This is a genomic window from Pseudarthrobacter arbutini (genome assembly GCF_054510915.1).
In genome coordinates, this window is the sequence record NZ_JBTNDQ010000007.1 from 169,019 (window position 1) to 220,876 (window position 51,858).

At 64.2% G+C, this 51,858-nt stretch carries 50 protein-coding genes and 3 tRNA genes (1 of these 53 running past the window's edge); 27 read left to right on the forward strand and 26 right to left on the reverse strand.

The window, feature by feature from the left end; translation table 11 throughout:
- A protein-coding gene (locus ACX80V_RS10165; RefSeq protein WP_485843025.1) for an ROK family transcriptional regulator crosses the window boundary here: on the forward strand, positions 1-37 show its final stretch. It extends 1,166 nt beyond the left edge of the window; 37 of the gene's 1,203 nt are visible here — the last part of the coding sequence; its start codon lies beyond the left edge, outside the window; it ends in the stop codon at positions 35-37.
- 114 nt (positions 38-151) lie between these two features.
- Here the strand turns inward: ACX80V_RS10165 and ACX80V_RS10170 are convergent, their stop codons facing one another.
- The 4 genes from ACX80V_RS10170 to ACX80V_RS10185 all read right to left on the reverse strand — a co-directional run bounded on the left by ACX80V_RS10170 (position 152) and on the right by ACX80V_RS10185 (position 2,560).
- Positions 152-808, reverse strand: coding sequence for an SDR family oxidoreductase (locus ACX80V_RS10170; RefSeq protein ID WP_485843026.1), 657 nt, complete (start codon positions 806-808; stop codon positions 152-154).
- A 16-nt stretch (positions 809-824) separates the two neighbouring features.
- Positions 825-1,382, reverse strand: a complete 558-nt coding sequence (locus ACX80V_RS10175; RefSeq protein WP_485843027.1) for a dihydrofolate reductase family protein — start codon at positions 1,380-1,382, stop codon at positions 825-827.
- A gap of 45 nt (positions 1,383-1,427) precedes the next feature.
- Entirely contained in the window at positions 1,428-2,210 is a 783-nt protein-coding gene (gene yidC, locus ACX80V_RS10180; RefSeq protein ID WP_485843028.1) for a membrane protein insertase YidC, read from the reverse strand.
- A 191-nt stretch (positions 2,211-2,401) separates the two neighbouring features.
- A complete protein-coding gene (locus ACX80V_RS10185) occupies positions 2,402-2,560 on the reverse strand; it encodes a tyrosine-type recombinase/integrase (RefSeq protein ID WP_485843029.1) in 159 nt (52 codons plus the stop codon).
- Between the two features lie 423 nt (positions 2,561-2,983).
- Between ACX80V_RS10185 and ACX80V_RS10190 the strand changes: the two genes are divergently transcribed.
- The 3 genes from ACX80V_RS10190 to ACX80V_RS10200 all read left to right on the forward strand — a co-directional run bounded on the left by ACX80V_RS10190 (position 2,984) and on the right by ACX80V_RS10200 (position 5,444).
- On the forward strand, positions 2,984-3,229 hold the full coding sequence (locus ACX80V_RS10190) for a hypothetical protein (RefSeq protein ID WP_141141262.1): 246 nt from the start codon (positions 2,984-2,986) through the stop codon (positions 3,227-3,229).
- Positions 3,230-3,304: 75 nt separating this feature from the next.
- The gene (locus tag ACX80V_RS10195) at positions 3,305-4,036 is read left to right on the forward strand and encodes an ATP-binding cassette domain-containing protein (RefSeq protein WP_485843030.1); all 732 of its coding nucleotides are present in this window, start codon (positions 3,305-3,307) and stop codon (positions 4,034-4,036) included.
- Positions 4,023-5,444, forward strand: coding sequence for a hypothetical protein (locus ACX80V_RS10200; protein ID WP_485843031.1), 1,422 nt, complete (start codon positions 4,023-4,025; stop codon positions 5,442-5,444). The genes ACX80V_RS10195 and ACX80V_RS10200 overlap by 14 nt, the downstream gene beginning before the upstream one ends.
- A 1,188-nt stretch (positions 5,445-6,632) precedes the next feature.
- Here ACX80V_RS10200 and ACX80V_RS10205 read toward each other — a convergent pair.
- From ACX80V_RS10205 to ACX80V_RS10225, 5 genes are all read right to left on the reverse strand, one after another.
- A complete protein-coding gene (locus tag ACX80V_RS10205) occupies positions 6,633-6,896 on the reverse strand; it encodes a hypothetical protein (protein WP_485843032.1) in 264 nt (87 codons plus the stop codon).
- Positions 6,897-7,868: 972 nt separating this feature from the next.
- A tRNA-Met gene (locus ACX80V_RS10210) sits at positions 7,869-7,942 on the reverse strand.
- 62 nt (positions 7,943-8,004) lie between these two features.
- Positions 8,005-8,076 (reverse strand) — tRNA-Thr (locus tag ACX80V_RS10215).
- A 235-nt stretch (positions 8,077-8,311) separates the two neighbouring features.
- Positions 8,312-10,579 carry a DEAD/DEAH box helicase gene (locus tag ACX80V_RS10220; protein WP_485843033.1) on the reverse strand — a complete coding sequence of 756 codons (2,268 nt, stop codon included), beginning with the start codon at positions 10,577-10,579 and terminating at the stop codon, positions 8,312-8,314.
- 409 nt (positions 10,580-10,988) lie between these two features.
- Complete coding sequence (locus ACX80V_RS10225) at positions 10,989-11,642, reverse strand: MOSC domain-containing protein (protein ID WP_485843034.1); 654 nt, start codon at positions 11,640-11,642, stop codon at positions 10,989-10,991.
- A gap of 171 nt (positions 11,643-11,813) precedes the next feature.
- Here ACX80V_RS10225 and ACX80V_RS10230 point away from each other — a divergent pair, with 171 nt between their 5' ends.
- The 4 genes from ACX80V_RS10230 to ACX80V_RS10245 are packed head-to-tail and all read left to right on the forward strand — an operon-like array spanning position 11,814 to position 16,403.
- Positions 11,814-12,413: a Tat pathway signal protein gene (locus tag ACX80V_RS10230; protein WP_485843035.1), complete on the forward strand. Its 600-nt coding sequence runs from the start codon at positions 11,814-11,816 to the stop codon at positions 12,411-12,413.
- A 2-nt stretch (positions 12,414-12,415) separates the two neighbouring features.
- The gene (locus ACX80V_RS10235) at positions 12,416-13,627 is read left to right on the forward strand and encodes a glutathionylspermidine synthase family protein (RefSeq protein WP_485843036.1); all 1,212 of its coding nucleotides are present in this window, start codon (positions 12,416-12,418) and stop codon (positions 13,625-13,627) included.
- Positions 13,628-13,658: 31 nt separating this feature from the next.
- A complete protein-coding gene (locus ACX80V_RS10240; RefSeq protein WP_485843037.1) occupies positions 13,659-15,185 on the forward strand; it encodes an APC family permease in 1,527 nt (508 codons plus the stop codon).
- Between the two features lie 9 nt (positions 15,186-15,194).
- Positions 15,195-16,403 carry an acyl-CoA dehydrogenase family protein gene (locus ACX80V_RS10245; protein WP_485843038.1) on the forward strand — a complete coding sequence of 403 codons (1,209 nt, stop codon included), beginning with the start codon at positions 15,195-15,197 and terminating at the stop codon, positions 16,401-16,403.
- A gap of 45 nt (positions 16,404-16,448) precedes the next feature.
- Here the strand turns inward: ACX80V_RS10245 and ACX80V_RS10250 are convergent, their stop codons facing one another.
- On the reverse strand, positions 16,449-17,060 hold the full coding sequence (locus tag ACX80V_RS10250) for a TetR/AcrR family transcriptional regulator (RefSeq protein WP_485843039.1): 612 nt from the start codon (positions 17,058-17,060) through the stop codon (positions 16,449-16,451).
- A gap of 172 nt (positions 17,061-17,232) precedes the next feature.
- On the opposite strand from ACX80V_RS10250, the gene ACX80V_RS10255 reads away from it, so the two are divergent.
- Entirely contained in the window at positions 17,233-20,409 is a 3,177-nt protein-coding gene (locus ACX80V_RS10255; protein ID WP_485843040.1) for a glycoside hydrolase family 2 TIM barrel-domain containing protein, read from the forward strand.
- Between the two features lie 78 nt (positions 20,410-20,487).
- Here ACX80V_RS10255 and ACX80V_RS10260 read toward each other — a convergent pair whose 3' ends face one another.
- The 5 genes from ACX80V_RS10260 to ACX80V_RS10280 form a co-directional block, all read right to left on the reverse strand.
- Positions 20,488-21,810 (reverse strand): MFS transporter, encoded by a 1,323-nt coding sequence (locus ACX80V_RS10260; RefSeq protein WP_485843041.1) that lies wholly within the window; start codon positions 21,808-21,810, stop codon positions 20,488-20,490.
- Positions 21,807-22,295 carry a winged helix-turn-helix transcriptional regulator gene (locus ACX80V_RS10265; protein WP_485843042.1) on the reverse strand — a complete coding sequence of 163 codons (489 nt, stop codon included), beginning with the start codon at positions 22,293-22,295 and terminating at the stop codon, positions 21,807-21,809. The genes ACX80V_RS10260 and ACX80V_RS10265 overlap by 4 nt, the downstream gene beginning before the upstream one ends.
- Before the next feature lie 76 nt (positions 22,296-22,371).
- The gene (locus tag ACX80V_RS10270; RefSeq protein ID WP_485843043.1) at positions 22,372-23,535 is read right to left on the reverse strand and encodes a cystathionine gamma-synthase; all 1,164 of its coding nucleotides are present in this window, start codon (positions 23,533-23,535) and stop codon (positions 22,372-22,374) included.
- A gap of 13 nt (positions 23,536-23,548) precedes the next feature.
- Entirely contained in the window at positions 23,549-24,934 is a 1,386-nt protein-coding gene (locus ACX80V_RS10275) for a cystathionine beta-synthase (protein ID WP_485843044.1), read from the reverse strand.
- Between the two features lie 43 nt (positions 24,935-24,977).
- A complete protein-coding gene (locus ACX80V_RS10280; RefSeq protein ID WP_485843045.1) occupies positions 24,978-25,370 on the reverse strand; it encodes a VOC family protein in 393 nt (130 codons plus the stop codon).
- Between the two features lie 131 nt (positions 25,371-25,501).
- Here ACX80V_RS10280 and ACX80V_RS10285 point away from each other — a divergent pair, with 131 nt between their 5' ends.
- The 3 genes from ACX80V_RS10285 (at position 25,502) to ACX80V_RS10295 (ending at position 28,340) form a co-directional block, all read left to right on the forward strand.
- A complete protein-coding gene (locus ACX80V_RS10285; protein WP_485843046.1) occupies positions 25,502-26,473 on the forward strand; it encodes a DNA-3-methyladenine glycosylase family protein in 972 nt (323 codons plus the stop codon).
- A 95-nt stretch (positions 26,474-26,568) separates the two neighbouring features.
- The gene (locus tag ACX80V_RS10290; protein ID WP_485843047.1) at positions 26,569-27,537 is read left to right on the forward strand and encodes an ABC transporter ATP-binding protein; all 969 of its coding nucleotides are present in this window, start codon (positions 26,569-26,571) and stop codon (positions 27,535-27,537) included.
- Positions 27,537-28,340, forward strand: a complete 804-nt coding sequence (locus ACX80V_RS10295; protein WP_485843048.1) for an ABC transporter permease — start codon at positions 27,537-27,539, stop codon at positions 28,338-28,340. The genes ACX80V_RS10290 and ACX80V_RS10295 overlap by 1 nt, the downstream gene beginning before the upstream one ends.
- Here the strand turns inward: ACX80V_RS10295 and ACX80V_RS10300 are convergent.
- The gene (locus tag ACX80V_RS10300; RefSeq protein ID WP_485843049.1) at positions 28,333-30,015 is read right to left on the reverse strand and encodes a LuxR C-terminal-related transcriptional regulator; all 1,683 of its coding nucleotides are present in this window, start codon (positions 30,013-30,015) and stop codon (positions 28,333-28,335) included. The genes ACX80V_RS10295 and ACX80V_RS10300 overlap by 8 nt on opposite strands.
- Positions 30,016-30,209: 194 nt before the next feature.
- Between ACX80V_RS10300 and ACX80V_RS10305 the strand changes: the two genes are divergently transcribed.
- Entirely contained in the window at positions 30,210-30,632 is a 423-nt protein-coding gene (locus ACX80V_RS10305) for an ester cyclase (protein WP_485843050.1), read from the forward strand.
- Between the two features lie 118 nt (positions 30,633-30,750).
- On the opposite strand, the gene ACX80V_RS10310 is transcribed toward ACX80V_RS10305, so the two are convergent.
- Positions 30,751-32,427, reverse strand: a complete 1,677-nt coding sequence (locus ACX80V_RS10310; RefSeq protein ID WP_485843051.1) for an AMP-binding protein — start codon at positions 32,425-32,427, stop codon at positions 30,751-30,753.
- Positions 32,428-32,531: 104 nt separating this feature from the next.
- Here ACX80V_RS10310 and ACX80V_RS10315 point away from each other — a divergent pair, with 104 nt between their 5' ends.
- On the forward strand, positions 32,532-32,810 hold the full coding sequence (locus ACX80V_RS10315; RefSeq protein ID WP_485843052.1) for a putative quinol monooxygenase: 279 nt from the start codon (positions 32,532-32,534) through the stop codon (positions 32,808-32,810).
- 88 nt (positions 32,811-32,898) lie between these two features.
- Here the strand turns inward: ACX80V_RS10315 and trxA are convergent, their stop codons facing one another.
- Entirely contained in the window at positions 32,899-33,345 is a 447-nt protein-coding gene (gene trxA, locus ACX80V_RS10320) for a thioredoxin (RefSeq protein ID WP_485843053.1), read from the reverse strand.
- Positions 33,346-33,505: 160 nt separating this feature from the next.
- Here trxA and ACX80V_RS10325 point away from each other — a divergent pair, with 160 nt between their 5' ends.
- Positions 33,506-34,459: an ABC transporter ATP-binding protein gene (locus tag ACX80V_RS10325; protein ID WP_485843054.1), complete on the forward strand. Its 954-nt coding sequence runs from the start codon at positions 33,506-33,508 to the stop codon at positions 34,457-34,459.
- Positions 34,456-35,259, forward strand: a complete 804-nt coding sequence (locus ACX80V_RS10330; RefSeq protein ID WP_485843055.1) for an ABC transporter permease subunit — start codon at positions 34,456-34,458, stop codon at positions 35,257-35,259. Before ACX80V_RS10325 ends, ACX80V_RS10330 begins: the two co-directional genes overlap by 4 nt.
- Positions 35,260-35,278: 19 nt before the next feature.
- Here the strand turns inward: ACX80V_RS10330 and ACX80V_RS10335 are convergent, their stop codons facing one another.
- Positions 35,279-35,848, reverse strand: a complete 570-nt coding sequence (locus ACX80V_RS10335) for an acyl-CoA thioesterase (protein WP_485843056.1) — start codon at positions 35,846-35,848, stop codon at positions 35,279-35,281.
- A gap of 70 nt (positions 35,849-35,918) precedes the next feature.
- On the opposite strand from ACX80V_RS10335, the gene ACX80V_RS10340 reads away from it, so the two are divergent.
- Entirely contained in the window at positions 35,919-36,653 is a 735-nt protein-coding gene (locus ACX80V_RS10340) for a potassium channel family protein (protein ID WP_485843057.1), read from the forward strand.
- A gap of 372 nt (positions 36,654-37,025) precedes the next feature.
- Positions 37,026-38,030, forward strand: coding sequence for a LysM peptidoglycan-binding domain-containing protein (locus ACX80V_RS10345; protein WP_485843058.1), 1,005 nt, complete (start codon positions 37,026-37,028; stop codon positions 38,028-38,030).
- 112 nt (positions 38,031-38,142) lie between these two features.
- Here ACX80V_RS10345 and ACX80V_RS10350 read toward each other — a convergent pair whose 3' ends face one another.
- Positions 38,143-38,574 (reverse strand): CBS domain-containing protein, encoded by a 432-nt coding sequence (locus ACX80V_RS10350; RefSeq protein WP_058931634.1) that lies wholly within the window; start codon positions 38,572-38,574, stop codon positions 38,143-38,145.
- Between the two features lie 434 nt (positions 38,575-39,008).
- The gene (locus tag ACX80V_RS10355; RefSeq protein ID WP_485843059.1) at positions 39,009-39,392 is read right to left on the reverse strand and encodes a hypothetical protein; all 384 of its coding nucleotides are present in this window, start codon (positions 39,390-39,392) and stop codon (positions 39,009-39,011) included.
- 664 nt (positions 39,393-40,056) lie between these two features.
- On the opposite strand from ACX80V_RS10355, the gene ACX80V_RS10360 reads away from it, so the two are divergent.
- Positions 40,057-42,210: an acyltransferase family protein gene (locus ACX80V_RS10360; protein WP_485843060.1), complete on the forward strand. Its 2,154-nt coding sequence runs from the start codon at positions 40,057-40,059 to the stop codon at positions 42,208-42,210.
- 357 nt (positions 42,211-42,567) lie between these two features.
- Here ACX80V_RS10360 and ACX80V_RS10365 read toward each other — a convergent pair whose 3' ends face one another.
- Positions 42,568-42,957: a hypothetical protein gene (locus ACX80V_RS10365; RefSeq protein WP_485843061.1), complete on the reverse strand. Its 390-nt coding sequence runs from the start codon at positions 42,955-42,957 to the stop codon at positions 42,568-42,570.
- Between the two features lie 39 nt (positions 42,958-42,996).
- On the opposite strand from ACX80V_RS10365, the gene ACX80V_RS10370 reads away from it, so the two are divergent.
- Positions 42,997-43,215 carry a site-specific integrase gene (locus ACX80V_RS10370; protein ID WP_485843062.1) on the forward strand — a complete coding sequence of 73 codons (219 nt, stop codon included), beginning with the start codon at positions 42,997-42,999 and terminating at the stop codon, positions 43,213-43,215.
- 118 nt (positions 43,216-43,333) lie between these two features.
- Positions 43,334-43,552, forward strand: a complete 219-nt coding sequence (locus ACX80V_RS10375) for a tyrosine-type recombinase/integrase (RefSeq protein ID WP_485843063.1) — start codon at positions 43,334-43,336, stop codon at positions 43,550-43,552.
- A gap of 79 nt (positions 43,553-43,631) precedes the next feature.
- Here ACX80V_RS10375 and ACX80V_RS10380 read toward each other — a convergent pair.
- Positions 43,632-43,713 (reverse strand) — tRNA-Tyr (locus ACX80V_RS10380).
- Between the two features lie 182 nt (positions 43,714-43,895).
- The gene (locus ACX80V_RS10385; RefSeq protein WP_141141292.1) at positions 43,896-44,150 is read right to left on the reverse strand and encodes a hypothetical protein; all 255 of its coding nucleotides are present in this window, start codon (positions 44,148-44,150) and stop codon (positions 43,896-43,898) included.
- A gap of 242 nt (positions 44,151-44,392) precedes the next feature.
- Here ACX80V_RS10385 and ACX80V_RS10390 point away from each other — a divergent pair, with 242 nt between their 5' ends.
- Entirely contained in the window at positions 44,393-44,884 is a 492-nt protein-coding gene (locus ACX80V_RS10390) for a YajQ family cyclic di-GMP-binding protein (RefSeq protein WP_056344649.1), read from the forward strand.
- A gap of 175 nt (positions 44,885-45,059) precedes the next feature.
- On the opposite strand, the gene htpX is transcribed toward ACX80V_RS10390, so the two are convergent.
- A complete protein-coding gene (gene htpX / locus ACX80V_RS10395; protein ID WP_058931627.1) occupies positions 45,060-45,926 on the reverse strand; it encodes a zinc metalloprotease HtpX in 867 nt (288 codons plus the stop codon).
- 76 nt (positions 45,927-46,002) lie between these two features.
- A complete protein-coding gene (locus ACX80V_RS10400) occupies positions 46,003-47,274 on the reverse strand; it encodes an MFS transporter (protein ID WP_485843064.1) in 1,272 nt (423 codons plus the stop codon).
- 78 nt (positions 47,275-47,352) lie between these two features.
- On the opposite strand from ACX80V_RS10400, the gene ACX80V_RS10405 reads away from it, so the two are divergent.
- The 5 genes from ACX80V_RS10405 (at position 47,353) to ACX80V_RS10425 (ending at position 51,758) form a co-directional block, all read left to right on the forward strand.
- Positions 47,353-48,117, forward strand: coding sequence for a hypothetical protein (locus tag ACX80V_RS10405; RefSeq protein ID WP_485843065.1), 765 nt, complete (start codon positions 47,353-47,355; stop codon positions 48,115-48,117).
- Positions 48,118-48,147: 30 nt separating this feature from the next.
- Entirely contained in the window at positions 48,148-48,630 is a 483-nt protein-coding gene (locus ACX80V_RS10410; protein WP_058931623.1) for a Fur family transcriptional regulator, read from the forward strand.
- Positions 48,631-48,637: 7 nt separating this feature from the next.
- On the forward strand, positions 48,638-50,125 hold the full coding sequence (locus ACX80V_RS10415) for a catalase (protein ID WP_485843066.1): 1,488 nt from the start codon (positions 48,638-48,640) through the stop codon (positions 50,123-50,125).
- A 170-nt stretch (positions 50,126-50,295) separates the two neighbouring features.
- Entirely contained in the window at positions 50,296-50,931 is a 636-nt protein-coding gene (locus ACX80V_RS10420; RefSeq protein ID WP_485843067.1) for a DUF2461 domain-containing protein, read from the forward strand.
- A gap of 53 nt (positions 50,932-50,984) precedes the next feature.
- Entirely contained in the window at positions 50,985-51,758 is a 774-nt protein-coding gene (locus tag ACX80V_RS10425; RefSeq protein ID WP_485843068.1) for an IclR family transcriptional regulator, read from the forward strand.
- Positions 51,759-51,858 lie beyond the last annotated feature (100 nt).

Below are 51,858 nucleotides of genomic sequence, written 5' to 3' on the forward strand. Positions count from 1 at the left end.
GAACACCCTGGACCTGGAGCTCGCGGTTCCGGACTAAGCCGCGTGCTCCAACGGCGCGAAGGGACAGTTGAGGCCCCGGAGCCGCATCGGTTCCACGGCCTCAACTGTCCCTTCGCGCTGTGTTATTCCAGCGTCGCGACCGGCCCCTCGGCTACGGCTGCGGCTCCAGGGCGGCGGCAATCGGGAGTGTGCCGTCACGGAATTCGATGGTCCTCCCCGCCGTTTCGGGTAGGTCCAGCACGGCGGCGGCCACACTGGCCGTGTTGCTGCGGGAGGTTGCCCGGCTGCCGTCCGTTCCGGGGTCCACTTCGATGAGCCCTGTCCCCGGCTGGTCCGTCAGCGTCCCGGGACCCAGGATGGTCCAGGCCAGTGCGGTGCCGCGCAGGTACTCATCCGCCGCAGCTTTGGCGTCCGCGTAGGCAAAGAAGCTGTTCTCCGCCGGAACGCCATGGTCCGGCCCCGCGCCCAGGTAGGATACCATCACATAACGCCCGACGCCGGCCTCCGCCGCCGCGTCCATCGACCGGATGGCCGCATCCCGGTCCACCGCATACGTGCGTTCCGGGCTTCCTCCCCCGGCCCCGGCGGACCAGACCACGGCGTCATGGCCCCTGAGGGCGTCGGCGATTGCCGCCGTCGTCGAATTCTCAACGTCCAGGACCGACGGCGTAGCGCCGGTCGCAGCGACATCCGCCGCATGGTCCGGGTTGCGGATCATGGATGTGACGCTGTGACCTTCGGTTGTAAGAAGCGTGGACAGGTGGAGGGCCACTTTACCGTGGCCGCCGATGATAACAATGCTGGTCATGCCCCCATTCTGCCCCCTATGTCCGTGTGCGGTAGCGGAGGTAGGCCACGCCGTTTCCAAAGGTGTGCTCTTCGAGGAGTTCCAGCCGCAGGCCCAGCCCGTCCGGCAGGAAGCGCAGTCCTCCTCCCACGGCCACCGGATTGAGGAACACGCGGCATTCGTCCACCAGCCCGGCGTTGAGCGCCGCAGCGGCCAATGTGGGGCCACCGATGCTGATGTGCGCGTCCGTGGCGTTCTTGAGATCCCGGACGGCGTCGGGAACAAAGGTCCGCTCGATCCTGGTCTTGGCCGTGGATGCGGCGGTGAGAGTGGTGGAGTAGACAACCTTGTCTACCCCTTGCCAAATCCGCGCGAAGTCCCGGATGTAGTCCGGCTGATCGGGGGTATCGAAGGTTTCCCACGCAGACATGACCTGGTACATGCGGCGGCCGAAAAGGTAGGCGCCCACATCGCGCTCGAGATCATTGACGAACGTATGGACTTCCTCGTCCGGCTCGCTCCAGCTGAAGTTGCCGTTGCGGTCCGCGACATATCCGTCCAGTGACGCGATTGCTGAGTAGATGAGCTGGCCCATCCGCCCATTGTGCCGCCGTCGGCAGCGGATGGGTAGGCGCACCCTTCATTTGACGGCGAACTGCTGCGCCATGGTCCAGAGGTTGGTGGTGGTCCAGTAGATCAGGACGCCGATCGGGAAGAGTACTCCACCCACACCGAAAATGAGCGGAAGGGCATACAGGATCACCTTCTGCTGGCGCGCGAGGGGATTGTCTGCGGCCTCGTCAGGCACGCTCCGGGCCACGATCCGTCGTTGCGTGATGAACTGCGCGGCCGTCATGGCCAGGATCATCACGATAGTCAGTACCAGGACCGCCGCTGGGTCGCCGGCACTGCCGTGCAGCACGGACGCTGACAGCGGGGCACCGAAGATGCTTGATTCGTCGAACTGCACAGCCTGTTCGTGGGTCATCGCTCCGATGCCATGGGCTTCCCTGGCTGCGGCTGGGATGCCGGAGAGTACCTGGAAGAGCGCGAAGAAGAACGGCACCTGGATGAGCATCGGCAGGCAGGCGGACAGGGGGTTGGTCCCGTGTTCCTTGTAGAGGGCCATCTGTTCCTGGGCCATGGCCTGCCGGGACAGCTGATCGGTCTTGCCCTTGTACTTCTCCTGCAGCCTCTTCAGGTCCGGCTGCAGGAGCCGCATCCGGCGCTGGGCCTTGACCTGCTGCAGGAACACCGGAATCAGGGCGGCACGGATGATCAGCACCAGGCCGATGATGGACAGAGTCCACGTCCAGCCGCTTGCCGCAGGCATGCCCATGCTGCTCAGGACGTCATGGATTCCGACCATGACGGCGGATACAAGCCAATTGAACGGACCCATGATGGTTCCGAAGAAGTCCACTGCAATCCCCCATCGCCACGTGCAGCAAAGCTACGGCGAAAAGGAGTACTTGTCACGGCCTCGCGCCGCCGCAAACACACCGTCGTGCGGGGAAACAGAAAAGCCCCCGGAATCCGTCAGTTTTTCAACATCAAGAAACAGCCACTTAACAGCCAAGATGATCGTCGCCGCCTGGACAGCCACTCCCGAATTTATCCGCCTGCGGGATGCAGCAGCGCGTCAACGGCCCTTGCCGAAGAGTGGGCGTCGTCTGCGGACAGCTGGGCATAGACATCCAACGTCGTCACCGCCGAACTGTGACCGGCAATCTGCTGGACCACTTTCACATTCGCGCCGGTGCTTGTAGTCAAAGTGACTGCGGTCCTTCGCGGGTCGTGGAAGACAAGGTTTGGGCAAGGCTGCATCCGCCGTTTGGCATCTTTCAACTGCTGGCCGGAATACGCGACGTGCGAAATTTGACGACCGCAGCGCATTGCCTGTCGGAGGTGTGAACACCAGGCCACCCGAGTGCAATCGTTCCCAGTGATCTTCCAGCAGCGCCGCCACAGATTTTGGGATCGGAACTGTTCGCGGCCTCCGGGAGCCGGATTGTTTGTAAGGGCAGTTTCTCATCAACTCATTGAAACTAGGGAAAGCCCTCTATGTAGTTCAGCAAACCATTACTCCATCGTCTTGACGAACCGTCCCGGCACTAGCTACGCTCATGCGGGGGTGCCGGTTAAAGGAGGGAATAAACCTTCCGCCGGCTCGCTCAATAAGGGGGAAAAATCTAAATGGGAACAGCACTTCAGCTCATGATTCCTGGGGGAGCCGTTATTGAAGCAGACATCAAACGTCGCTTTGACGAATCGCTTGTTCGGTTTGATGCCTGGTATCTCGTGGCAGTTGCTATCTTGATTGTGGTCGGAGGCGCTGTGCTGCTCGGCATGGCTGCGTGGTGTGTCATCTTCCAGAATAAGCGCTTCAGCGGCCGGTTTTACTTCAATAATGGCTTTGAGGTCTTCATGGAGTGTGTGTAACTAGTTAGGTACTAGGGGAGCCTGTGGAGGTCTACTTGGCAGGCTCCCCTTCACTTGGGAATTAAGGCAAAATTTGTGAAGACTTTACTCGACGTTAGCAAGGTTTCATTTTCGTACGGATCCGGGCCGATCGTTCTGTTCGAAACAGACTTAGTCGTTGGCGAGGGCCAGATTGTTGGACTCGTAGGTCCCAATGGCTCGGGGAAATCAACGTTGATCAATTTAATTTTTGATAACTACCAACTTAAGCAGGGACGAATCCAACTGTCCGGGCAGGATCACCAGCAGTTGGATGCGAAGAAGTCAGCTATTTACCTGCCCAGCGAAGACTTTCTTCCTGACTTTCTCACCGGACGCGAGTACTACCGGGCAGTCGAGCAAATGTATGGAACGTCCGAGATCAGTGCTGATGAGGTCAGCGCTGTATTCCAAGCGTTAGGCATGGGCGGACGGGAGGAGCACTTGATCGAAGACTACTCACACGGAATGAGGAAGAAGGTGCAATTCCTAGCCGCATTCCTCCTGGATCGACCCCTAACGGTTATCGATGAGACCTTCAACGGGATCGACCTGGACGCACAGCGCTATTGCGCGCGGCGGCTTGCTGAAATGAGAGAACGTGGCAGGGCTGTCTTACTGTGCACGCACGACTTTTCAATACTCGAGGAGCTTGCCGACGATGTTGTTGTGATGAAGAAAGCGCTGATATTGGATCGGATTTCTATTGAGGAGTTGCAAAAAGAGGGGACAACGCTCAAGTCATGGGTTGATGAGATGCTGTTCGGAAGTGAGCATGAAAGCGTCTAATACCCTCCTACTTGTTCGCCTGCTGACGACGTACATGCGTCGGCGTGTCCTTTCACATGGCCTCTTGCGGGATTCATTTTTCAGGCTGGGCATTGCGGCTGTTGCAATCCTCACACTGGCAGCTCTAACCTTGTTTGCTTTCCTCTTCCTGTCGCCAGTGGTGGGCGACGCAGGCACTCTGGAGTTTCTCGTCCGCATAGCGAGCATATCAACGGTCAATTGGACCATCCTCGCCTTCCTCTTCGTTCGAGTCCTTTTTGGTCGGTCGTCAGACATGATGACTTTCACATGGCAGCTTCCGTTGACGAACCGGCAGCGGTCGGCTGCCTTGACAACGTTTGAAGCTCTTATAATTCTCGGAATCATCGGACTCGTATTCGTCCCTGCTAGTATCGCGGTAGTCATTCTGACCGGATTTACAGGGTTAATCTTCATTCTAGAAGGTATTGCTTTTCCCGCAGTATGTGCTTTCACTGTGCTTCTGATCATAAACAACCTTGTTATGAGGATCCTGAACGCTCTAAAACTGTCTCGTATTGCGACTTTTGTTAGCTTGGTCGTATGCGCCACTTTGTTAGGAACGTTCGCTTCAATAACGCAGGCACTCGCGAATGTTATGTCCGTCGATTTTCTAGAGCGGCGCCCTGGCTATCACTTCACCGACAGCTTCGTTACTTTGGGTAGGATCTACGGAGACCTTGCGGCTGTCATTGGATTTTTGGTTATAGCTATTTCGACTGGGATTGTCGCCTGGCTAACAATCCCAGACTCATATACGACGGGACGAAAGTTCTTTGGAATCAACTTCCGTCATACATGGACGTCCACAGAACTCGGCTGGTACGTCCTGGCATGGATTCGACGGGCAGATACATGGTTGACAATAGTGGGGACGTATGCCGTTGCGGCAGTACTGTTAGTGCAAGCACCTACTAACCTTGTATATTCAGTTGGTATCCTAACTACCCAAGCTCTCTATCATTTTTCTGCAACCCGGTCACTCAGGCGCCTTCCTGGAACTGCAGGATCGGCGGGTCGAACGCTGCTCCTTCTGCTAAGTTCTCAGGTGATTGGCTTGGTCGTAGTATCGCTGCCGATTGTGGTAGTCGCCATTTTGACTGGCACAACTCTAATACCGATTCTGCTTACGTTGGGTTCATGCATCAGCGGTGTAATCTTGCTAAATCTCCTCGGAATATTGTTTTCGCAGGACCGTGACAACCCTTTTTCAGCGATAGTGAGCTACCTCGTCTGCCTCCTTATTGTTGCCACGTTGGTTGTGGTTTTTGGAGTCATTGATCTGCCGGCGGCAGTTAGCGCTGTACTTATTGGCGTATTCCATGCCGCGGGCTTGTACTATTCTCTTTTGGGTATTCGGACTGCAACACGGAAGGCGCGCTATGCGTAAATTGTTTTTGGGGGTTAACGCTTTGTTTGGTGGGGCGATCCTCACCTTGATTCTTGCCGCAGGGGCACTCTTGCTACTAATGGCGACGACTCCGGAAGCGGGCGTTCGTAAAGAAGGTCTATTTGGTGGCGTTTTCTTCAGCTCCACGACGTCACCCAGCGGCAGCATTGGCATGTCGCTAGGGATAAGTTCGTGGACTAGCATTGCGACGGTTTGGCTTATATGCAGCCTTTTCATTTTTGCCGTTATTCTTGTAGTCGCCAGACTGCGTCGGTACCGTGCGTCACTTATTGCACAGTCGAGTTCGTAGCGACTCGGCTTATATGCCGACGGCGCGCGCAGTCAGGATACTTGGACTACATGTGGGCTTGTGGGCTGGGGTCGCAGCGTTCTTTCCTGTTGTAGGCATAATCTTTGGCTTATCAGCCAATGATTCCATCTTGGTGGGGCTGTCTGCAGAGTTGGCCGTCCATGTGGTCTTTGGCTTTGGTGGTTCCTATCTTCTGCATGAGGCTGGACATATTGTCTTGTTGTCTAGGTACCCGTCTATTGATGGAATAGATGTAACAGCGTCGTGGACTCGTTTCTCCGTTCATCCCCGTGGTAGTCTCAGCCCGCTCCAAGTGATAGCTGTCGGTTTAATCGGCCCCATCGGTTGCTTCGTGATAGGCGCCGGCTTATGGCTGCTCGGTTCCAATCTGGCTTTCTGGTACATGGGTCACATCATCTTCTTGCTTCCTATTTTTGGCGATGGCAAGGCTGTCCTCTTGTCCCTTACCAAGATGCGGGCCGTGCTGTAGCTTGCTAACGGCCTGACCGTTCTTGCTATGCCGGGCAAGGGCGCGAGGCAAACGGGGGTCTTCCCCGGCCCGTGCCAAGCCATCCTTCGTCTCAGCAGCACCTGCACCAGGTAGACGCAGAGGTAATTGCCGCATAGATCAACGAGCCCTGTTATGTTAGGCCCACGTAGGGCCACCGTGCGAACGTCGTTGTAGGCAATGACGGCGGGCCACGCGCCATTGCTGGTCAGTGCCCTCCTGGCCCGGGTGAACGAGAGGGCGGCAGACCCGCGTGCACGAGACGCGGAGGTGCGTTCACGACGAGCCATGAAAAGCGCGTAAGACGCAGGTGAACTCGCGACGCACCGTCCGCCCGCAAGAGACGCAGGTGCGCCCGATCGGACATTGCCTAAATGCCAGAAACGCAGGTGCCCTGGCGATTGAGTGAACGGCTCCCGATTCTCCCCAGCCCGCCGGGGACGACACGTAATGCCTTGCGCTGGATCCTGGCGACCGGCCTGTCATCGGCAACTTGGAACACTGCCAGCCAGCCCGAGGTCGGGTGGGCGCGCACACTGGGCTTGTAGCCCAGCGACCTGGCGATTTCGACAAAACCGTCGAGAATGCGCCGGTTCGGGTTGACGAACTGGACCTGCCCCTTCTTGTCCGTCACATTGCCGTCCGACCTTGAAGGCAGCCGCGGTGGTGTCGACGGTCCGGCCGGCGGCTGCCCGGACCAGCGGCAGGTCGTGGGATGCAGCGTCGGCCGTCGACTGCTCACCGCGGTTGGTGCGGGCCACTGCAACCATGTTGCGGTTGTAGGCCCGGTCCAGACGGCTGAGGCGTGCCAGGGCCTGGTCGCGATGGCTTTTCCAGCACCAGAGGGTTGCCGCTGGTGCTGGGCGAAGTTCAGGGTGCGATCCCGATGTCTTCGAATTCCCGGACGTCAAGGCCACCGCGCATCATCCGGTTGATGAACCGGGACTTTCGATCAAGTCCCTGCCACATGAAGGAGTCTAAGGACTCCTTCACGACAACGTGGAGATGTGGACCTCGGGGTTCTGGTTGCCCTGACGGAGGATGCGACTGTGGCGTTGCTCGACGTCGGCTGGCCGCCATGGGGCGTCCATGTAAGCGGCCCCGTCGTCCGTTTCTTACCAAGGGAATACCAGAGGGCCGCCCGAGAACTTGGCTGATCGCGGCTGATTCAGGCCGAATCCTCAGTTCCACTGGGCTAAGAAAAAACCCCGTAGTTCCCCATGCAAACACTTGGAACTACGGGGTTCTAGCTGGTGGCTCCGAGCGGCGCCGATCCGGTGACCTTTCGATTTTCAAACGAAAGATCTACTTCGAACCGCTGCTAGCGGCACTACTGACCAGAGTAGGAAGCCGAAGTGGGCGCTTTAGGCGATCTAAAGGCCATAATTCGACGGACGGTACGATTCGCGGCACACCAAGACGATGGGGGCCGTAGAGGGCCACCGAGGGGCTACCGTGGCCACGAAAGCCCAGCCCAGTGCCGGGAGCAGCCATTTAACAGCCACCCCTCAGAGAATATGGAATCTGAGAGACGCCTCTATTACGTGAGTCGTCATTCAAGACAGAAAAGCCCCCGGAATCTCGGGGATTCCAGGGGCTTAGCCTGTAGCGGTGGGGAGGCTCGATCTCCCGACCTCACGATTATGAGTCGTGCGCTCTAACCAACTGAGCTACACCGCCACGAATGAGAAAAACCTGCGCCAAGCCGGTCAAAAACCGCCTTGACACAGGCCCTCATCCAGAGCCCCCCACCGGAATCGATCCGGTGACCTCGTTCTTACCAAGAACGCGCTCTACCACTGAGCTAGGGGGGCAACGAGTAAATACTCTACCGGAAGATTTGGCCACCAACAAATCGGCTCCAGAACGACGCCCGCGGCGCCAAAAGTGCCGGAAATTAGGGCTTTCGGCGCCCTCCGGACGGCCCATAAATCGGCCCGGGGACGGATCCCTGAAGGGATGTGACCAAGCCAACTTAAGCAGCAACGTTAAAGCAGAACGGGCCGGCTAATTGCCGGCCCGTTCTCAGTTCACTTTAGGACGCAGTGGTTACCACTTGTTGCGGGGCTTGAAGCCGCCTTCGGTGCGCGGCTTGCGTGCCGCGTCGGTGCCCACGCTGCGCTCGTTACGGTCGCTGAAGGAGCGGCCGCCGCGGTCAGCGGAGCTACGCTCGCCGTCGGTCTTGCGGAATTCCTTCTTGAACCCGCCGTTGCCCTTGAAGTTGCCGCCACGGTCGCCGCCACCGGCGCCACCGGCGCCACCGCCGGAGTAACCACCACGGTCGCCACCACCGGAGTAACCGCCGCGATCGCCACCGCCACGGTTGCCCTGGTAGCCACCGCGGTCGCCGCCACGGCTGCCCTGGTAGCCGCCACGCTCGCCGTCGCCGGAGGGCTTACGGCCGTTGTCCAGCTCGAGGTGGATCAGCTCGCCGCCGATCCGGGTGCGGGACAGAGCCTTCAGCTGGTCGGCACTGAGGTCCGCCGGGAGCTCCACGAGGGAGTGGTCCGCACGGATGTCGATGCCGCCGATCTGGGCCGAGGAAATGCCGCCTTCGTTGGCAATGGCGCCCACGATGGACCCCGGCATAACGCGCTGGCGGCGTCCGACGGCGATCCGGTAGGTGGCGTTGCCCTCGGTGAGCGTACGGGTGGGGCCACGTGAGCCGAAGCCGTCCTTGGAGCGCTCGCGCTTCTGGAAATCGGGAGCTGCGGCCAGTTCCTTGACCAGCAGAGGCTGACCGCCCTGGGCCATCACGGCCAGCGCAGCAGCGATCTCCGAGGCCGGCACGTTGTGCTCTTCCTCGTAGGAGGAGATGAGGTCGCGGAACGCGGCAACGTCCTCGGACTCGAGGGTCTCCGTGATGCGCTCGGCGAACTTGCCCAGGCGCAGCGTGTTCACGGTCTCGGCCGTGGGCAGGTGCATCTGCTCCACCGGCTGGCGCGTAGCCTTTTCGATGGAACGCAGCAGGTACTTCTCCCGCGGCGTCATGAACAGGATGGCGTCACCGGAACGGCCTGCACGGCCGGTGCGGCCGATGCGGTGGACGTAGGACTCGGTGTCGTGCGGGATGTCGTAGTTGACCACGTGGCTGATGCGCTCAACGTCAAGGCCACGGGCCGCGACGTCGGTGGCCACCAGGATATCGATGCGGCCTTCCTTCAGCGCCTCGACAGTGCGTTCGCGCTGCTGCTGCGGGATGTCGCCGTTGATGGCGGCAGCCTGGAAGCCGCGGGACTTCAGCTTGTCAGCCAGGTCCTCCGTGGCCATCTTGGTGCGCACGAAGGCGATAACGCCGTCGAACTCTTCAACCTCGAGGATGCGGGTCAGGGCGTCAAGCTTGTGCGGGCCCATAACCTGCAGGTACCGCTGGCGGGTGTTGGCGCCGGTGGTGGTCTTGGACTTGACCGAGATCTCGGCCGGGTTGTTCAGGTACTGCTTGGACATCCGGCGGATCTGGCTCGGCATGGTGGCCGAGAACAGCGCCACCTGGCGGTCCGACGGGGTCTGCTGGAAGATCTGCTCCACGTCTTCAGCGAAGCCCATGCGCAGCATTTCGTCAGCCTCGTCCAGCACCAGGTACTGGAGCTCGGACAGGTCCAGGGAACCCTTGGAGATGTGGTCGATCACACGGCCCGGAGTACCGACAACAACCTGGGCACCGCGGCGCAGGCCGGCGAGCTGGGGGCCGTAAGCGGAGCCGCCGTAGACGGGGAGGACGGTGAAGTCATCGATGTGCTTGGCGTACGAGGTGAAGGCCTCGGCAACCTGGAGCGCGAGCTCGCGGGTCGGAGCCAGGACCAGGGCCTGGGTCTTGCGGGACGGGCCGTTGAGGTCGTGGAGCTCGGCCAGGCGGGACAGTGCCGGTACTGCGAATGCTGCAGTCTTACCGGTACCGGTCTGGGCGAGGCCCACAACGTCGCGGCCTTCAAGCAGCAGCGGGATGGTTGCTGCCTGGATGGGGGAAGGCTTTTCGTAGCCGACGTCCATCAGGGCGGCGAGGACGCGGCCGTCGATGCCGAGATCGGCGAACTTGACGCCCTCGTCTTCGGTTTCCTCAGCCTTGGCGGGTGCTTCTTCGGCCTTAGCTTCCTCAGCCTTGGCTACGGGAGCTTCTTCAAACTTGGCAGCAGGCGCCTCGGTCTGAGCGGCAGGCGCTTCTTCGACCTTGGCGGGGGCTTCTTCAGCGGGAGCGGCGGGCGCTTCAGCTTCGGTGGCGGCGGGCTCTGCTGCGGGGGCAACGGCCTCGGTGAACTCGACAGCGACGGTTTCGGCAGTTACTGCTTCGGCGGTGGCGTCGTTTTGATTTTCGGGCATAGGGAAATTTCCTCATCCATAGGGGGCCAGGCGGCACAACCCGAGGTGAGCGGAGCCGCAGTACATGTGCCGTGGGTGCCGGGCATACATTGACCGGCCGGTCACTTAGAAGTCCGGCGCTTTCGCAATCCCGTGGCAGGACTTCCCGCTGCATCTCTTGGCTGCTATCCCAGCAGTCTGTACAGCGTTTTCTTTAGCCGGCTCTCCCTATGAAAATGCCCGCATCACAATCGCGGGCCCCAACACTTGCCAGTCCTGCCTCAAAAATTGGGCAGGAATAAGGGATTTCCGGAGTGGGGGATGTTTCAAGTGTAAGGTACAGATCCGCTTTGCGGCTAATTGAACGTACGACGGCGGCGGTGAGCTTGCGCACATGGCCGTCGGGTTCCATACGGCTAAGGCCGTGACGCTACCGTCCCAGCCGCCGCAGCAGCGCCTCAAAGGTGTCGTGGTACTCGGACTGGAGGCGGATCTCACCGTCGGCGTCGGCATCCCGCAACGCTTCCATCGACTCAAGGTCAGGTTCGCTGAACCACTTTCCGATGGTGATGCCGTGGGTCGGCACGAAAAGCCGGTGGATGTGGTCGCCGGCCTGGACGGTGCCGGTGCGGATCACGCGCAGGTAGGTACCAATCCGGCCCGCTTCCGTGAAGCGCTTGACCCATTGCGGCTCCCCCATCCGACGCTGGAAGGCGGCGCACGGGACGCGCGGCGAAGTGACTTCAACTTCGACGTCGAGCCCGATCTTCCACCGTTCGCCGATCACTGCCCCGGTGGTCTCGATGCCGGACACGCGAAGGTTTTCCCCGAAGATCCCGGGCGGGAGGTCGCGCTGGAGCTCCTTCGCCCAGTAGTCGGCATCATCCTGGGAGTAGGCGTAGATGGCCTGGTCTTCGCCGCCATGGTGGATCCGGCTTGCCTGGACGTCACCGTGGAGGCCGAGTTTGTGGACTTTGACGGGACCTTCCACCGGCCGCTTGTCGATGGCGGTGACTCCCACGCTGCCTTCATCGGGAAGGAGCTGGTGGACACGGCAGACGGCTAGCACTGATGCGGTTTCCATGGCTCCAGTGTAGGGTTCCCGGCGTTACAGCCACCGTTGGAACCGGAGATTGGCAGTTCTCTCCCGTTTCGTGCTCGCAGCCGGACCGGGCAGAGACTACGCTGATTTCAGGATTGAGCTTCCGGCGCACAGCTGCGCCCACATTCAGCATGGACTACCAAGGGGGACGTCATGGACCCGGAAAAGGACCAAGGCAACGGTCCGGACAAGGACAAGGACAAGGCCAAAGGCCAGGGCACCGGTCAAGGCAAGGACCAGGGAGCGCCGAAACCGCCTCCGTGGCAGGTTCCCAAACCTGAGCTGCGCCCCGAACTCCTGAACGAACCCATTCCCACGGTTGATCCGTTCGCCCGGGACCGCGAGCGCCAGACCCATGATGCGGCCGCGCGCAAGAAGCGTTCCCAGCGGCGGACCGTTGTGGTGGGGTTGGGAGTCACGGCCCTCCTCGCCGGCACCATCACCGCCGTCGTGGCCAGCAACCAGGATGAACCCGAGTACGCCCAGGTCTGTTTCAACGACGAAACCGGCGAACGCGTCGAGGATACGCAGTGCAACAGCTCGGCCGGCCGGAGCGGCGCACTATTCGCGTGGTACTTCTACTCCCGCGGCGCCAGCGTGCCAGCGGTGGGGCAGAACCGGTCCTCATATCCGAGCTACACCAGCACCATCCCCAGCGGCGCCAAGGCATCCACCGGGTACAGCGCCAAGGGCGGAACGGTCAGCAGGGGCGGCTTTGGCAGCAGCTCCAAGGGCGGAAGCACGGGGGGCTAGGCGTGAAGCGGTTGTTATCGGAGCCCAGGCCTGACTGGAAGCAGAAGATCGAAGAGCAGGGCCTGGTCTTCTCCACCACCACCATGCCCAACGGCCGGAAGATTGAATACTGGAACGAAGCCGCCTACTACGAATTCACCATGGACGAGGTGGAGACCCTGGAGGTCACGGCCGAGGACATGCACAAGATGTGCCTGGAGGCAGCCAAGTTCCTGGCCACGGGCGCCATGGGGAACATCGGCATCGGCCCGCAGGCACTGGAGCTCGCGGCTGAGTCGTTGCAGGCCGCGGACATGGATGTCTACGGGCGCTTCGACTTTATCTATGACGGCCAGGGCGGACCGGCCAAGATGCTGGAGTACAACGCCGACACCCCCACCGGCCTGATCGAGGCCGCCGTCGCGCAATGGTTCTGGCTGCAGGACGTGTTCCCGGAGAAGGACCAGTGGAACGGCATCCACGAGGCCCTGATCCGGCAGTGGAAGAAAATGCAGTACCGCACCGGCATGAGCACGCTCCACATAGCCCATTCCGAGGCTGAGGAGTCCGGCGAGGACTGGATGACGGCCGCGTACATGCGGGACGTGGCCAGCCAGGCGGGCTGGACCACCATCGGCATCAATATGTCCGATATCGGCTGGGATCCCAACCTGAACCGCTTTGTGGACCTGGACAACTTCATGATCAGCACCATGTTCAAGCTGTATCCCTGGGAGCTGATGATGAAGGAGCCGTTCGGGCACCGGCTGCTGCAGCGGGCACATAATCCCCGTTGGGTGGAGCCTGCGTGGAAAATGCTGCTCTCCAACAAGGCCTTGCTGGCTGCTCTGTGGCACCTGTACCCGGACCACGCTAACCTGCTGCCGGCCTACCTCAACGAGCCCGGGCCCCTGAAGGAATGGGTGGCCAAGCCGCTGCACGGCCGCGAGGGGGACAACATCAAGATCCATGCGCCGGGCATCAGCCTGGAGCAGCCCGGGGGGTACGGCCGTGAGGGCTGGTGCTACCAGCAGTTCCATGCGCTGCCCGACTTCGACGGCAACCACCCCGTCCTCGGCCTCTGGGTGGTGGACGGCGAGTCCGTGGGCTGCGGGATCCGCGAATCGGACGGCCCCATCACCGATTACTTCTGCCGTTTTGTGCCCAACACCATTGACGCCCCGGCGCCGCTTTCAGCGCAGGCCCACTCCAGCAAAGCAGGTATCGCACTATGAGCACCCTGATATTCCAGAGCCCGGTGACCGTATGAGTGCGGAGACGACGACGGCGGGCGGCGCTTCCGGCGGACCGTCCGGCGGTGCCGTCCCCGACAAGGGGCTCCGGGCGGGGATCCTGGACCTCGGCGACTCGGTGATGCTGGGCCTCGCGTCCACGGCGCCCGTGTATTCGCTGGCCGCAACGCTGGGCCTGATCGTGGCCGTCAACGGAAACTACACTCCCCTGATCCTGGTCCTCGGGTTCATCCCCGTCCTGTTCATCGCCTACGCCTTCCGGGAGCTGAACAGCGCCATGCCGGACTGCGGCACCACGTTCACCTGGTCCCGCCGGGCGTTCGGCCCGTGGGCCGGCTGGCTGGGCGGCTGGGGTGTTGCTCTGGCCGGCATCGTGGTCCTGGCCAACCTGGCGCAGGTGGCAGGCCAGTACCTGTGGCTGCTGATCGGCGACGGCTCCCTGGCGGAAAACAAGGTGGTGGTCACCGCCACCGGCGTGCTGTTCATCGTGTTTATGACCCTGGTGAACTACCGGGGCATCCGGCTGGGCGAGCATGTCCAGCGGGTCCTGACGTACGTTCAGTATGTGTCGCTGGGCATCTTCGCGCTGGCAATCATTGTGCGGATCGCGGGCGGGGCCCCGGAGGGCCAGGCGTTCGACGTTGAGTGGTTCAACCCGGCCGGTGCCTTCGCCGACCCCTTCGCCGTGGTGCACGGTTCGCTGCTTGCCCTGTTCATCTATTGGGGCTGGGATACCTGCCTGGCGGTGAACGAGGAGACCGAAAACCCGTCCACCACGCCGGGGCGCGGCGCCGTCATTTCGGCCTTTGTCCTGGTGGCCATCTACGTCTCGGTGGCCTTGCTGGTGATGATGTACGCCACCGTGGGCACCGAAGGCATTGGCCTGGGCAACGAAGCCAACCAAAGCGACGTCTTCCTGGCGATGAAGGACGTGGTCCTGGGTCCGTGGGGCTGGCTGATTGTAGTGGCCGTGCTGGCCTCGGTCCTATCGTCCACGCAGACCACCATCCTGCCCACGGCTCGCGGCACACTGTCGATGGGCGTGCACGGCGCACTGCCGCCGAAGTTCGGCGAAGTCCACACCCGCAACCAGACCCCTGGATTCTCCACCCAGGTCATGGGCGCAGCGGCCATGGTGTACTACGTGGCAATGAGTTTTCTCAGCGAAAACCTGCTCTCCGATTCAATCAGCGCCATCAGCCTGTTCATCGCCTTCTACTACGCACTGACGGGCTTCGCGTGCTTCTGGTATTTCCGGGGCACTTTCCGGGAGTCTGCCCGCAATCTCTGGTTCCGGGGAATCCTTCCGCTGCTCGGGGCGCTGATCCTCACGGCGGCGTTCTTCATTTCCGCCGTCCAGATGTGGGATCCGGCGTACGGTGACACGCAGATCTTCGGCGTCGGTGGGGCGTTTGTCAGCGGCGTGGTGCTCTTGGCCCTGGGCGTCGTCCTGGCCATTGTCTGCCGGTTCCTGCCGTCAACGCGGGAATACTTCACCGGGAAGCCGACGGCGGAGGCCGCCAGACCGACGTCGGCCTAAGATACTCAGATGAGCGACGCTGAAGTCACCGCCGAAGTGCCCCTGACACCGGACACGTCCGACGTCCTGGCCCTTAGTGCGCTGCTGAGCGCTGACGAGCGCGCACTCCAGCAGCGGATCCGCGACTTCACCGACCAGCGGATCAAACCTAACATCGCCAGCTGGTATGACGACGCCGTCTTTCCGCTGGAGCTCGCTCCCGAACTCGGCGAGCTGGGCGTCCTGGGGATGCACCTGGAAGGCTATGGCTGCCCCGGCCGCTCCGCCGTCGAATACGGCCTGGCCGCAATGGAACTCGAGGCCGGCGATTCCGGGATCCGGACCTTCGTCTCGGTGCAGGGGTCCCTGGCTATGACAGCCATCCACAAGTGGGGTTCGGAGGACCAGAAGCAGGAGTGGCTCCCCCGGATGGCTGCCGGCGAGGTGATCGGCTGCTTCGCCCTGACCGAACCCACAGCGGGCTCCGACCCGTCCTCCATGACCACTTTCGCCCGCCGGGACGGTACCGGGGACAACGCCGGCTGGGTCCTGGACGGCGCCAAACGGTGGATCGGGCTGGCCTCCGTCGCGGGGGTGATGGTGGTGTGGGCCAAGACCGACGACGGCGTCCGCGGTTTCCTGGTGCCGGCCGGAACGCGGGGCGTGACCGCCACTCCCATCGCCCAGAAGCTGTCCATGCGCGCTTCCATCCAGTGCGATGTGGTGTTCGACGGCGTCCGGCTGGGACCGGAGGCCATGCTGCCGGGGGCGATGGGCCTGCGCGGGCCGTTTACGTGCCTGAACGAGGCCCGCTACGGGATCATCTGGGGTGCCATGGGCGCCGCGCGTGATTCCTACGAAGCCGCCCTGGCCTATTCCCAGGACCGGCTGCAGTTCGGCAAGCCGCTGGCCGGGTACCAGCTGACGCAGGAGAAGCTGGTGAACATGCTGCTGGAGATCCAGAAGGGCACCATGCTGGCCTTCTATCTGGGGCGCCTCAAAGACGAAAAGAAGCTGCGGCCCGAGCAGATCTCACTGGGCAAGCTGAACAACGTGCGCGAGGCCATCAAGATCGCCCGCGACGCCCGTTCCATCCTCGGCGGCAACGGCATCACGCTGGACTACTCGCCGCTCCGTCATGCTGCCAACCTGGAGTCAGTCCGCACCTACGAGGGCACCGACGAGGTCCACATGCTCGTGCTGGGTCAGCACATCACGGGCCTCGGCGCCTTCCGGTAGCCGCACTCCTGCGGCGCGGTAAACGACCCGGGCCCAGGCGTGTGGTTATTCGGGCAGGATGACCAGCTCAAGGTAGCCACGCAGGCACCCTGCCATGTCGACGCTCTCGGGCGATAGCAGCCACTGTGTCTGGATGCCGTCCCACAGCGCAATCAATGATGCCGCGGCGGCTTCCGGTTCCACGCCGGGGCGCAGCCGCCCTTCCTCGGCGAGCTGCGCGAACCGACGGGCGTAGCTCCGCCGCAGCAGGTCAAAACGTTCGGTGAAATACTCGCGCCCCGGATGGCCGTCCGTGACTGATTCCGCGCACAGCACGGTGTACAACTCAATGACACCGGGAATCTCTTCGTTGAAGCGCGCCTGGCGGATGACGGCGTCAACGAGCGTTTCCTCGGGATCGGGAGGCGTTGTGCCATCTCCGGTGATCGAGTCGCGCCAGTTGAGCACGGCCAGCAGCAGGTCGCTTTTCGACGGGAAGTAATGCAGGAGGCTCGTCTGGCTCATTCCGACGTGGTCGGCAACGTCCTGCAGGGAGCCTCCGCGGTACCCGTGGGCCGCAAAGACGGCGTGCGCGGCAGCAAGGATCGCGTTCCGGCGTTCCGTCGACTTCGCGTACGGTCCCCGCCGGGAGGGCGTGCCCGCCTCGTTTGTGGTCATGGCAAGCCAGTGTACAGCCGGATTTGTGCGATAAATCAAAATTCGAGTGACTACTCGAATTTTGTGTTAGCGTGTCTCGTATCGATTCCAGACGTGTCGGACCTCACAGTCTTGCCATGGTGGTCCTGCAGCGCTTCTGGCGCGGCGGGCTTACAGAAGGAGCAGTCAAGTAATGTCCCAGTCCACAGCATCCGGGCGCACCGCCGATGTTTCCTACATCATCGACCGCGGACCGGGATCGGGCAGGCGGACCGCCGCCCGGTCCTGGCTGCACAGCGAAGCCCCCACCCAGTCACTCAACGGCAACTGGCGCTTCCGGCTCCTGCCCGGCGCACCGGGAACCGCCGGGGGCCGCGGCGCGCTTCCCGCCGGCGAGGCTGTGGAGGGCGTCGCCGAGGAGGCTTTCGATGACTCGTCGTGGGACGAGATCGCCGTCCCGGCACACTGGGTGCTGGAAGGCGACGGTCGCTATGGGCGGCCGATCTACACGAATGTCCGCTTTCCCTTCCCCACCGATGCACCCAACGTCCCTGATGAGAATCCCACCGGCGACTACCGGCGCACGTTCGACTTGCCGGAGTCATGGACCGAAGCCGAGCGGATCCTGCTGCGGTTCGACGGCGTCGAGTCGCGGTACAAGGTATGGGTCAACGGGGTGCCGATCGGCGTCGGCGTCGGGAGCCGGCTGGCCCAGGAGTTCGACGTAACCGGTGCGGTGCGCCCGGGATCGAACGTGCTGGCCGTGCGGGTGCACCAGTGGTCGGCGTCGAGCTACCTCGAAGACCAGGACCAGTGGTGGCTGCCTGGCATCTTCCGCGACGTGACGCTCCAGGCACGGCCGGCGGGCGGCATCGACGATGCCTGGCTGCGCACCTCGTTCAGCGGCTCCGGTGATTCCGGAACAGGTGATTCCGGCGCCGGCACCATTGACCCTGAAATCACGGCAAACGGTGACGCCTTTCCGGTGACGCTGTCCGTGCCGGAGCTAGGCGTGGACGTCACGTGGAACTCCGGGGCGGACGTTGCCCCGGTGGCGATCGACGCCGTCGAACCCTGGTCTGCCGAGATCCCGCGGCTGTATGACGCAACGGTGAGCAGCGCTGCCGAAACACTCTCCCTCCGGCTGGGGTTCCGTACCGTGGAAATCGTGGGGGACCGCTTTTTGGTGAACGGCCGGCGCGTGGTGTTCCACGGCATGAACCGTCACGAGACCCATCCCGACCGGGGCCGCGTCTTCGACGAAGAATCTGCCCGCGCCGATCTGGCCCTTATGAAGCAGTTCAACGTCAATGCGATCCGCACCAGCCACTATCCGCCCCATCCCCGGTTGCTGGACCTGGCCGATGAAATGGGGTTCTGGGTGGTTCTTGAGTGCGACCTCGAAACGCACGGATTCCATGCCCAGCAATGGGCCGGCAATCCCAGTGACGATCCGGCCTGGCGCGAAGCCTTCGTGGACCGCATCGAGCGCACCATCGAGCGCGACAAGAACCACCCCTCCATCGTTATGTGGTCGCTCGGCAACGAGGCCGGCACGGGCGCCAACCTCGCAGCAATGGCCGCGTGGGCCCATGCCCGCGACACCGGACGCCCCGTCCACTATGAGGGCGATTACAGCGGCGCCTACACGGACGTCTATTCGCGGATGTACTCCTCCGTCCCCGAGACCGAGGCGATCGGACGCGACGACTCCGGCTCCCTGCTGCTCGGCTGTTCCGCCGCCGAGTCGGCACGGCAACGGACCAAGCCCTTCATCCTGTGCGAGTACGTTCATGCGATGGGCAACGGCCCCGGCGCCATCGACCAGTATGAGGACCTCGTTGACCGCTACCCACGGCTGCACGGTGGTTTCGTCTGGGAGTGGCGGGACCACGGCATCCGCACACGCACGGAAGACGGAACCGAATTCTTCGCCTACGGCGGCGATTTCAACGAGGTCATCCACGACGGCAACTTTGTGATGGACGGAATGGTCCTCTCCGATTCGACACCGAGCCCGGGACTTTTCGAATACAAGCAGATCGTGGCCCCGATCCGTTTGCGCTTCGGCACCAAGGTGCCCAATGGAACAGCGTCCGACGGCGGTGCGCGGCCGTTCATCACAGTCGCCAATCTGCGGCACTCGGCGGACGCCTCCGACGTTGTGCTCCAGTGGCGGACCGAATTGGACGGCATCCGCAGCGACTCGGGCGAACTGGCAATCGCCGGCGCGTCCGGCAAGGCGCTTGCGGCCGGCGACTCGGCGCAGCTGGAGCTACCGGCGTTTGCTGTCTCAGGCAAAGGAGAGCACTGGCTCACCGTTGAAGCCGCGCTCCGCAAGGACACCGACTGGGCTCCGGCCGGGCATGTGATTTCAGCCGTCCAGCTGGATCTCTCGGAGCCTGCGGCACCGGTTCAGTCGCCGCGCCCGCTGGCTTCCGCAGGCCGGACCGGCTCCTTGGGGGCCGAGTCTGCGGGTGCCGAATCCTCGGGAACCGGAAAGCTGAACCTCGGACCGGCTGTCTTCGAGGAGGGCCGGCTTGTCTCGCTGGGCGGTTTGTCCGTGGCCGGCCCCCGTTTTGAGCTCTGGCGCGCACCGACGGATAACGACGGCGGAGCGGGCCGCGGCAGTTACGATCTCGCCGACCCCTGGCTGAACAATGGAAACGGCGTGCCGGCGCCGACGTCGGCCGCGGTCTGGCGCAATGCGGGCCTGGACCGCCTGACGGCCCGGGTGGAGAAGATCTCGGCGAACGATTCAGGCGTGGCGGTCCGGACACGGTATGCGCCGGCCGACAGCGCTGACTCCGTGACGGTCGAAGAGCAGTGGCAGCTCGCGGATGGGGAACTATGGCTTCGCCTGGATATCGTCCCCAGCGCTGGCTGGAACATGATCTGGCCACGCATCGGGGTCCGGTTCGATTTGCCCGGCTCCGTGGATGGCGCGTCCTGGTTCGGTGCCGGGCCGCGGGAATCGTATCCGGACAGCATGCACGCGGCACTGATCGGGCGGTATTCGGCAGCAATCGACGACCTCACGGTGACGTACGCCAAGCCCCAGGAGAGCGGGCACCGCAGTGCCGTGCGTTCGCTCGAGCTGAACAACGCGGGGGCGCCCTGGCTGAGGATCGAGACGGTGGCGGATGCCCGCGGCCGCCGGCCCGGTTTCACTTTGGCCCGTCACACGGCACAGGAGGTCAGCGCAGCGGCCCATCCCCACGAGTTGCCTCCGAGCGAGCACAGCTACCTCTACCTGGACGCTGCCCAGCATGGGTTGGGTTCACGGGCCTGCGGCCCGGACGTCTGGCCGGACTTCGCCCTTCGTCCGGAGGCCCGCACGGTGACGCTGCGCATCGGGACTGCCGGGTAGCCGCCGAGATGGCATTTCGCGGCAATGTCAGGCGCCGCGACTGCCGCGAAGTGCCATCTCGACGCGTTCCGGACCGGGTTACGCAGCTCCGACCGGGATGGGTTCCTTGGCGCCTGCGTCCTTGCGGATGGTCGCGCTGATCACGGCGGCGATGGTGCACATGGCGGCCGCGCCGAACCAGGCGTAGGTGTACTGGCCGGTGGCGTCCCGGATGGCACCGGCGCCGAGGGCAGCAGCGGCCGCGCCCAGCTGGTGGGCCGCGAACACCCAGCCGAACACCACGCTGCCGTCCGCTCCGAACGTTTTCCGGCAGATTGCCGCGGTGGGCGGTACCGTGGCCACCCAGTCCAGGCCGTAGATCACCACAAAAACGATCATGCTCGGCTGGACGGTGGCGCTCAGGAGCAGCGGCAGCACCAGCAGGCCGATTCCCCGGAACTGGTAGTAGACGGCCAGGAGGATTTTGGGGTTGTAGCGGTCGGTCAGCCAGCCGGACGCGATGGTGCCCAGGATGTCGAAGATCCCGACGACGGCGAGCAGCCCGGCCGCGGTGGTTTCGGGCATGCCGTGGTCGTGGGCGGAGGGGATGAAGTGGGTGCCGATCAGCCCGTTCGTGGTGGCCCCGCAGATCGCAAAACCGGCCACCAGCGCCCAGAATGTCCGTACTCTGCTGGCCCGCTTGAGAACCTGGAGGGCACGCACTGCGGCGTTGCTACTCCGGGCGCTGTCCACAGGGTCCGCTGCCGCAGCAGGCGACGCAGCCGTTCCCTCCTCAGGTGCCGTTTCACCGTAAGGCAAGGCGCCGACGTCGGCCGGTGAATTCTTGAGGAACTTCAGCACCAGCGGAACCACCGCCAGCGCGCCGGCGGCGATCAGCAGCGAGGCCTGCCGCCAGCCCGGATCCTGGGCCAGCATGGCGATGAACGGCAGGAAGACCAGCTGGCCCGCGGCGCTGCCGGCGGTCAGGATGCCGATCACCAGGCCCCGGCTCTTGGAGAACCAGGTGTTGGCGATGGTGGCGGCGAAGACGAGCGCCATGGAGCCGGTGCCGAGCCCGATCAGCAGTCCCCACGTCAGGAGGATCTGCCAGGACTGGGTGACAAGCACCGTGAGCGCGCTGCCGGCCCCGATCATCACCAGGGCGGTGGCGGTGACGGCCCGGATCCCGAACCGTTCCATCAGGGCCGCAGCGAAGGGGGCAGTCAGGCCGAACAGCACCAGGTTGATGCTGACGGCTGCGGACAGCACAGTGGTGGACCAGCCGAACTCCTGCTGCAGCGGCACCATGAGGACACCCGGGGCGGCCCGGAATCCGGCGGCGCCCACGAGGGCCAGGAAGGCGACGGCCGCGACGATCCAGGCAGGGTGCAGTCGGCGGCGCGTGGTTTCGGTGGCGCTCATGCGGCCGTGGCCAGCTGCACGGGCGCGTCCGTCCGGGTGAGGCTGTGCCAGCTGGTGTTGGCGGCCGTGAGCCGTTCCCCGCAGCCGGTGCAGGTGTCCGCGGAGCTGGTCCGCTGGCCGCAGCCGGAGTGGATGACGTACATATGGGCCTGGTCAGACGGCGCCGGGAGGTGCTTTTCCGCCCACATGACCACGGCGTTCAGGACCGGGAGGGCATCCTCGCCGCGGGCGGTCAGGACGTACTCCTGGCGGGGGCGGCCGCCGTCGTCGTACGCCTTCTTCTCGAGCAGCCCCGACTCCACGAGGCCCGCCAGGCGCCTGGTGAGCACCGAATCCGCGACGGCGAGCCGGGACTTCATGGCGTCGAAGCGCCCGTTGCCGAAAAAGACCTCGCGGAGCACCAGCATGCTCCAGGGGTCACCCAAGATGTCGAGACCGCGTGCCATGCTGCAGTTGCGCTGGGACCAGTCGGAGCGGAGTACCATAAAGGCACCCTAGCTAACTTTCTTGAAGAAAGCCAGGGCGCCTTAGATGGAGCGCGCTGCTACTTGAGGCGCGCTCCTACTTGAGGAAGGTGAAGGCGCGCTCCAGGTCCGCGATGAGGTCTTCCACGTCCTCGATGCCGCAGGACAGCCGGATCAGGTTGACGGGAACAGCAAGTTCCGTGCCCTTGACCGATGCGTGGGTCATCTCGGAGGGGTAGTTCATCAGCGATTCGATGCCGCCCAGGGATTCCGCCAGCGTGAACACCGACGTGTTTTCCGCGACCGTGCGGGCCGCCGCCTCGCCGCCCTTGAACTGGACGGACACCATGCCGCCAAACTTCTTCATCTGCTTCTTGGCCAGCTCGTGGCCGGGGTGGGAGGGCAGGCCCGGGTACAGGACGGCCTCCACCTCGGGGCGCTCGAGCAGCCATTCGGCCACGGCCTGGCCGTTATCGCTGTGCCGGTCCATGCGCACGCCGAGTGTCTTCAGGCCGCGGGTGGTGAGGAAGGCGTCCATGGGGCCGGACACCGCACCCACCGCGAACTGCACAAAGCCGATCTTCTCCGCGAGGTCCGCGTCGTTGACCACGATGGCGCCGCCCACCACGTCGGAGTGCCCGCCGATGTACTTCGTCGTGGAGTGGACCACGACGTCGGCACCCAGGGCGAGCGGGGTCTGCAGGTAGGGCGACGCGAAGGTGTTGTCCACCACGAGGAGGGCCCCGGCGTCGTGCGCCACCGCGGCGAGTGCCTCGATGTCGGTGATTTTCATCAGCGGGTTGGAGGGGGTCTCCACCCAGACGAAGCGGGTCTTGTTCGCGGCCACGGCTTTGCGGACCGCGTCCAGGTCCGCCATGTCCACGGGGGTGTTGCCGATCCCCCAGTCGCCGAGCACGCGGTTGATGAGCCGGTACGTGCCGCCGTACGCGTCGTTGCCGAGCACGATGTGGTCACCCGGCCGGGTCAGCGCCCGGATCAGGGAGTCCTCCGCCGCGAGGCCGGAGCTGAAGGAGTACGCGTGGCTTCCGCCTTCGAGCGCCGCGAGTTGCTCCTGCAGGGCGTCGCGCGTGGGGTTGGTGCCACGGCCGTATTCGTAGCCGTCGCGGAGCCCGCCGATGCCGTCCTGGGCGTAGGTGGAGCTGAAGTGCACCGGCGGGACCACGGCGCCGGTGCGGGGTTCGAAGGCCTGGCCGGCGTGCACGGCGCGCGTGTTGAAACCCTGGTTTTCAGAAACAGACATGGAGTTCCTTTGGCTAGTTGCTGAGGTAGGCGAGGAGGTCGTGGCGGGTGAGGATTCCCACGGGGGCGCCGACGAATGTCACCATCACGGTGTCCACCTCGGAGAGCAGCTCGCGGGCTGCGGAGATGGTTTCCAGCGAGCCGATGACCGGCAGGCGGGGGCCCATGTGCTCGGAGATCTTGTCCGTCAGCTTGGCCTCGCCGCGGAACAGCTTGGAGGTCAGGCTGCGCTCGTCCACGGCGCCGAGGACCTCGCCCATCACCACCGGCGGTTCCTGCGAGAGGACCGGGATGTGGCTGACGCCGAACTCGTTCATGATGTTGATGACGTCGCGAACGGTCTCGTTGGGGTGGATGTGGACCAGGTCCGGCAACTCGCCGGTCTTGGACTTGATGACCTCGCCCACTGACGCCTCTTCGCCGCCGGAGAGGAAGCCGTAGGAACGCATCCACTGGTCGTTGAAGATCTTGGCCAGGTAGCCGCGGCCGGAGTCCGGGAGGATGACCACCACCACGGCGCTTTCGGGGAGATCGCGGGCGGTCTGCAGCGCAGCCACCACCGCCATGCCGGACGAGCCGCCCACCAGCAGCCCTTCCTCGCGGGCCAGCCGCCGGGTCATGGCGAAGGAATCGGCGTCGGTGACGGCGATGACGTCGTCCGGGACGGATTTGTCGTAGTTCGCCGGCCACATGTCCTCGCCTACGCCCTCGACGAAGTACGGGCGCCCGGTGCCGCCGGAGTAGACCGAGCCTTCGGGGTCCGCCCCGATAATCCTGACGCGGCCGCCGTCGGCCTCCGGACGGTCTGCCGAGATCTCCTTGAGGAAACGGCCGGTGCCGGTGATGGTGCCGCCGGTGCCGGCGCCGATCACGCAGTGCGTCACCAGGCCGTCCGTGTCCTGCCAGATCTCCGGTCCGGTGGTCTCGTAGTGGCTGCCGGGGGCGGCCGGGTTGGAGAACTGGTCAGGCTTGTAGGCGCCCGGAATTTCCGTGACCAGGCGGTCCGAAACGCTGTAGTAGCTCTGCGGGCTGTCCGGGGCAACGGACGTGGGCGTGACCACCACTTCGGCGCCATAAGCCTGAAGCACGGCGCGCTTGTCCTCGCCCACCTTGTCCGGCACCACGAAGATGCACTTGTAGCCCTTTTGCTGGGCCACGAGCGCCAGACCCACGCCGGTGTTGCCCGACGTCGGCTCAATGATGGTCCCGCCGGGCAGGAGCTTGCCGGTCCGTTCAGCCTCTTCGATCATTTTCACCGCGATGCGGTCCTTGATGGAACCGCCGGGATTGATGTATTCCAGCTTGACCAGAACTGTGGCTTTGAGGCCTTCCGTCACGTGGTTGAGCTTGATGAGCGGCGTGTTTCCGATGAGGTCCAAGACGGACTGCGCGTACTTCATAGGTACAAAGTTACCGCCTGCCGCCGCTGGTCCTGCCCGGGGCTCAGCTCCCTGCCGAGGAATCCGTCTGCCAGAGGCCCAGGGTGTTGCCTTCGGTGTCCTTGAAATAGGCGTAATAGCCCATGCCCGGAACGGCGTCCTTGGCCTGGGCCACGGTGCCTCCAGCAGATTCGACCTGCGCCAGCGCGGCGTCCACGTCCTCCACATCGATGGTGATGACGGGGGTCTTGAGGTTGTCCGTGCGGGGGAACAGGGCCCCGTTGATGGCCCCTGGCGCGCTTGGCATGCCCGTCTGTTCGTCCGACGGCGTGGTGATGGCGATCGTGTAGTCCATCTCCTGCATGGGGGTCAGGGTCCAGCCAAACGCGCTTTGGTAAAAAGTGTTGGCGCGTTCCTTGTCATCGGAGGGAATCTCGAAATGCACAACTCCAGCCACAGCATGCTCCTTTGAATGCGAGGGGAAGACGCGGACTCCCCGCGCCACACGATGGAGTCTAGTCCTGGCATCTTCGGTCTGAAAGGGGCTCCGGAAGCTGCGTTGTCAGCCCATCGTGGGACCATGAATACATGACCATCCTTGACGCCCCCGCCCGGCTTGCCGCCGCCGCGGACGCGTCCCTGCGCTGGCATCCGGACGGCCCGTACAGCCTGCACCAGTCGCTGGGCACACTCCTGCGGGGTACCGGAGATCCGTCGTTTTCGTTCGGGCCGGACGGGTTATGGACGGCGTTTACGACGCCGGACGGCCCGGTCACGCTGCGCCTCACCGCTGCCGCGGATGGGGCTGTTGATGCCCAGGCCTGGGGTCCCGGTTCCGCCGCCGGACTCGCCGGAGTGCCCCGGCTCTTGGGCGCCGAGGACGACTGGTCGGCCTTTGACGAACCGGACTTCCACGCCACGCTCCCCCGGATGGTCCGTGACGCCCGACGCCGGAACCTGGCTGTCCGGCTGCCCTCCACCGGGCGGGTGGTTGATTGCCTCGTGCCCACCCTCCTCGAGCAGAAGGTCACCGTCATTGAGGCCCGCCGCGGCTACCGGTACCTGATGTACCGGTTCGGCTCGCCGGCTCCGGCGGCCGGAAGCGCGGCGCCGGAAGGGCTCCGCCTCCAGCCCACGCCTGAGCAGTGGCTGCGCATCCCGTCCTGGGAATGGCACCAGGCCGGAGTGGGACCCCAGCGTTCGGCGACCGTCATGCGGGCGCTGCGATCCGCCGTCGCGCTTGAACGGCTGGCCTCCCTTCCGTCCGCGGAGGCGGCAGCAAAGCTGCAGGTGATTCCCGGTATCGGGGTGTGGACCGCGGCCGAAGTGGTGCAGCGGACCCACGGCTGCCCGGACTCCATCGCGGTGGGCGACTACCACCTCGCCGCCTATGTGGGCGCCGCGCTCACCGGCCGCCGGACGGACGACGCCGGCATGCTGGCCTTGCTTGAGCCGTGGACCGGGCACCGGCAGCGGGTGGTCCGGATGATCGGCCTGAGCGGCTTCCGCAAACCGACGTTCGGGCCGCGGATGACCATCCAGGACCACCGCCGGCACTGACGGTTCTGCCGTGGACTCCAGCTTCAGATGGGTATAGCGTGGCGCCATGGAGCCCGCACCAGAGCCCCGGAATTCCGCATTCTCTGGAGTCACCCATGATCCACACTGACAAGCTGACAAAAACCTTCACCGTCAAGAAGGAAACGGTAGAGGCCGTCAAGGGAGTCGACATCGATGTTGCCCCGGGCGAGCTTGTGGCGTTCCTTGGCCCGAACGGTGCGGGCAAATCCACCACGCTGCGTATGCTCACTACGCTGCTCCGGCCCACTTCCGGCACGGCAACCGTCGCGGGGGTGGACGTCGCAGCGGATCCGGCCGGCGTACGCGCGCGGATCGGGTACATCGGCCAGGGCAACGGCGGCGGCCACAGCTTCCGGGTCATCGACGAACTGGTGATGCAGGGCCGCTTCTACGGCATGAACTCTACGGATGCTGCCGCACGGGCCCAGGAGCTGCTGAAATCCATGGACCTGGCCGACCTCGCCAAACGCACCGTGGTCAAGCTGTCCGGCGGGCAGCGCCGGCGGATGGACGTGGCGCTGGGGCTGATGCACTCCCCGCGGCTGCTGTTCCTTGATGAACCGTCCACCGGCATGGACCCGCAGAACCGGGCCAACCTGTGGGACCACATTATGCGGTTGCGCGCCGAGCACGGCACCACCATCGTCCTGACCACGCACTACATGGACGAGGCCGATTCCATGTCCGAGCGCGTGATTGTGATCGACCATGGCCAGATCATCGCCGATGACACAGCCGCCCGGCTGAAGGCCAACCTGGCCGGTGACCTGCTTGCCGTCGAGGTGGCGGCGGATTCCGCCGCCGGTGTGCGCGGGCTGCTGAGGCGGGCCGCCGCGGGCGGTGAGGTCAACGAAAACTCGTACGACGGCGTGGTCCGCTTCCGCCTCCGGCTCACCGAAGGCGCCCGGCTGGCACCGGCGCTGTTGCAAGAAATGAACGACGCCGGCGCTCCCGCCCAGTCCCTGGAGCTGAAACCGCCCACCCTGGACGATGTGTTCCTGGAGCTGACCGGCCGCAATCTGCGGGAAGGAGCAAACCGCTAATGGCTGCGCAAAGCACCGAGGTCCTGGAAAAGCCAGGCCTGGTCCAGATCCTGCATGACACCAAATACGTGTTCTGGCGCGAGATGCTGCTGCCGCTGCGGGACCCGTTCTCGCTGGTTTTCTCGCTGCTCCAGCCGCTCGTCTTCCTGGGACTCTTCGGCCCGTTGCTCGGCGCGGCGGTGGGCGCACCGGCATTCGGCGGCCAGTCCACGCTCCAGTGGTTCCTCCCCGGCGTCGTGGTCATGATTGCCCTGTTCGGCACGTCCATGACCGGCTCCAACCTGCAGTACGAGCTGATGACCGGTTCGTATGAGCGGATACTGGCCACGCCGTTGTCCCGCTCGTCGCTGATGATCGGGCGGGCGCTGAAGGAGTGGGCGCCGCTGGTAGTTCAGGGACTGCTGATCGCTTTGGTCTGCATCCCGTTCGGCTTTGTCTTCTATCCGCTGCACGTGCTGTTGGGCCTGGTCATCCTGGGCATTTTCGGCATCGGACTCGGTGCCCTCTCCTACGCATTGGCCCTGGTATCGCAGAACAAGGAGTGGATCTTCTGGGGCGTGCAGCAGACCCTGCTCTTCCCGCTGATGATCCTGTCCGGCATCATGCTGCCCATCGAGGCCGGGCCGGACTGGATGAAGACCGCCAGCCTCTTCAACCCCCTGACCTACCTGGTGAACGCCGAACGGGAGCTGTTCGCCGGCGGCGTCGGGACCGACACGCTCCTGGGCCTCCTCGCCGCAGCGGTGACGGCCGCCGTCGGGCTTGTAGTGGGTGTGCGGGCCATCAACCGCAACATCAATTAGGGCCCCTGCGGGCGGCGTACACCGCGGCTTCAGCACGGTTGCGAAGGCCGAGCTTCTCCAGCACGCTGCTTACGTGGTGGGCCACCGTTTTGTGGCTGATGAACAGCTGCACCGCAATTTCAGGATTTGAATAGCCCTCCACCAGCAGCCCCAGGATTTCATGCTCTCGCCGGGTGAGAATGCCTGCCTCGCGGGGAACGGACCGGCCCCCGGCGCCCCACGATCGCAACAGTGCCGCTGCCGTATCGGCATCATGGGACGCCCCCAGCTTGTCCAGCGCTGACAGTGCAGCGCGGGCTTCGGAGATGGCGAGCGTGGGCTGGCCTTGGGCTAAAAGACGCGCAAGTTCCAGTCGCGTGCGCGCGGCTTCCAGCGGAAGTTCCAAGTGGCCGAACCATTTGAGGGCGTCTTCAAAGTAACCCGTGGCAGACTCCAGCCGGCCCTCGGCGGCAGCAACCCGGCCTCTGGCCAGGGCGGCATGCGCGGACACCAAGCGTATTCCTCCGGCGCTGGCGTCAAGGTCGCCAAGGTGCTCGGCGACCACTGCAGCAGCGGCAGGATTGCCTGCTGCCAACTGTGCCTCCACCAGCAGGCTGCGTGCGCTCGCTGTCTCCAGGGAGGTCCGGTGCCCGCCGGCGTGCAGTGGAGGAACGACGTCGCCGGTACCCTCAATTTCGGAACGAAGCCAGCGCTCTGCCAGAGCCACTGCTGCTACCGGTTCGTTGCTTCCGAGGGCCAGTCCGGCCGCCACCAGGCTGGTCTCAACCGGAGCGCCGATCCTCTGGATCAAGGCCCTGGCCTCGTCGAAGTGCCCTTGGCGCACACGGAGGTCGGCGAGGCTCGCGATGGCCCTGTGGTACATACCGGGGAAGACGCCCTTCGTGCCGGCCGCAGCATGCCGCAGCTCGTCCTCGGCTTCGGCCCAATGACCCGTCAGCAGGAGCACCCGCCCGTGGACCATGCGGCACTGAGCGTAAAGGTATGGACAGCCATAGGTCCTCATATAGTCATCTGCCGCCAGCGACCACTGGGTAGCCCGCCCGAGGTCGCTGAGCAGGTCGCAGACCGTCAGCATCGAGCAACTCGCCATGACCACCGTGTAGAACGTCGTTCCGTCGCCACCCAGGGCGCTGGCCATGGCCTCGTCCACGCAGCGAAGCCCGGCCTGGACCTCCCCACCCTTGACCAGGACGACCCCGCGCTCCGCAAGCGCACAGACTGCCAGGTCGGGGTCGCCCAATTCATGCGACATGGCCAGCGCGCGCTCGATCAGGTCGCGACAGTGATGGGCATCCGTAGCCAGCAGCGCCGCACAGTAATCAACCCACGCCCGGGACAGTCCGTCGTCGGGCCCGGCCATGTTCTCCGCCCGGGCAAGCCAGCCCCGCGCCGCAGCCTCGTTGCCGAGGGACATCCCGTAGACAAGGCACAGCCACACTGCGGAGTCGATCGCCTCAGGAACATTGCCGGCACGGCGGCTGGCAGCGTAGGCGCGCTCACGGCAGCGGACGCTTTCACCAAGGTCGCCGAGAAAAAAGAGGGCGTCGCCCAAGCCTGCGAGCGCGCCCGGCGATCCGGTGCCCGAGAGGACCTCCTCAAACGCGGCGCGCGCATCCACCCACCGCCCCGCTTCCAGTGCCGCGTAGCCTCTCGCTGTCACTTCCTCCAGCGCCACGATTCAATTAGAGCACTTGACACTGCCGTTCTCTAGGGACGGAACTACGGGCGCGGGCCGCCCCGGATCCGCCTGGTGGGCTCCGCCGGCATAGGCCACAAAATGGGTCAGTTGACCCATCCGCCTGGCCTTGGAGCCGGGCAGTCTGAAGTTGTCCCGAATAACGGACAACAGGACCAATAAAGGAGCAAACGATGAGTGCAGACGCAATTGCAAGGGCAATAGAGGCCGCTAACACTCATGATGCGAAGGCCTTCGCCGCAACGTATGCCGCGGACGCGGTTGTCCACGACCCGCTCTACCCGCAGCCGTTGAAGGGGCGGGACGCCGTTGAGCAGGACATGGTGGAACTCCTGCGGGCCTTCCCGGACGTCAGTCTCACCGTGGGGCCCCTGTTCCAGGACGGCGAGACGTTCGCAGCCGAGTACACCCTGCGCGGGACGCATCAGGGACCGTTGGCATCGCCCGGCGGCGAGATTGCCGCCACCGGAAAATCCTTCATCAATAACGCGGCTGTCTTCTCGAAGTTCAATGCTGAAGGGGAAGTCACCGAGGAACGCCGCTACTACGATGTTGCCGGTTTGCTGGCGCAGCTTGGGGTGACCCCGGCAACCTGAGCCGCGGAGCGGGGGCTTAACTGTCCGTTCGCGCTCAACGAGGGGGCTCAGACAGCGCGAACGGACACTTATGGACCCACAGCGGGCTCTTGCGGCCCCGATTGCGGGACGCCGCGCGTCAGAGCCCCAGGAGGGCCACTGCCTCCTCGCGCATCTCCACTTTGCGGATCTTCCCGGAAACGGTCATGGGGAAACTTTCGCGGACGTCCACGTAGCGGGGGATCTTGTAGTGGGCCAGTTTCCCGCGGCAGAAGTCGGCGACGGCGGCCGCGTCCAGCGGGTCCGCGCCGGGCTTGAGGATGATGCAGGCCATGAGTTCCTCGCCGTACTTGGCATCGGGCACCCCGATCACCTGCACGTCCTGTATGGACGGGTGGCTGTATAGGAACTCCTCGATCTCGCGCGGGTAGATGTTTTCGCCGCCGCGGATCACCAGGTCCTTGATGCGGCCTTCGATCACCACGTAGCCCTCGTCGTCCATCCGGGCGAGGTCGCCGGTGTGCATCCAGCGGTCGGCGTCGATGGCTTCCGTGGTCCTGTCCGGCTGGTCCCAGTACCCGGCCATGACGGCGTAGCCCCGGGTGCACAGCTCGCCGATCTCGCCGCGCTCCAGCACCTCGCCGGTGCCAGGGTCCACGATCTGGCTTTCCAGCCTCGGCATGGTGCGGCCCACGGTCTCGGTCCGATGCTGCAGCGTGTCACCGTTCCGGGTCATGGTGGACACCGGGGAGGTCTCGGTCATGCCGTAGCAGATGGCCACATCCACCATGTGCATCTCCGAGATTACCCGGTTCATCACATCGATGGGGCACACCGATCCCGCCATGACGCCGGTGCGGAGCGTGGCCAGGTCGTAGGAGGAAAAGTCCGGCAGCGCCAGCTCCGCGATGAACATGGTGGGCACGCCGTACAGCGATGTCCCGCCAAAGTCCTGGACCGCCTCCAGCGCGGCCGCCGGCGTGAAGCCGCGCCCGGGGATGATGGTGGCCGCACCGTGGCTGAGGGCTGCCAGGTTGCCGATCACCATCCCGAAGCAGTGGTAGAACGGCACCGGAATCACCACCCGGTCGTGCTCGGTGTAGCCCAGCAGCTCACCGATGGAGTAGCCGTTGTTCAGGATGTTGTGGTGCGTCAGCGTGGCACCCTTGGGGAAGCCCGTGGTCCCGGACGTGTACTGCAGGTTAATGGGATCGTGCGGGCCCAGCTCCGCCATGCGGGCCTTCAGTCCGGAATGCACGACGGCGTCAGCCCGCTTGAGCATCTCGGCGTACGTCAGCTCACCGTCACTTTGGGGGTCACCGGCGTCGAGCCCGTCCATGCCGTAATCCGGCAGGAACACCAGCTCCCGCAGGTCCGGGCAGCCGGCGAGCGCCTGGCGCGCCATCCCCACATAGTCGCTGTTCCGGTCCGACGGTGCCGCCACCAGCATCCGCATGCCGTTCTGCTTCACCACAAACTCCAGCTCGTGGCTCCGGTAGGCCGGGTTCACGTTCACCAGGATGGCACCGGCTTTAGCCGTGGCGTACTGCAGCAGCGTCCACTCGGCGCAGTTCGGGCTCCAGATGCCCACCCGGTCCCCCTTGGCCACCCCCGAGGCGAGCAGTGCACGCGCGAGTCGATCGACGTCGTCGTTCATTTTCGTGTAGCTCCAGCGGCGGGCGTCAGCGCCCGGGACCGGCGCGGCCTCGATCAGCGCGTCGTGGAAGGGGAACCGGGCCACCACCCGCTCGAAGTTCTGGCCGATGGTTTCCTCGAGGAGCGGGACGTCAGTGTCCCCGGCTGTGTAAGCGCGCATGGTGGCACGCTACCAACAGGAGCCGGGCAAGAGAAGCGCAACAGGAGGGTGTCCGCGCGTAAACAGGGCGGGCCTGCGTCCCGAGTCCCGGTATTGTGAAATCCATGAGTGCACCCATCGACCTGCAGGCAACGTTCATCCCCAACGACGGCGAGTTCTTCCGCGTGAAGCTCGCCCTGGAAATCGCCATCGACGAAGTGGTGAACGAACCCGGCTGCATCCGCTACGAGCTGATCGAAGCCACCGAAGAGAAGCTGGTCCTCACGGAGCAGTGGGAATCCGAGGAACTGCTTGCAAAGCACTCCAAGGGCACCGCCGTCCAGGACCTGAACGAATCCCTGAGCGCGCTGCTGGCCGAGCCCGTGCAGCTGGAACGCCTGTAACCTTCAGTCAAGAATCGGTTAAAGCGAAGCGGGGCCTCTCACTGAGAGGCCCCGCTTCGGAGTTTACGGAAGGATCACCCTTCCGCGATCACGCGTCCGGGATCTGCGTGCCGTCCTGCGGACCCGATGTCTTTCCGGCGGTGGCCGGGTTGCTTTCCGCGGCCGCTGCGGCTTCTGCCTGCGAGCGCGCCACATGGGCGTGCACTTCGTCCATGTCCAGGGCCTTGACCGCGTCAACAACCTGCTCCAGCTGCTGGGCGTTCAGGGCGCCCGGCTGGGAGAAAACGAGGACCTTTTCGCGGAAGGCCATCAGCGTGGGGATGGACGTGATGCCGGCCTCGGCGGCGAGCTGCTGCTGGGCCTCGGTGTCCACCTTCGTGAAGGCGACCTCCGGGTACTTCTCGGAAACGGCTGAATACGTGGGCCCAAACTGCTTGCAGGGACCGCACCATTCAGCCCAGAAGTCAACGAGCACAATGTCGTTGCCTTCGATGGTCGATGCGAACTGTTCGCCTGTGATGTCAACTGTAGCCATGATCCAACGGTACGCGAGGGTGCTGCGGAATGTCGCGGCCGGTGGCGCCCTGTTCGCTCCCCGCGTCATCGGGAGTATCCGGGCAGGACCGTGTACACCGGCCATTGCGAGGCCTACCCTTGGGGTCATCAGCCGCTGACTGCCGCACACAGGAGGGTTCATGGCCCTGGCTATCTCCACCCGGTCCCTCACCAAGAAGTTCGGCCGGCGCGAGGTGCTCCACGGGGTGGATTTCAGCGTCGAGGCAGGCTCGGTGTTCGGCGTGATCGGCCCCAACGGAGCGGGCAAGACCACCACCATGCGCTGCCTGCTGGACATCATCCGCCCAACGTCCGGGGAGGTCAGGGTGCTGGGCACGGATCCCCGGGTGGGAGGTCCGGAACTCCGGCGCCGGCTCGGCTACCTCCCCGGCGAGCTCTTCCTCGAAGGCCGCGTGACCGGCCGCAAACTCTTGGCCCACTACCAGGCCATCAGCGGTCCCGTGGCGCGGGGCCGGGTCGATGAGCTGGCCGAACGGCTGGGACTGGACCTGGACCGCCACACGCGCAAACTATCCAAGGGCAACAAGCAGAAGCTCGGCCTGGTCCAGGCGTTTATGCACGATCCCGAGCTCCTGGTCCTCGATGAGCCCACCAGCGGCCTGGATCCGCTGGTCCAGCAGGAATTCCATGCCATGGTCCGCGAGGCGCAGCACAACGGCCAGACCATCTTCCTCAGCTCCCACGTCCTTAGCGAGGTCCAGCAGACGGCAGACACGGTGGCGATCCTCCGGGACGGCCGGATCATCGCCGTCGAGTCCGTGAGCGGGCTCCGGGAAGGTGCGGTGCGCCGGGTCCGGTTCACCGCGAACGGAATAACAGCGCACGACGCCGGCGCGCTGCTGGGTGGGGTACCCGGCGTCGGGCACGTTGAGGTGCTGGAGTCCGGCGGCAGCATCACCCTTTCGGCCACCGTGGAGGGGGCCATCCAGCCGCTGGTCAGGGCCCTGGGCACCCTCGATCTGACCGACCTGGTGCTGGAGGAACCGGATCTTGAGGAGTCGGTGCTCAAGATGTACTCAACTCCCGCAGCCACGGACCCGGCATTGCCCGGCACGGCGGAGGCCGCGCGATGAGCACCACCACCTTGCCGCTGTTCCGCCGGGCGTTCTTTGATTCCTGGCGCTCCACCGTCGCATGGGCCGCGGGCCTGGCCGCCGCCACGTTCTTGTACCTGCCGCTGTACCCGTCCATCGGCGGGAGCGCGCAGATGCAGGACATGATCGATGCCCTCCCGGCCGAGATGACCAAGGCGCTGAACTACGACCAGATCGCCACCGGTCCCGGGTACACCCAGGCCACGCTGTTCGGGCTGATCGGCTTCCTGCTGATGACCATCGCTTCAGTTGGATGGGGTGCGGCCGCGGTGGGCGGGGATGAGGAATCCGGCCAGCTGGAGCTGACCCTCGCCCATGGGGTTACCCGCGTCCAGGTGGTGCTGGAACGCGCGCTGTCCCTGTTCCTGCGGGTGGTGCTGCTCGCGGCCCTGGTCTTTGTGCTGGTCCGGCTGCTCAATGTTTCAGCCCAGCTGACCATCCGGCCCGAGAACCTCTTCGGCGCAGCGGTGCTGTTCGCAGGGCTGGCGCTACTGAGCGGAACGGCCGCGCTGTGCGCCGGGGCCGTGTCCGGCAGGCAGGCGTACGGGCTGACCGCGGGTGCCGCCGTCGGCGTTCTTGGATATGTCTTCAACGCCGTCGGCCGGCAGAGCGGGGACGTGGAGTGGCTGCTCAATCTGAGCCCCTACCACTGGGCTTACGGAAATTCGCCGGTGGCCAACGGTGCGGACTGGGCAGCGGCGGGGTGGCTCTGGGGAATTTCGGCAGTCCTGGTGGCCGCGGCGGCCTATGCGGTGAACCGCCGCGACGTCGGCACGTAGCTGTCCGGGTTGCCGCCGTTCAGGCCCTGGGGTCCCGGGTGAGGCTGTCCCAAACGTGCGGCGCCGGCGTCCGGCTGCCGGGCAGGGCGTTGGTCTCGCGCCATTCGTGGATCCATTCGGGCAGCACCAGGTCCGCCGGGGGCTGCCCGAACTCGCGCAGGATCTCCTCCTGGCTCACCGGCCCGCCCTTGCTGACCAGGCGGGTGGCGATGTAGGCGCGCGCGTAAATCTCGCCGTCGGACACCATACGCTGCTCAAAGTAGATGGCCTTGGCATCCAGGCCGATGATCTTTGTTTCGATGGTGTACTGCTGCCACAGCTGCAGCGACTTCCGGAAGGCGATGGTCTCCCCCGCTGCTACCGGGCTCCAGCCACGCCGGCGCATTGTCTTCCACACGCCGCTGCGGACCATCAGGTCAAACCGGCCCAGGTCCATAAGGGAAAAGTACATGCCGTTGTTGACGTGCATGGCGATGTCGATGTCGGTGGGCAGGACCCGCAGCGGCAGGGACGACGAGTCCCAGATAGTCAGCGCGGAGCGGCGGGCGGACGTGAACAGCATCAGAAGGGTTCGCAGAAGCAGGTGCATCCTCCAATGTTACCCATCAGTAACTTGCTGGCAAGTCCGTAGGTCCGGCCCGCCACGTAGGATGTGGCGCATGACGCAACAACGCTACCGGAACTTCGCCGAGTGGCCCCTGATGGGGACTGCACTGGTTTTCCTGGCGGCGTATGCGTGGCAGGTGATTGGCCGCGTCGACGGCAGCGGCGCGGAATGGCTTGAGACGGTGCTGTGGCTGACGTGGGGTATTTTCGCCCTTGATTACGCCGCGAACCTGTGGCTGGCCACGGACCGCCGCCGCTGGTTCCTCTGGAACCTGCACGAACTCCTGATCGTGGCCCTTCCGTTCTTCCGGCCGCTGCGCCTGCTCCGGCTGGTCACGCTGCTTTCAGTGCTGCACAGGACCATCGGAGAGACCCTCAGGGGCCGGGTGGTCACGTACGTGGCGGGATCGGCGGCGCTCCTGGTATTTGTGGGCGCGCTGGCTGTGCTGGACGTTGAACAGTCGGCCCCGGACGCCAAGATCCTGACGTTCGGCGACGCTCTCTGGTGGGCCATCACCACCATCACCACGGTGGGTTACGGCGACATGTACCCCGTGACGCCGATCGGCCGGCTGGTGGCCTCGGCGCTGATGATGAGCGGCATTGCCGTGCTGGGTGTGGTCACCGCGTCCATCGCCTCCTGGCTTGTCCAGCGTGTAGAGGAGTCCACGGAAGCTGCCGCGGAGTCCGTGGAGGAACCCTTGCGGGCAGAGCTCGCCGGCCTGGCCACGGAGATCGCTGCGCTGCGGCGCGAAGTGGCCGAGCTTAAGGACCGCCCCTCGTTGTAGGAATGTCCCGGTAGAAATGTCCAGCGGGGCAGGCGGCTGGACACCGAGTAGTCGCCGCCGCGGGGCCAAGTATTCGGCGGAAAAATTCAGGTAACGCCTACTCGTGCAGTGCCTGGCGCAGCTTCCTAGACTCGAAATTCCTAGGGCCAAACAAAGTTGCCGGCGCATCCTCCGAGCTGGGGTGGATGATGCCGCTTCATAGCGGGGCATCCGTATCTTCTGGGTATGCGGGCGCTCCCATCATGCGCGCTTTCCGTGCGCGGCTCCGTCATAGACCGGCACCGCGCAGCGCATCACTCCTCGATCCGTCCTGCATTGGAACTCGCGGCACACTGCCGCCCTGTTGCCGGACCGACCTGCGATGGGCCACCCATGTTCCAGTTGACCGCACACACTCCCGAACCACCCCGCCGAAATTTCGAAACCGATGTCCCGCGGGCCGATCTCCTGGCACTGAGGCGCGGGCCGATCAGCAACAAGCTGTGGGCCGGTATGGCCACCGCCGCCGTGATTTCCGCCTTCGGAGTCGGCGCACTGGCCGGCCCCGTCCCCAAGGCAGAGATATCCGCGCCACCGGAGGCCATCACGACGGCGGCGGCGCCAGTTGTGCGCGTTGCCCGGCCTTTGGCCGCGGTGCCATTGGATGCGCCGTATGTTGGGTCCGTCGAGTTTGGCAGTGCGGGAGCTGGCACTGCGGAGCCGGAAGTCGCAGAAGCTGCGGTGCCTCCGGCGACTGCCGAGGCTCCCCCACCACCGCCAGCGCCCGAACCTGCTCCGGCACCTGCCGGCGACCCCAACCTCTACACGGTTGTCCCCGGCGATACCGTGGGTGGGATCGCCGGCCGGTACGGCGTTGACACGAACGCGATGCTGGCCGCCAACGGGTTGGGCCTTTACAGCATCATCGTCCCGGGCCAGACGCTGAAGCTGACGGGGCCCGCCGTCGAGGTTTCCGCCCCGGCACCGGCGCCGGCAGCGGTTGCGGCGGCACCCGCTGCTGCTTCACCGGCCTACATCCCCGCCCCGGCGCCGGTCCAGGCCGCGCCCGCTGTCCGCACCATCTATGTCGCGGGCGCTGGCGGACAGGCCATGGTGGACGCGTGCATCGGGCCGATCCACTACACACCCAACGACGGCTACTCGCTGTTCATCACGGAGCACGACTTCTGCGGCGGGTGGGCGCGCTTCTCCGGCATCGGCGTGGGCGAGACCGTCAGCATTCCGGGCTACGGGACATACACGGCGACGGCCCGGGGCCAGGTCCCCAACCCGGGAACCACCAACGATGTCATCGCGGTATTCGGCGGATTCCCCCGGGCCATCCTGCAGACGTGCATCCCGGGGACCAACCAGATGCTCCTGATCGCCCTGAACTAGGCTCTGGTCCGGCCGGGGGGGGTTTCGCGGTCCAGAGTTTCCAAAGCTTGTTCGCGGTTCCGAACCTTCAAGGCAAGGAGCCGCGAACAAGGCCATGCGGGAATTAGTCAGACTATGCAGACATAGGGTGGCGTTCCGAAATGTGCTCCACCAGTTCGCCCACGCGCTCCTCGGTGTAGTTGCGCGCAATGTCACCCTGGCTGAGGATGCCGACCATCTTGTGATCGACGATGACCGGGAGGCGCCGGACCTGGTGCCTCTCCATGATTTCGATGGCTGCGTCAACGCTGGCGTCGGCGTCCACCCAGTAGGGCTTGCCGGTGGCTAGCTCGCTGGCCAACATCTCGCGGGGATCACGATCGGCAGCAACGCACCTGAGCACAATGTCGCGGTCGGTGATCATGCCCTTCAACTTGCCGTCATCGCCGCAGATCGGCAACGATCCACAATCCAGATCCAACATCATCCGAGCGGCATCTGCGAGGGACTGATGCTCCTTAATACACTGTGCATCCGTGGTCATAAATTCACGTACAACGCTCATGGTTCTCCTTCATCGATTGATGTATCGACGCAGGGCATCGGGGTCACATGCGCCGATGGTGCCAGCCTACGCCGGGCCCAACGCTGATGTCGACGGCGGTTTCTCCCCTGTGGTCAACTCCCCTGCACGCGCGTCAAAGAGTGCCGCTGGTTATGGATATTGGTTTCGATATATCGGGTGAGCCATTCTTGAAGCTGCGCGGTGTCCCAGCTGGGTGTGGCAACGAGGAGTACTTCGCGGTCTTCGCGGACGACGCCGGTGATCCCGTCCTCCTTCGCGAGGGTTTGACCAGCCGGTCCACCTCCCGGGAGTACTCGTTGGCGATGTCCTCCCGCAAGACACCTCAAGCTCCCGCCCGCAGAGTGCGTCTTCGCCTAGGTCCTCGACCTCGATAAGCGGTTCGTCCTCAACGACTGTTTCCTCGTCATTACCGTTCAGCTGCTGATGGCGGCGGCGGCGGCCATGCGAGCCAGCTTGTCATCATCTGAGGGGAGCCGCCCGCTGGCTTGTCCTCGGGCAAGGCCTGGAACCAGGTCAGCCAGTGGAACCTCCTGGTTGTCGTGCACGAGCACTGGGTGGTTCTGCCAGATGTAGGACTTGATCCGGTTGTAGCCGACCCGCCATTCCGCTCTGGGTGCTCCTTGCTCCACGACGCTGCACAGGTAGGAGATAACCCCATCGATGATGGCAATTGACTCTGGCGACAGGGTCGGCTCTATGCCAATGTCGTAGCGGAGCCACGACGGGCCGGTCGAGGTATCAGACTCAGCGGTTTCCGCCGTTCGCTCAGGTACTCGACTCGCACCTTCGCTGAGCACGCAACGACGATTCCGTCGCACGAGATATTGAAGTTGCAGGACGCGGTTTCCTTGCAGCGTTTCTCTCCAGGTCCGCAGCTTGCTGGCGGATTCCCTAAGGGACATTTGTTGCCGCAGCTGCACTTAGGACCAAATGGGCTGAGGTTGCTCCCTTGCACAGCGCCCGCGAGAGCCGCGGTAAGAACGCTGTTCCCCTGAATGCTGCCGCCGCAGATCTGCGTTTGCGCTTCCTGACCCTTGGCAACCGCGTCTCCGGGTGGCGCCGACGACCCGGTTACTCCGACGGCTGCGAGGGCTGAGATAAGAGTTGCTCCCGATGCCAAGCGACGAACACTGTTTATGACTTGCTCACGATTTCCATAGGTCAGACGATAAGGGACCGGGACTCAGTGGGTCCGGTCCACGGGGCGGGTGAGCGTACTGGTATTTACGCCCGCAGCAGCGCGGATTGAAGCGGACTTTCGACGCCGATCGAGGCGAGCAAGTCGGGTCAGCATCAAGCTGGAGGCGCCCGATTTCTGAGAAAATTGCCGGGCGAGGTCAAGAATTTTTGCCCACTTCACGACCGCACGCCTTTCTTCGGGGAAATGCATTGATTCTGGCCGCAAAGAGCGCTACTGTCGGCCGCACGAGCCGGTAAGAGACGTCGGGCCAAAGGGGCGACATGATGCATCTGGCCAGCGGATTGCTCAATGGAAACCACCTTGACGCGCGTAAACCCCGACGCCGTCTGCTAACGAGTAAGCGTGCCACGAAGGGAGCCGATCGCTCTTCATCCGTTCCACGCACGTTCCGTCCGGACATAGAGGGTCTTCGCGCGATCGCAGTTCTACTGGTCGTGCTGGACCATGTAGGCGTGCCGGCGCTGCAAGGAGGCTACGTCGGTGTCGACGTCTTCTTCGTGGTCTCCGGCTTCCTCATCACCGGCCTCCTGCTCAAAGAAGCTGAACGGGGTAGGCGGATCTCCCTCTTGTGGTTCTATGCACGACGGGCTCGGCGAATCCTGCCTGCCGCGACTCTTGTCCTCGCCGTCACAGTAGTCTCATCCTTCGCTTTGATCGGCGGTACGAGTGCTGCTCGAACCGCCGAAGACGGGCAATGGGCCGCGCTTTTCGCCAGCAATTTTCGCGAAACCTCACAAGGGACGGACTACTGGGCCAGCGACCTTTCTCCATCCCCGTTACAGCACTATTGGTCACTGGCCATCGAAGAGCAGTTCTACCTGTTATGGCCAGCCTTAATGATGGCGGTCGCTGCGATCGGATGGAGAGTTCCGCTACGCACGCGACTGACGGTTCTCCTCGCTGTCACGATTGCAGTGTCCCTTATGTGGTCGGTGTACGCGACGACGGAGAACGCGAGTGTGGCCTACTTCTCTCCCTTGACGAGGACCTGGGAACTTGCGGCTGGCGCAATTCTTGCCGTGCTCACACCGACGATCATGCGGCTGCCGGTTTTTCTTGCTGCCGTTACGAGTGTGTCCGGACTCATCGCGATTGCGGCAGCAGCGCTCACGCTGGACGAGTACACCAGGTACCCAGGGTCCGCTGCTATTCTTCCGGTTGGCGGAACGGTTCTTGTGATAATCGGCGGGACAATCACACCGAAGCGAGGAGCCGAAGTGCTCCTGCAGTGTCGACCTCTGCAATGGCTTGGCAAGCTCTCTTATTCCCTGTACCTGTGGCACTGGCCCGTGCTGATCCTCCCCGCGGCATCGCTCGGGACCGAACTGGCGATGACCACCAAGCTTGCCTTTGTCGGTGTGGCGCTGGCCTTGTCTGTCGTTACCTTCAAGTATGTGGAATTGCCCGTACGGAACTCCAACTGGCTCAAGGCCCGCCGGCCGTCGGTCAGCGTGGCTTTCGGCGCCGCACTGGTGGCGCTATCACTTGGCCTCACGAGCAATCTGGTGTCGATCCTGCCCAAGCCTTCCCCCACAGACAAAGTAGGCGATTTTGCAGTTGCCCCTGGCAGTGACCTACCGACGGCTGACGAAGTGGCAAAGGCCGTGGCTGACAGCGTAAACGTCGCAGGGTGGCCGCCGGAGCCGCCTGTTGGGAGATTCCTCTTCAACCAACATGCCTGTATAAGGGGCCTAGATGCCCCAACAGGTAAAGTCACATGCAGTTATGGTGACGCCAGCGGCGGCGAGACAGTGGTGGTTTATGGCGACTCGCACGCTCAGATGTGGGAAAGTCCGCTCGGCGTGACAGCCACTGAACTTGGGCGGCGCTTCGAAGTCTTTTCGATGTTCTCGTGTCCGCCAGCCGACTTTTCGGTCTACAACGCGAAGCGCAAGGGTGATTATCCCGAGTGCAAGGCATTCCGTGCTGACTCGCTGGCGAAGATCGAGGCACTTCACCCGAGCGTCGTCCTCATCTCGGGTCAGCGCCAGGGTACTTGGCTTGAGAAGGATGGGCGCCCTGACAAAGAAAACACGGAGGCCGCCTGGGAGGAGGGTCTCGCCTCGACCATAAAGTCATTGAGCGCGATAAGCGATCGTGTGGTCGTGATCGGGGACATCGCGTACTCGGAAAAGGATCCCGAGGACTGCGTCACATCGAATTCCGACGACGTCCGTCGCTGCCACACTCAGCGGAGTTACGCGGTGGACACCGAACACAATGAGATGGAGAAGCGCGTCGCCGAGGCCGGTGGCGCGGAATACGTGGACGTTGTTCCGTGGTTGTGCGCGGAGGATGTCTGTCCCGCGGTTGTCGCGGGATATGCAACCCATATGGATGCTCAGCACATCTCCACCAACTACGCCCTGTGGTTGCGTCGGTCTCTTGCTGAGGCGGCCGCCTTGCTTCCCTGATGTGGCGTCAGCAGCGTTGTGCGCGCCGCCGGGGGATGCCTGACCACGCGGTTCAAAAATGGGCTTTCTCAGGGGCCTGGTCCTGATGGTGAAATATCTCTTCATCTGAAGGAGCCAAGATCAATATCAACAAAAATCGACTGTAGTCTTTCCATTCGTCCGTTGGTCAGCGGTAGGCAGACGTGGCGGGCTCTAATACTTTCAACGTGCTTTAAAACCGACGCGACCATTGACTCGGCTTTGTTATTAACAGGGCGGCGTCAGCATGCCCTCGACCCGTCGGCAGGAAGCCAGGGCCAGATGAACAGAGACCAGATGTTGGCCCCAGATGCCGGTTCTTTCCCCAGCGGTGATGGCCTAGGTGCAGCACAATACCAGGAGTGCGCACGGGCGGCACAGCTCGGCTTCCCGTTGCTGGAGACGATGGTCTTCGGCCATCCATTCGGTCCCTCCGTTGCATGGCAGCGTGGCTCGGACCTGGGCGTTCATGAGGGCGCTGAACTCGGGCACGCTGGCCGCGGTGTCCTTGAATCGGCGGGGATTAGTCACGAGGGCCCCGATTGGGTTGTGGCGGGATTCCCGGGCGTGGATGGTGAGGTTGTAGGCGGACCAGTCCATCGGCAGTCCGGCGAGGGTTGCCGCTAAGGCGAAGGCGCCGTTGGGTAGGTAGAGTCCTTCGGTGTTCCGCTCGTAGCCGTGCTTCCAGTAGTAGGTGGAGCGGTCGTCCTGGACGCCGCCACTGAGCACCGGCTGGGCGCACTGTTTGAGGTGGCCATCCTCTCCGGTATGCGCCGCGGTGAACTGTGCGGCCTCCGCTGGCAGGACGTAGACCTTGCCGCCCGCCGCCTGGTTGTCTGTGTGCAGCTTGTACAGGTAGGCAAGGAAGTAGTGGAGGGCACAATCAAAACGGATGCCGGACAGGACCGCGTGGTCGAACTGTCAGACCGGGCCGTCGCCGCTCTTCTGACGTGGCAGTTCCAGCAGGGGCAGGAACGCGAGGCATGAGGAGACGCCTATCAGGACTCGGGCCGCGTGTTCACGTACGAGGACGGCAGCCAGCTCCGCCCGGGCTACCCGTCCAAACTCTTCGAGCTGATGGTGGAGAAGCTGGGCCCTCCCGCATATGCGCTTCCATGACCTCCGCCACCTCCACGCGTCTCTAATGCTGGCCTCGGGGCAGGACATGGCCATTGTGTCCAAGACCATGGGACACAGCAACAGCCAGATCACCCGCGACCTGTACGCGCACATGGTGGGAGACGCCGCCCACAACGCCGCGGAAGGTGCGTCCTCACTGCTGCCGATGTCAAAGAAAAGCCAAGGTGTGTGCTCACAAGTGTGATCACCGGGAAGTAAAAAAGACCCGCCCGCACCTCCGAAGAGATACGAACGGGTCTAAATTCCCCTAGAATCCGGGGCGGTGGCAGATGAGGGATTCGAACCCCCGTAGGCGTTGCCAGCTGATTTACAGTCAGCCCCCTTTGGCCGCTCGGGTAATCTGCCGAACTTCAAAAAGAAGATCACCCCCGGCTGCAGTGTTCAGAACGTCCGTTTCCGGGCCGTTCCGCTTCCAGTAACCGCGGGCAAGACAACTTTACAGAACTTCTGCCGAAACATCGAATCGAGGCTGCAGACCCCTGGAAATGCCGCCAGAAGCCCCGCAATTCCGCGGAAAAACCGGCGACTCAAGCGTCGCCGAGAATCCGCCCGGCCAGCCGCGCCTCGAATTTCACGGCCTGCTCCTCGGTGATCTGGTTCAGCTGGACCGCCCGCAGCAGGTCCTCGCTCACACCCTCCATGCGGGCCGACGCATCCGGGACCGGGCTGAAAATAATAGAGCCTGCCAGGGCTGCAGCGGCGACTGATGTGGCAGCAGTGGCGACAGCGCCCGCAGCTGCGGCGGTGGTTCGGGTGACGTAACGGACGGCTTTGTGTTGCATGGCTTTCCCTTCGACCTGTTTCCAACTCGTTCAACTCTGCGCTGTCCGGCTTCGTTCCCGCAGTGCGTTCGCTATGAGGGAACTGTGAATCAGGAACAGCGCCGAATCCACACCAGCGCCGAATCCACACCAGCGCCGCTCCCGCACCAGCGCCACAGGCGGGCGATCCGTATTAGGCTGGAATGCAGAGATCCACGCCCTGCAGAGCCAATGTCAGGGCAACCACCGGGACAAGGAGAATCATGGCAGGCGAGTCAACGTTCGACGTCGTAAGCAAAGTGGACAAGCAGGAGGTGGCCAACGCGCTGAACCAGGCACAGAAGGAACTGGTCCAGCGCTACGACTTCAAGGGCGTCGGCGCGGAGGTCGACTTCAGCGGCGAGAAGATCCTGATGAAGGCGAACTCGGAGGAACGTGTGCTGGCCGTGCTGGATGTCCTCCAGTCCAAGCTGATCCGCCGCGGCATCTCCCTGAAGTCCCTGGACACCGGCGAGCCTTACCCCTCCGGCAAGGAATTCCGCCTCGAAGCCTCCATCAAGGAAGGCATTGAGCAGGACCTGGCCAAGAAGATCAACAAGCTGATCCGCGATGAGGGCCCCAAGGGCGTCAAATCCCAGATCCAGGGCGACGAACTCCGCGTCTCCTCCAAGTCCCGCGATGACCTGCAGTCCGTCATGGCGCTGCTGAAGGACTTTGACGAGGCGGACCTGCAGTTCGTCAACTTCCGCAGCTAGCGGACCAAGCCCTCGTTTTCGAGGCGCAAAAATTCTGCCGCTGGCAAAAGACGCCGCCGCTACCTGAATGCGGGTAGCGCCGGCGTTTTTGCGTGTCACGGTTGATTTTCAGTGTCGCCAAAGGTGTCGCCAAATAAGGAAGTACGACGGCGGCGCCCGGGTCGGTCAGTCAGCCTCAGTTAAGCGGCCGGCCGGCAATCCGTTCCAACCGGGCAATCCGCTCCTTCATCGGCGGGTGCGTGGCGAACAGCTTGGTCATCGCCCCGCCGCGGAACGGGTTGGCGATCATCAGGTGCGAGGTGTTGACCAGCTTCTGCTCCTGCGGCAGCGGCGCGATCCGGACTCCCTGCTCAATCTTGCGCAGGGCTGAGGCGAGCGCCAGCGGATCGCCCGTGAGCTGCGAACCGTCCTCGTCGGCGTCGTACTCCCTGGTCCGGGAGATGGCCAACTGGATGAGCGACGCCGCAAACGGTGCCAAAAGGGCCATCGCCAGCATGGCCAGCGGGTTGGAGTTGCGCCGGTCGCCGCCGAAGAACAGCAGCATCTGGCCCACGGACGTGATGACGCCGGCCACCGCGGCTGCCACCGAGGACGTGAGGATGTCCCGGTTGTACACGTGCATCAGCTCGTGCCCCAGGACCCCGCGCAGCTCGCGGGCATCGAGCAGCTGCAGGATCCCTTCGGTGCAGCACACGGCGGCGTTTTTGGGATTCCGGCCGGTGGCGAACGCGTTCGGGTTCATGGTGGGTGAGAGGTAGATGCGCGGCATCGGCTGGTTGGCCCGGACCGAGAGCTCCCGGACAATCTGGTACAGCTGTGGCGCCTGGGCCTCCGTGACGGGGTAGGCCTGCATGGAACGGATGGCGATCTTGTCGCTGTTCCAGTAGCCGTACGCGGTGGTGGCCACGCCGATCAGGGCCATGATCCAGATGGGCGCTGAGCTCCGGGTATTGATCCCGATCAGTCCGCCCAGGCCCAGGAGCACCGCCCACAGTACGCCGAAGAGCGCCGCAGTTTTCAGGCCGTTGTAATGCTTGTGCACGTCCACTCCTCCACGTCGCCCCGACAAAGTCGCCCTGACAAAGTTGCCCCGACAAGTTGCCCAACAAGGCATAGCCCTATGGCACCGGGTCGCGGGCATCGTACTTCCGGAAGCCCGGCTGCAGCTGTGCCGCCAGCCAGGCCACCGCGATGCACAAAACCCCGCCCAGAAGCAGGACCCAGCCCTCACTGAGAATCTTAGTCCCGCCGCCTGCCAGCAGGTCACCCACGCGCGGCCCACCGGCCACCACCACAATGAAGACCCCCTGGAGCCGTCCGCGCAGGTGGTCCGGCGCGGCGGCCTGCAGGATGGTGTTGCGGAAAACGGCACTGATGGAGTCTGCGATTCCGGCCAGGGCGCAACACAAAGCCGCCGGGACCAGCCAAACTGTGGCCCCGCCGTCGTCCGTCCGTCCTGCCAGGAGCACCACCACACCGAAGCCCGCAATCGAGGCGCCCCAGCCCATCACCGACCACACCACGGCACTCCCCTGCCACCGGACATGGCCGAGTGGCCCCGAAAACAGGCCGGCCAGGAACGCGCCCACCGCGCTGGAGGCCAGCAGGATGCCCACCGTGGTTTCGCCGCCGCCGATCATCAGCGCACCGATGGCGGGCATCAGCGCGCGCGGCTGGGCCAGGATCATGGCCACGAGGTCGATGATGAAGGTCATCCGCAGGTTGGGCCGGGTGCCCAGGAACCGGAACCCCTCGATGACAGACCGGATCCCGGCCCGCCCGGCGCTTCCCGAGGGCGGCATGGACGGCAGCCTGAAGACCGCCCAGAGCACAAACGCGAAGCTGATGAAGTCGATGGTGTACGTCCAGCCGAAGCCCAGCCACGCCACCAGCACCCCCGCCAGCAGGGGTCCCACCGTCAAGGCCAACCCGAACGACATCATGCTGAGCGCGTTGGCCGCGGGAAGCAGTTCCTTGCGGATAAGCGTGGGGATGATGGCACTGCGGGCCGGCTGGTTGATAGCCTGGGCACCGCTTTGCAGCGCCACCAGGAGGTAGAGAATCCAGACGTTTCCCAGCTGCAGCCAGGACTGCAGCGCGATCAGGCCGGTGGTCAGCCACAGGACAGAGGTTGCCAGGAGCGCCACCGTGCGGCGGTTGTGGGAGTCGGCGATGGAGCCGCCCAGCAGGCCGCCGAACACCAGCGGCACCAGCGCAAACACACCCAGCAGTCCCACATAGAAACTGTCCTGCGTGAGCCGGTACACCTCCAGGCTCACGGCCACCAGCGTGAGCTGGCTCCCCACGGCCGAGACGGCGGAACCCAGCCAGAGCCGGCGGAAGGCCGGGCTCTCCCGGAGCGGTGTAATATCGGCCAGCAGTTTCCCCACCCTGCAACCCTAATGGCGCAGCAGTGTCCTGTTCTGTCACACACTTGGTATCCTCAGGCGGGGGAAAGGAGTCGGCTTATGCATGTGTCCAGGCGGCTGCTTTTTGCCTCGGCTTTCTGGGAGGTTGCCCGGCCCCGGACCGCCCTGAACGCCGGCCATCTCCTGATCAGGCTCACGAATCCGGCCATGGCGTTCGATCTCCGCTCCGCCACCGACTGGCTCCACTGCCACAACACCGCCCGGCAGGCCCTCGCCGAAGTTCTGGGTGCCGGCCGCTGCACCGTGGTGTTTGCGCACCAGTGGCACCCCATCGGAGCGGCCATCGGCGAACCGGAAGCGGAATCCTCCACGCCCACGTTCCATCTGTTCGGGCGCTGGGACGCCGAGCCGGTGACACCCGGCGAACAGCTGCGCCTTCCCATTCAGCGCAGGCTGCCGGCCGCAGCGGAAGAGCTCAAAGAATACGACGGCGGCCTCCGCACCGCCCTGCATCGGCTGGCTGTTGCGCGCCCGGCAGAGCCCGTCCCGCCGGTGGACGGCCCCCTCCCGGAACTCACTGCCAGGACCCCGAATTTCAAGGCGGGGGCGCACCACACCGTGCTCGCGCCGGCGTTGCCGCCGGCGCCGGGCGGTCCCGTCCTGACACCCGGCCACCTGCTGGCGCTGGCCGCGGCCGTCCAGAACCTGACAGCCCTCCGCGGCGTGACCGGGCTGAGCTGCGTGGTGCCGGAGCCCGGGCGCGGCGGCCTCGAAGTCCATGCCATGGGCCGCTCGGCAGGAGAATCCCGCAACCCCATGCAGGAATTCCTGGACCTGCCGAAGGTAAGCCAAGCCTTATTGTGATCCACTCATAATAAGTGGTTCAATAGAGGCATGACGGAACACTTTGGCGGCCACGATGCATGGGCTGCCGCCCTGCGTGCCCACGGCCGCCGGGTGACCAAACAGCGGCTCGCCGTACTGACCGCCGTCGAACATCACCCGCACTCCCCTGCGGAGAGCATCCTGGCCGCCGCGCGCACCGAACTTCCGGAGCTGACCGCGCAATCGGTATACGTGGTCCTCGGCGACCTGACCGATCTGCACATGCTGCGCCGCTTCGAGCCACCGCATTCCCCCGCCCTGTACGAAACCCGCGTCGGTGACAACCACCACCACGCCATCTGCATCAGCTGCGGCCGCGTGGAGGACGTCGAATGTGCCGTCGGGCACGCGCCCTGCCTCACGCCCCACTGGGATGAGAACTCCAAGCCGATGACCATCCAGATCGCCGACGTGATGTACCAGGGCATCTGCCAGGACTGCCAAGCGTCCCAAAAACTTCCTTCTAGAACATCCCAAGTAATCGAGAAATAGGAGAAAAATGACTGCGAACATCTCTACAACCCAGTCCGGCGCGCCCGTCACTTCCGACGCGCACGCACAGTCCGTCGGCGCCGACGGCGCCATCATCCTGACGGACCACTACCTGATCGAAAAGCTCGCCCAGTTCAACCGCGAGCGCGTGCCGGAGCGCGTAGTGCACGCCAAGGGCGGCGGCGCGTTCGGTACGTTCAAGGCCACCTCGGACATCTCCAAGTACACCAAGGCCGCGTTCCTACAGCCGGGCGTTGAGACCGAGATGCTGATCCGATTCTCCTCCGTCGCCGGCGAGAACGGCTCCCCGGACACCTGGCGCGACCCCCGCGGTTTCGCCGTCAAGTTCTACACCTCCGAGGGCAACTACGACCTCGTGGGCAACAACACCCCCGTCTTCTTCATCCGCGACGGCATCAAGTTCCCGGACTTCATCCACTCCCAGAAGCGCCTCCCGGGCACCCACCTGCGCGACGCCGACATGCAGTGGGACTTCTGGACCCTGTCCCCGGAGTCCGCACACCAGGTCACCTGGCTCATGGGCGACCGCGGCCTGCCGGCCTCCTGGCGTGAAATGCAGGGCTACGGCTCGCACACCTACCAGTGGATCAATGCCGAGGGCGAGCGGTTCTGGGTCAAGTACCACTTCAAGTCCAACCAGGGCGTCAAGACCATCTCCGGTGACCAGGCTGAAGAGCTGGCCGGCTCGGACGCGGACTTCTACATCCGCGACCTGCAGGACAACATCGCCGAGGGCAACTTCCCGTCCTGGGAACTGCACGTCCAGGTCATGCCGTACGAAGATGCCAAGGGCTACCGCTTCAACCCGTTCGACCTCACCAAGGTGTGGCCGCACTCGGACTACCCGCTGATCCACGTGGGCACCATGGAGCTGAACAAGAACCCGGAGAACTACTTCGCGCAGATCGAGCAGGCCACCTTCGCGCCGTCGAACTTCGTGCCGGGCATCGCCGCTTCCCCGGACAAGATGCTGCAGGCCCGCATCTTCTCCTACGCCGACGCACACCGCTACCGCGTGGGCACCAACCACGCGCAGATCCCGGTGAACCAGCCGAAGAACCAGGTCAACAACTACAGCCAGGACGGCGCCGGGCGTTACCACTTCAACGCCCCCTCCGTACCGGTTTACGCTCCCAACTCCTTCAACGGCCCCGCCGCAGTTGAGCCGGCTTCCCCTGCCGGCGGCTGGGAGAACGACGGCGAGCTCACGCTCTCCGCACACTCCCTGCACGCTGAGGACGGCGACTTCGGCCAGGCCGGCACCCTGTACCGCGAGGTGTTCGACGACGGCGCCAAAGCCCGTCTGCTGGACACCATCACCGGTGCGGTGGGCGGCGTGAAGAACGCCGAGATCAAGGAACGCGCCATCCAGTACTGGACCAACGTGGACGCCGAACTCGGCGCCAAGCTGCGCGCCAACCTGGGCACCGGCTCCACTGACTCCGACGCCGAGGCTGCCAACAAGATCGGCTAGTTCCTCTCCCCTGTGGTGCAACGCCCGCCCCGTCACGGTTCCGTGGCGGGGCGGACTTGTTTCCACATAGCTCTTGTTCCACACACAGCTCTTATTCCACATAGTTCCTGTTTCCACATAGGTGCCTGCCGCTCTGGCCGGGGCTGCCCGGTGGTACCTAGGATCACTGCATGAGTACATTCCAGGGCATCCCTGCAGGGGCATTCGCGTTCTACGCCGAACTTGAGCACAACAACAACCGGGAGTGGTGGCTGGAGCACAAGGACAGCTACAACACACTGGTGCGGGATCCGGTCACGGCGCTCCTGGCTGAACTGGAGCCGCGGTTCGGGCGAGGCAAGATCTTCCGGCCCAACCGGGACATCAGGTTCTCCCAGGACAAATCCCCCTACAAGACTGCCCAGGGAGCATTCGCGTCGTCCCAGGAAGGTGTGGGGTATTACGTCCAGGTGAGCGCCGACGGGCTGCTGGTGGGCGGCGGCTGCCACACCAGTACGCCGGCCCAGCTGGCCCGCTTCCGGAACTCCGTGGATGCGTCCGGCACCGGCGAATCGCTGCGGCACATCGTGGAGACCGTGGCTGCCGCGGGCTTTGCGGTGGAGGGCGAAAAACTCAAGACCGTGCCGCTCGGTTTCGACAAGGACCATCCCCGGGCGGAGCTGCTGAAGCACAAGTCGCTGTCCGCCGGCATCGAGCTGGGCCAGCCGGAGTGGCTGGATTCGCCGGCGGCGGTGCAGGAAATCGAGGCGCTGTGGGACAAGCTGCGGCCCTTGGTGGACTGGGTGGGCCGGCATGCGGCCCCGTGACGCCGTACTTCCTGTAGATGGGATCGCTCCCTATACGTGGGATAATTGGGGGCATGGAAGCTAATCCCGCAGGGGCCCGCACGCTGGAGCGCGGACTCCGCCTGCTCGACCACGTCGCTGCGGGCGCCCACCGGCTCGAAGACATCACCCAAGCCTCGGGTCTCAGCCGCTCGGCGACCCACCGCATGCTGACCACACTCGTGGCAGGCCGGTACCTCAGCCAGCAGCCGGACCACAGTTACCACCTGGGCATCAAACTGGTGGAGCTCGGCACCAAGGCGGAGGCAAAGATCAGCCTCCCCGACACCGTGCAGACCATCCTCGCCGGGATCGCCAAGACCACGCAGGACACCACGCACCTGGGCATCCTCAGCGGCGACGATGTCCTGTACCTGGCCAAGGCCCGCGGCCATCGCGGCATTGAAATGGCGTCCCGCCCCGGGGCACGGTTGCGGGCGCAGAACACCGCCATGGGCAAGGCCCTGCTGGCAGCCCAGTATGGAAATGACGAGGCCGTCCGCGCCTTCGATACCGCGGCAATCGCCACACCCCGATCCATTCAGGATGTTGACGCGTTCCGGGCGGTGCTGGACCGGGCCAGGGCGGACGGCTACGCGCTGGATGACCAGGAGAACGAACTCGGCATCACCTGCGTCGCCATCGCCATCCCGGACCTGCTCGGCAGGGTCGCGGCCGCTGTTTCCATCTCAGCCCCCAGCGTACACATGACCCCGGAACGGATTCAATCACTCGTGGCGCTGCTCCAGGACGTGCAGCCTGAGCTCAGCCGCTGCCTGCCGCCAGGATTTGAAAGGGCCTGGATCTAGCCTTTTTGTCCCTTGCGGGACGCCCGTTCCGGGCTGAAAATGTGCTTGTGGTCGCCTGCTGACGCCGTGGTTCTATGGTTCGTTGAGGCCGTGATCTAGC

Coding starts and splice junctions, on each gene's coding strand:
- ACX80V_RS10305 (WP_485843050.1), top strand. CDS start 30,210: ATGAGTGCAGACGCAATTGCAAGGGCAATAGAGGCCGCTAACACTCAT.
- ACX80V_RS10260 (WP_485843041.1), bottom strand. CDS start 21,810: ATGAGCGCCACCGAAACCACGCGCCGCCGACTGCACCCTGCCTGGATC.
- ACX80V_RS10230 (WP_485843035.1), top strand. CDS start 11,814: ATGGACCCGGAAAAGGACCAAGGCAACGGTCCGGACAAGGACAAGGAC.
- ACX80V_RS10170 (WP_485843026.1), bottom strand. CDS start 808: ATGACCAGCATTGTTATCATCGGCGGCCACGGTAAAGTGGCCCTCCAC.
- ACX80V_RS10375 (WP_485843063.1), top strand. CDS start 43,334: ATGCGCTTCCATGACCTCCGCCACCTCCACGCGTCTCTAATGCTGGCC.
- ACX80V_RS10255 (WP_485843040.1), top strand. CDS start 17,233: ATGTCCCAGTCCACAGCATCCGGGCGCACCGCCGATGTTTCCTACATC.
- ACX80V_RS10315 (WP_485843052.1), top strand. CDS start 32,532: ATGAGTGCACCCATCGACCTGCAGGCAACGTTCATCCCCAACGACGGC.
- ACX80V_RS10250 (WP_485843039.1), bottom strand. CDS start 17,060: ATGACCACAAACGAGGCGGGCACGCCCTCCCGGCGGGGACCGTACGCG.
- ACX80V_RS10405 (WP_485843065.1), top strand. CDS start 47,353: ATGCATGTGTCCAGGCGGCTGCTTTTTGCCTCGGCTTTCTGGGAGGTT.
- ACX80V_RS10290 (WP_485843047.1), top strand. CDS start 26,569: ATGATCCACACTGACAAGCTGACAAAAACCTTCACCGTCAAGAAGGAA.
- ACX80V_RS10265 (WP_485843042.1), bottom strand. CDS start 22,295: ATGGTACTCCGCTCCGACTGGTCCCAGCGCAACTGCAGCATGGCACGC.
- ACX80V_RS10225 (WP_485843034.1), bottom strand. CDS start 11,642: ATGGAAACCGCATCAGTGCTAGCCGTCTGCCGTGTCCACCAGCTCCTT.
- trxA (WP_485843053.1), bottom strand. CDS start 33,345: ATGGCTACAGTTGACATCACAGGCGAACAGTTCGCATCGACCATCGAA.
- ACX80V_RS10340 (WP_485843057.1), top strand. CDS start 35,919: ATGACGCAACAACGCTACCGGAACTTCGCCGAGTGGCCCCTGATGGGG.
- ACX80V_RS10245 (WP_485843038.1), top strand. CDS start 15,195: ATGAGCGACGCTGAAGTCACCGCCGAAGTGCCCCTGACACCGGACACG.
- ACX80V_RS10425 (WP_485843068.1), top strand. CDS start 50,985: ATGGAAGCTAATCCCGCAGGGGCCCGCACGCTGGAGCGCGGACTCCGC.
- ACX80V_RS10220 (WP_485843033.1), bottom strand. CDS start 10,579: ATGCCCGAAAATCAAAACGACGCCACCGCCGAAGCAGTAACTGCCGAA.
- ACX80V_RS10420 (WP_485843067.1), top strand. CDS start 50,296: ATGAGTACATTCCAGGGCATCCCTGCAGGGGCATTCGCGTTCTACGCC.
- ACX80V_RS10415 (WP_485843066.1), top strand. CDS start 48,638: ATGACTGCGAACATCTCTACAACCCAGTCCGGCGCGCCCGTCACTTCC.
- ACX80V_RS10240 (WP_485843037.1), top strand. CDS start 13,659: ATGAGTGCGGAGACGACGACGGCGGGCGGCGCTTCCGGCGGACCGTCC.
- ACX80V_RS10275 (WP_485843044.1), bottom strand. CDS start 24,934: ATGAAGTACGCGCAGTCCGTCTTGGACCTCATCGGAAACACGCCGCTC.
- ACX80V_RS10175 (WP_485843027.1), bottom strand. CDS start 1,382: ATGGGCCAGCTCATCTACTCAGCAATCGCGTCACTGGACGGATATGTC.
- ACX80V_RS10200 (WP_485843031.1), top strand. CDS start 4,023: ATGAAAGCGTCTAATACCCTCCTACTTGTTCGCCTGCTGACGACGTAC.
- ACX80V_RS10345 (WP_485843058.1), top strand. CDS start 37,026: ATGTTCCAGTTGACCGCACACACTCCCGAACCACCCCGCCGAAATTTC.
- ACX80V_RS10295 (WP_485843048.1), top strand. CDS start 27,537: ATGGCTGCGCAAAGCACCGAGGTCCTGGAAAAGCCAGGCCTGGTCCAG.
- ACX80V_RS10390 (WP_056344649.1), top strand. CDS start 44,393: ATGGCAGGCGAGTCAACGTTCGACGTCGTAAGCAAAGTGGACAAGCAG.
- ACX80V_RS10270 (WP_485843043.1), bottom strand. CDS start 23,535: ATGTCTGTTTCTGAAAACCAGGGTTTCAACACGCGCGCCGTGCACGCC.
- ACX80V_RS10330 (WP_485843055.1), top strand. CDS start 34,456: ATGAGCACCACCACCTTGCCGCTGTTCCGCCGGGCGTTCTTTGATTCC.
- ACX80V_RS10335 (WP_485843056.1), bottom strand. CDS start 35,848: ATGCACCTGCTTCTGCGAACCCTTCTGATGCTGTTCACGTCCGCCCGC.
- ACX80V_RS10310 (WP_485843051.1), bottom strand. CDS start 32,427: ATGCGCGCTTACACAGCCGGGGACACTGACGTCCCGCTCCTCGAGGAA.
- ACX80V_RS10385 (WP_141141292.1), bottom strand. CDS start 44,150: ATGCAACACAAAGCCGTCCGTTACGTCACCCGAACCACCGCCGCAGCT.
- ACX80V_RS10325 (WP_485843054.1), top strand. CDS start 33,506: ATGGCCCTGGCTATCTCCACCCGGTCCCTCACCAAGAAGTTCGGCCGG.
- ACX80V_RS10285 (WP_485843046.1), top strand. CDS start 25,502: ATGACCATCCTTGACGCCCCCGCCCGGCTTGCCGCCGCCGCGGACGCG.
- ACX80V_RS10350 (WP_058931634.1), bottom strand. CDS start 38,574: ATGAGCGTTGTACGTGAATTTATGACCACGGATGCACAGTGTATTAAG.
- ACX80V_RS10370 (WP_485843062.1), top strand. CDS start 42,997: ATGCGCCGCGGTGAACTGTGCGGCCTCCGCTGGCAGGACGTAGACCTT.
- ACX80V_RS10410 (WP_058931623.1), top strand. CDS start 48,148: ATGACGGAACACTTTGGCGGCCACGATGCATGGGCTGCCGCCCTGCGT.
- ACX80V_RS10360 (WP_485843060.1), top strand. CDS start 40,057: ATGATGCATCTGGCCAGCGGATTGCTCAATGGAAACCACCTTGACGCG.
- ACX80V_RS10190 (WP_141141262.1), top strand. CDS start 2,984: ATGGGAACAGCACTTCAGCTCATGATTCCTGGGGGAGCCGTTATTGAA.